This window comes from Streptomyces peucetius, assembly GCF_025854275.1.
Lineage (GTDB): Bacteria > Actinomycetota > Actinomycetes > Streptomycetales > Streptomycetaceae > Streptomyces > Streptomyces peucetius_A.
On record NZ_CP107567.1, the window covers coordinates 1,593,084 to 1,649,491 of the forward strand.

Here is a 56,408-nt window from a genome sequence, read left to right on the forward strand (position 1 = left end):
GCACGGGCAAGACCTCCGCGCTGCGCACGCTGGCCCGCTCCTGGCGCGACTGGTGCCAGGTGGACTGCGTCCTGGACCCGGAACGGCTGTTCAACGACGTCGGCTATCTGATGGACATCGCGATCGGCGAGGACGAAGGCACCTCCAAAGGGCGCTGGCGGCTGCTCCTGCTGGAGGACTGCGACGAACTGATCCGCGGCGAGGCGAAGCACACGGCGGGCCAGGCGCTGTCCCGCCTGCTCAACCTCACGGACGGCCTGCTGGGCCAGGGCCGCAACGTCCTGGTGGGTGTCACCACCAACGAGGACCTGGAACGCCTCCACCCGGCGGTCGTCCGCCCGGGCCGCTGCCTCGCCCGCATCGAGGTGGGCCCGCTGACCCGGCCGGAGGCGGTGTCCTGGCTCGGCACGGACCAGGGCGTGGGTCGCGAGGGCGCGACGCTGGCGGAGCTCTACGCACTGCGACGGGGTACGCCGCCGGCGTCCGTCCCCGCGCAGCAGGGGGGCGGCGAGGACGCGGGCCTGTACCTCTGACGGGGCGGTTGGCGGACCGCTGCGCGGAGCCTGTCCCCTCCCCGCCCCTTCCCGAACCGTGGGCTCCGCCCCCGGACCCCCGCGCCTCAAACGCCGGCGGGGCTGTACATGCCGCTGCGCGGCATTTACGGGTCCGGGCGGAGCCCGGTTTCGGGAAGGGGCGGGGAGGGGAACAGCCCGTCGCAGGCGCCACCCCCGTCAGCCCTCGCCCCCGCCCCCGCCCTCGTAGGCCGCCCGCACCGCGTCCCCCACCACCCCCACCGCCGCCTCCCGCGAAAGCCCCAGCCGGCGCACCCGCGCCGCGTACACCGCCGCGGCCGCCGCCGCCTCCCGCTGGGCCGCGTCCCCCGAGGCCGCCACGAACGTGCCGTTGCGGCCCCGCGTCTCGATCACACCGTCGGCCTCCAGCGCCCGGTACGCCTTGGCCACGGTGTTGGCGGCGAGGCCCAGCCGCTCGGCGAGGCCGCGGACGGTCGGCAGCCGGTAACCGACCGGCAGCGCACCCGAGCGCGCCTGTTCGGAGATCTGCGTACGGACTTGTTCGTACGGTGCGTCGGACGCGTCGGCATCGATGGTGATGTTCAAGGTCGTCACGGCGCGATTCTCCCCCACCGCCCCGATATTCGGAGGCGCCGCCGCCCTCCGCGCGCGTAAGGTCCCCGCCCATGACTGTGATCATCCGTGACTTTTGCCCCGAGGACGCCGAAGCCGTGACCCGGGTCCGGCGTGCCTGCATGCCCTTCGAGGTGACGACACCCGCGTCCCTCCTCTTCGGGGTGGAGACCGCCAACCCTGCCAAGAAGTACCGGCTGTTGGTGGCAGAGAAGGACGGAGAGCTGATCGGCACGGCCCATGCCGGTATCGCGTACGACTCCTCGGAGCCCGGGCAGTCGTTCGTCACCCCGCATGTCCATCCGGAGCACCGGGGTCACGGCGCGGGCGGTCTGCTGCTGCGGGTCGCCGAGGAGCATCTCGCCGCGGAGGGCGCGACCAACGTGTACGCGTGGGTGCTGGAGGGCGCGCAGAACCTCGCGTTCGCCGAGAAGCGCGGCTACCGGCCCACTCGTTCCGCGCACTTCCAGCGCCTCGATCTGGCGAACGGCCCGCTTCAGGAGCTTCCCGCCCTGCCCGCGGGCGCCGAGCTGCGCACCGCCGCCGACTTCGAGGCCGACCCGCGGCCGATGTTCGAGGCGGACGCGGAGGCGACCTCGGACGAGCCGAGTGACATCAACACCGACTTCGACGACTACGAGGACTGGATCGCCCACACCTGGAACGACCCGCTGCTCGACCGGCAGCTGTCCACGGTCGTCGTGGTGGACGGCAGGGTCGCGGCCTACACCGCCGCGATCACGGACGGCGCCACCCGCTATCTGTCCGGGATGACGGGCACCCTGCGCGCCCACCGCGGCAAAGGACTGGCGAAACTGGCCAAGACCGACTCGCTGCGCCGGGCCCGCGCGGCGGGCTACACGGACGCCTTCACGAACAACGACGCCGACAACGGCCCGATGCTCGCGATCAACAGGTGGTTCGGGTACGAGATCTGCGCGAGGGAGGTACGCCATGTCCGCGCCCTCGATTGACGTACGGCTCGTCAAGGCCGGTGCGACGAAGATCCGCTACCCGGCCGAGCTGCTCGGCGACGACGGTACCCATCTCGCCGTCCGCGCCCCGTGGGCGGCGCCCGGCGGGCGCGACTTCGGGTTCGTACGTTTCGAGCCGGGCGATGTGTTCACCGAGCACTACTGGCGGAACCGCTGGTACTCGGTCAAGGAGGTCCGCACCGGCGCCGGCACGCTCAAGGGCTGGTACTGCGACATCACCCGGCCCGCCGTACTGGCGGAGGGCGGCGGCGAGGTGAGCGTCGAGGATTTGGACCTCGACCTGTGGGTGTCCGCGGACGGCCACGAGATTCTGCGGCTGGACGAGGACGAGTTCGAGGAGAGCGGCCTTGCCGTCCGCGACCCCGAGGCAGCGGCGGAAGCCGTCTCGGCCCTCGACGAGCTGGAACGACGTGCCCGCGAGGGCCGCTTCACGGAGCTGCTCACCCTGTGAACGGGTGAACGGCCGACGGCAGGAGGGGCGGCCACCGCGGTGGCCGCCCCTCCTCGTCCTTCCGCCTCCGACTCAGCCGGTCGACCGACGGCCCCGCACGACGAGCTTCTTCAGCCACGGCCAGGCCAGCAGCACCACGATCACCGTGTACACGGTCACCGAGAAGGGTGTGTTGACGAGTCCGGCCGCGTTGCCGTCGCTGATCTGGAGCGCGCGCCGAAGCTGCTGTTCGGCCGCCGGGCCGAGGATGACACCGATGACGGCGGGCAGCACGGGCAGCCCGTAGCGCCGCATGCCGAAGCCGATCAGACCGATGATCAGCAGGATCACCAGGTCGATGGCCTCGCCGCCGACCGCGTACGCGCCGACCGCCGCGAAGAACAGGATGCCCGCGTAGAGGTACGGCCTGGGGATGCGCAGCAGCTTCGCCCACAACGGCGCGAGCGGCAGGTTGAGCGCGAGCAGCAGCGCCATGCCGACGAACAGCGAGGCGATCAGGCCCCACACCAGGTCGGGTTCGCGCTGGAAGAGGAGCGGGCCCGGCTGGATGCCGTACTGCTGGAACGCGGCCAGCATCACTGCGGCGACGGCCGTGGTCGGCAGGCCGAGAGTGAGCATCGAGACGAGGGTGCCCGCCGCCGAGGCGGAGGCCGCGGACTCGGGCCCGGCCACGCCCTCGATGGCGCCCTTGCCGAACTCGTCCTTGTGCCGGGAGAGCCGCTTCTCCGTCACGTACGACAGGAAGGTGGGGATCTCCGCGCCGCCGGCGGGGATCGCGCCGAAGGGGAAGCCGATGACGGGACCGCGCAGCCACGGCTTCCAGGTGCGCTTCACATCGGACTTCGCCAGCCACGGCCGGCCGACCGGGATGGCGTCGCCGCTGGTGCGCCGCAGATGGGCGGCGACCCACAGGGCCTCGCCGATCGCGAAGAGCCCGACCGCGACGATGACGACGTCGATACCGTCGGCGAGCTGGAGCGACCCGAAGGTCAGCCGCTGCTGGCCGGTCATCTGGTCGAGGCCGACGAGACCGATGGTGAGGCCGATCAGCAGGGACGCGAGCCCGCGGATGCGTGAGGAGCCGAGGACCGAGGTGACGGCGATGAACGCCAGCACCATGATCGCGAAGTAGTCGGGGGCGCCGATGTCGACGGCCAGTTCCGCCACCGTCGGGGCGAGCACCACCAGCAGGATCGTGCCGATCATGCCGCCCGCGAAGTGGCCGCCGGCCGCGGCCGCGAGCGCCTGCGCGCCGCGTCCGGCCTTCGCCATCGGGTTGCCCTCGATGGCGGCGACCACCGCCGCGCTCTCACCGGGGGTGTTGAGCAGGATCGAGGTGGTGGAGCCGCCGAACATGGCGCCGTAGTAGATCCCGGCGAACATGATGAACGCGCCGGTCGGCTCGAGGCCGTAGGTCACCGGCAGCAGCAGCGCGACCGCCATGGCCGGGCCGATGCCGGGCAGGACTCCGATGGCGGTGCCGAGCAGGACGCCTATGGCGGCCCAGAGCAGGTTGACCGGGGTGAGCGCCGTGCCGAAGCCGTCGAGGAGGGAGTTCAGGGAATCCATCAGAGCACTCCCATCAGCGGGCCGCCGGGCAGCGGGACGCCGAGCAGGTTGTTGAAGACGAAGTAGGTGACGACGGAGAGGACGGCCGCGATCAGCGGGTCGCGGTCGGTACGCCGGCTGCCCAGCGCGTACGCGGAGCCCCAGAAGAGCAGCGCGCCGGAGACGGGGAAGCCGAGCGGTCCGATGAGGACGGCGCCGGCGAGGAACACTCCGGCGAGCAGCAGCACCGTGCGCCAGTCGCCCGGCTCGGACAGGTCGATGTCCTCGCCGCCCTCGGCCTCGCCCCGGCCGCCTCTGAGCACGTCGAGCGCGAGGAGTACGGCGACGACCAGCAGGCCGATGCCGACGGCGATCGGGACGGTCCGCGGGCCGACCGGCCCGCGCTGGGTGATGTCGACGTCCATGGTGAGCGCGTCGGTGAGGACGAGGACACCGATGACGAGGAGCAGCAGGCCGACGCCGAGCTCCGAGTGTTCACGCAGCCAGGAGCGGCGCCCCTGGGTTCCGGTGGTGCTCACAGGCCCAGCTCCTTCAGCACCTGGTCGACGCTGTCGTCCTGCGCGTCGAGGAAGTCGCCGAACTCGTCGCCGGGGAGGAACGCGTCGTCCCAGCCGTTCTTCTTCAAGGAGTCCCGCCATTCCTGCGAGTCGTGCAGCTTCGTGACGAGGCCGACGAGCTTGTCGCGCTCACCGTCGGACAGGCCGGGCGGTGCGACGATGCCGCGCCAGTTGGTGAACTCGGTGTCCAGGCCGGCCTCGCGCAGGGTGGGCGCGTCGAGGCCGGGGACCCGCTTCGGTCCGGTCACGGCCAGCAGCCGCAGCTCACCGGACTTGATCTGGTCGAGGTACTCGCCGACACCGGAGACGCCGAAGGCGACCTTGTTGCCGAGGATCGAGGCGAGCAGTTCGCCGCCGCCGTCGAAGGGGATGTAGTTGACGGACTTGGGAGCGATCCCCGCGGCCTGCGCCATCAGCATCGGCGCGAGATGGTCGGGCCCGCCGGGCGAGGACCCGCCGCCGACCGGCAGTTTGCCGGGGTTCTGCTTCCAGGCCGCGAGCAGCTGTCCGATGTTCCGGTACGGGGAGTCCTTGGACACGACCACGATGTCCTGCTCCTCCGTGAGCCGGGCGATCGGAGTGGTGTCGGCGAGGGTCCGGGGCGACTTGTTGGTGTGTACGGCTCCGACGACGCCGAGACCCATGGACATGGCCAGCTTGCCGTTGCCGTGTTCGCCGACGAGCCGGGCCAGTCCCACGGTGCCGCCGGCGCCGGGCAGGTTGAAGACCTCGATGTTGTGGGTGAGCCCTGCGTCCTCGGCGTTCTTCGCGGCCGTGCGGGCGGTGATGTCGTAGCCGCCGCCGGGCGTGTTGGGGACCATGAACCGCAGACCGGGGATCTGCGTCCCGGTTTCGGCACCGCTGCCCGTGGTGAGCAGCGGTGGCCCCACGAGCACCAGCAGCGCCGCCCCGAGCAGGGCAATGGGGGTGCGCATTCGCACGGGATCGCCTCTCGTAGATGTGTGAAGTGGCCCACATGTTGCCTGCGCGTTAAGAAGCTGTCTCTCTTCCGGAATCAATGGACGTTGTGGTCCTTGTGGTCGGGGCCTAGCGTGTCGGCGTGACAAAGGTGCTGGTGGTGGACGACGACTTCATGGTCGCCAAGCTGCACAGCCGCTATGTGTCCCAGGCGGAGGGGTTCACGGTCGTCGGGGTGGCCCACAGCGGCGCGGAGGCGCTGCGCGCCGCCGAGCGGCTGCGGCCCGACCTCGTGCTGCTCGACGTCTATCTGCCCGACATGGACGGCATCGCCGTGCTGCGGGAGCTGCGGGCGGCCGAGGAGCGCGACGCGGACCGGCCGAGCGTGGACGCCCTGTTCATCACGGCCGCCCGCGATGCCTCCGTCGTCCGTTCCGCCCTGCGCGCGGGCGCCCTGCACTATCTGATCAAGCCCTTCAACCAGGCCGCGCTCCATGAGCAGCTCCGGCATGTGGCATCGCTGCGCTCGCGCCTCGACCGGCTGGACGAGGCCCGCCAGGAGGACGTCGACCAGATCTTCGGCACCCGCCCGCCGGGCTCGCGCGAACTGCCCAAGGGTCTCGCGCCGCACACGGCGGAGCTGGTCGAGCGCATCCTGCGCGAGCACCCGGGCGACCTGTCGGCCTCCGAGTGCGCGGAGGCGGGCTCCCTGTCACGGGTGAGCGCGCGTCGCTATCTGGAGTACTTCGCGGAGACGGGCCGCGCGGAGGTGACGCTGCGCTACGGCGGCACGGGCCGTCCGGAACGGCGCTACCGCCGCATCGGCTGAGGCCGAGGAACCCGCGCTCAGGCTTCGGCAGGGGGCTGGTGAAGCCCGAAGGGCGAACCCTGGTCGTCGTGGCAGAGCTGGAAGCGCCCGAAGCGGGCGACCGTCTCCTCGTCGCCGCCCACGTCGATGTCGTCGACGCTGCCGCCGAGCTCGCGCACCCGGGCGACGGCGGCCCGCATGTCGTCGACCCTGAAGAACAGATAGGGGCTCGCCCCGGCGTCCCCGCCGTGCACTCCGCCGGGAACGTCCGGCGTGCGGATCGAGTATCCGCCGCCCTCGGTCGTCCCGGCGTCGAAGGTCCAGCCGAAGAGTCCGCTGTAGAAGACGCGGGCCTGCTCAAAGTCGCCGACGCCCAGCTCGAAGAACGAGATCTCCCCGGCCATGCCCCTCTCCCGACGTCCGTGGAACCCGGTGCGGTCCACCGTACGGCGGGCACGTGGCGGCCGCATCCGGCCGGAGGCCCGCTCCCGGGGCCCCTGTTGCGCCACGCGTCGGCCGGCCTCCGGAATACCCCTGGGGGTAAGAGGGTTGGAAGCGGCGTACCCAGTGATCATCCCTGGGCGGCGGCCTGTGTCACACCCCGCGTCGGCGCCCCGGGACCGAGAGCGGAGCAGACATGACCACCGAGACGGCGCACGGCACGGACCGTTCCTTCCTCTTCGTCCTCGGCAGTTCCCGCCCTGCCGGCAACACCAAGATCCTGGCCAGGGCGGCCGCCGAGCAGCTGCCCGCCGGTGTCCCGCAGCGCTGGGTGGATCTGGCCCGGCTGCCGTTGCCCGACTTCCAGGACGGGCGCCACGAGAGCGACAACTGGCCGGCCGGGGAGAACGAGGAGGCGCTTCGGCAGGCCACTCTGCAGGCCACGGACATCGTCATCGCCTCGCCCCTGTACTGGTACACCCTCTCGGCGCAGACCAAGCGTTACCTCGACTACTGGTCGGGCTGGCTGACCGTGCCCGAGTCGGACTTCAAGAAGCGGATGGCGGGCCGGACCCTGTGGGGTGTGACCGTCATGGCGGACGACGACGAGGCCGTCGCCGACGGGCTGGCGACCACGCTCAACCACACGGCGGCGTACCTGCGGATGCGCTTCGGCGGTCTGCTGCTCGGCAACGGCTCCCGGCCCGGTCAGGTACGGCAGGACGAGCGGGCGCTCATCCGCGCCAAGACCTTCTTCCAGCGTGAGGCCCCGCTCGCCCGGTTCCCCTACGAGGAGGCGGCCGGGGCGCGTTGAGGCCCCGCGACCGCTGCGCCGGCGGACGGGGCCGGGAGGAGCGGCGGCGTATCCTCGCGTGCGCGACCGTCCGCGTGCGCGATCGTCCCCGTTGGCCTGCGCACCGTGCCCGTCGTGTGCCGGACGGGGAGATCGGGGCTGCGTGGCGGGGCAGACCGCCTGGCGGGGGAAGGGGACGAGGGGATGCGCTGGGGCGGAGGGCAGGTCCTGCGTGATCGCAACGTGGCCTTCTACCTGAGTGGTGTCGTGGTCTCGGGTTTCGGCAGCTCGGCCATGGCGCTGGCAGCCGGCGTGTGGGCCAAGTCGCTCACCGGGTCGGACAGTCTGGCCGCCCTGACGACGTTCTGTGTGTGGGCGCCCCTGCTCCTCGGCCCGCTGATCGGCACGGTGGCCGACCGCGTGCGCCGGCGGCCGTTGCTGATCCTGGTCAATCTCGCCATGGCGGCATCGCTGCTGCCGCTTCTCGCCGTCGACTCCGGCGACCGGATCTGGATCCTGTTCGCCGTGCTGACCGTGTACGGCGTCAGCTCCGTGCTGCTGGATTCGGCGGAGGCGGCGCTGGTGGCCGCCGCCGTACCCGAGTCGCTGCGCGGTGACTTCAACGGCCTGCGTATGACGGCGAACGAGGGTATGAAACTGGTCGCCCCGCTCGTCGGGGCCGGTCTGTTCGTGCAATTCGGCGGCGCGGCCGTGGCCCTGCTGGACGCGGGTACCTTTGTGCTCGCCGCCGCGGCCTTCACGCTCATACGCGTGTCGGAGCCCGCGCCCCGCCCGGCCGAGGCTCAGCGGTGGACCGCCGAGGCGGCGGAGGGAATCCGCTGTCTGCGTCGTCACCCGGTTCTGCGGCCTCTGGTTCTGGCCGGGGCCGCGACCATGGGCGTGGCCGGGCTGAACGGGGCGGCGGTGTACGCGGTGGTGGACGCCGGCCTGCACCGTCCGCCGGCCTTCGCCGGGGTGCTCTACGCCGTGCAGGGCATCGGCTCCGTGCTCAGCGGGCTGTTCGCCGGTGCTCTGCTGCGGCGGATGCCCGAACGGGTCTTCGCCGCGGCGGGAATCGCGCTGTTCGCGTCGGGCGTCGCCCTGCGCGCCGTCCCCTCGGTGCCCGTTTCGCTGCTCGCCGCCGCGATGATCGGCGCGGGGCTGCCCTGCGTGCTGATCGCGGCCATGACCGCCGTCCAGCGCGAGACCCCGGGGGGCCTCCTGGGCCGGGTGGCGGCCACCGCCAACACTCTGCTCTTCGCCCCCAACGCCCTGGCCCTGGCCGCCGGGGCAGGCCTGGTCGCCCTCGTGGACCACCGCGTCCTGCTCCTCGCAGCCGGAGCCGCGGGGGCCGGAGCCGCGGTCGGCTGCCTCCTGTGCAGGGGTGCCCGAACGCCTCCGGCGGCCCCCGCGGCCACGGGATCCATGGGATCCACGGGTGACGGCGACAGGGCCACCGAGACCGAAGCGGCTCCCCGGAACCCTCGCTGAGGCGTCGCCCGACCGCCTCCGGACCGCCGGTTCCGACGTGCCCGCCCTGCGACGTACGTGGAGGTGACCGGCAGGAGGAGCGTCGCCGTTGTCCATGCCCCCACCCAGGTGTCTCCCTGGTGCCTTCCCCCGGAGGGCCGGAGACGAACGAGCAGGCGTTGCGGCGTTCGGAGGAATACCACGGCCACCTGCCGCCCCTCGCGCGCCCCGGGGCACCCATGCTGAAACGAAAGGGAGACGCGATGCCGCTCTATCTGTCGAGGTTCAGCTACACGCCGGAGACCTGGGCGAGGCTGATCGGCCACCCCGAGGACCGCACAAAGGCCGCTCAGACGTACATCGAGTCCGTCGGCGGGAAACTCCACGGCTTCTGGTACGGCTTCGGCACACACGACGGATACAGCCTCTGGGAGGCTCCCGACAACACGTCCATGGCTGCCGTTGCGCTGGCGATCAGCGGTGGCGGCGCGCTGAGCTCGTTCGAGACGACGGTGCTTCTGACCATCGACGAAACGATGGACGCCCTGCGCCGGGCCGGGAGTATCCACTACAGGGCTCCGGGCGCGTAGCGGTCGGACGGCGGAGCCCCAGGGGGCTCGGGCCGTCGGTCAGCTCACCACCTCCGTGTCGTAGAAGCAGTAGTGCCCTGCGATGGCGGCCACGCCGGGTTTCGGGTCGGGATAGGCCCAGACCAGATCGTCCGCGCCGGGCACCGACCAGTAGGAGGCGTCGCCCTTGAACGGGCAGTGGGTGCGGGTGCCGGAGGGCGTCAGGAGGTCGGTCCGTACGTCGGCGGGCGGCAGGTAGTACCGGTCCGGGCAGCCGGTCTCGCGCAGGACCAGGGGCCGCCGGCTCTCGGCGAGCGTCCGTCCGTCCCGGACGACACGGACGTGCTCGGTCCCGGCCTCGACGGTGATCCGGTGTCCCCGGCCCGTCTCCGTGCGCGCTGAGTGTGAGGTCATACCCGGATCAGCACCCGAGCGGGCCCCGCTGTTCCCGCCCACGCCACCAGACGGCCGGTCCTGGGGCACGGACGCCGTTCTCGGCGTCCCGGTACTGCTTGTCATGGCACACCCCCGGCCAGGCGGGTGAACAGAACGTCCGCGCCGGTCCGGACGCTGGCCCCGTACGGGCTGCCCTGTGAGGATGAGCTCGCCGGGAGGAGGCTGGTCATGGCGAGTGCCGGCGAGCAGGGACGGGCACTGGCTCCGGAGGATCCGAGCACGGCCGCGAAGGGCTGGCACGGTGTCCAGTTGGCCGTCCTCGGCTTCGTGGGTCTGTGCGGCGTACTCAAGGACAGCGGCCCGGCGGGGGTTCCGCGCGACGTCCAGGTCGCGGCCGGGCTACTGGCGTTGAGTGCCCTGGCCGTCGCATGCTGCGCAGTCTTCCTTGTCAGCTTGGCCGCCTGGCCCCTGTACCGGACCGCTGCCCGCCCGGCCGACCCTCGTCGCGCGAGCCGCGCCCTGCGCACGGGCATCGCCTTGACCTTCACCGCCGTCGCACTGCTTGCCCTGTCGGCGGCGGCTTCCTGGTGGCCCGTGAGTGCGGAGGGCGACGCCCTGCGGGTGCCGGTTCGGGTGAACACCGGGGTCGGCACTGTCTGCGGGCCGCTGCGCGAGAGCGGGGACGGCTTTCTGAACGTGCTGGTGGACGACCGCGTAGCGGCTGTGCCGCTCGGTGAGATCACCACCCTGCGCCCCGTGCCGTCCTGCGACTGACGCCCCGGGCGCCTGGACACCTCGCTTCCTGAGGTGCTCCTTACCCCTGCCTTAAAAGGGCCATAAGGATCGCCATCACCCACTTCCAGCAGGGGATTTCGGCGTGCCGAGCGGCTAGCTTGCGTAAGCCCGGGGCCGGTTCGGGCAGTCGGTGCCGAAGTCCGCGGGGGGCTGCGCCGCCGCTCGAACCGGGTCCTGTGTCCCCCACAGCCGCTTGAAGGAGAACGTTCCCATGACCGCTCGCCGCAAGGTCACCACGGTCGCCGCACTCGGTCTCGCACCGCTCGCGTTCGCCGGTCTCAGCGCCGTGCCGGCGTCCGCGCACGGTTCGATGACGGACCCGGTCAGCCGGATCTCCGCGTGCTTCGCGGAGGGGCCGGAGAGCCCGGACTCGGCGGCGTGCAAGGCGCTGGTCGCGGCGGGCGGGACGCAGCCGCTGTACGACTGGAACGAGGTGAACATCGCCAATGCCGCGGGGAACCACCGGCAGTTGATCCCCGACGGCAAGCTGTGCAGCGCCGGCCGTGACAAGTACAAGGGGCTGGACCTGCCGCGCGCGGACTGGCCGTCGTCCCCGATGGCGTCCGGGAACCACACCTTCCGCTACAAGGCGACCGCGCCGCACAAGGGCTCCTTCGAGCTGTACCTGACCAAGGACGGTTACGACCCCACGAAGCCGCTGAAGTGGTCGGACCTGGAGGAGAAGCCGTTCGCCGAGGTCACCGACCCGAAGCTGGAGAACGGGGCGTACGTCTTCGACGGCATCGTGCCGAACAGGTCCGGCCGGCACCTGATCTACTCGATCTGGCAGCGTTCCGACTCCCCCGAGGCGTTCTACACCTGCTCCGACGTGGTCTTCGGCAAGGACAACGGTGGCGGCGGCGCGGCGGCCCCGGAGGCGAGTGCACCGTCGGAGCAGGACATCAAGGACGGCGCGGACAAGTCGACCGTCGACCATGGCGGGCACGGCGGTGACGACCACGCCGAGCAGACGGGCGCGGGCGCGGACACGGACACGGGCGCGGAGGCCGAGCAGTCCGCCGCGAACGCACCGGAGGCGAAGGGCGCGAAGGAGCCCACGGCCGTCCCGTCGGCACCGGAGACGTCCGGCGAGAACCTCGCGGAGACGGGCGGCGACAGCAGCACCACGTACATGGCGATCGGCGGCGCCGCCGCCCTGGCGGTCGGCGCTGCGGCGGTGTTCGGTCTCGGCCGCCGCAGGACCGCGCCGGCGGGCGGCCGGCACGGCCGCTGACCGAGGCCGCGCGAAGGCCGGTCTCCGCCCGCAGGGAGCGGAGACCGGCCTCGTACGTGCGCCGGGTTCAGCCGAAGACCGACGCGCAGGTGGTGGGTTTCGCGTGCGCCGGGTCGAGCGCGTTGGCCACCTCGTGGTAGGCGATCAGGTCGAAGACGCCGATCGCGACGTGCTCGGAGAAGTCGATGGGGCAGAGGTCCTGGAGCACGACGTTGCGGACGTCCGGCCCGCTGAGGTACGCCGACTGCCAGGGCGTGACCACCTCGTCGTAGCGGGTGGCGATGACGGTGTACCGCACGCCGGGGACGGTGTCGCCGCCGGCGTTGAGCTTGGTGAGGAAGTCGGACCCGGCGACCTGGTCGGCGAGGGCGGGGGTGTGTGCGCCGATCAGGTCCGCCGCGCCGGGGAAGTACGGCAGCAGCTCGGTGAATCCGTTCAGGGTGGTGCCGTGGTTGCTCGGCGCGATGCCGACCAGGGCGTTCACCTTGGCCGCTCCGCCCAGGAACTTGAGGTAGTGGCGCGGCATCATGCCGCCCTGCGAGTGACCGACGAGGTCGGCCTCCAAGGCGCCGGTGGCGGCGAGGACCCGGTCGACGTAGCCGGAGAGCTGCTCTGCCGACTTGGCGATGGGGCCGAGGCCGTGGAAGAAGGGGACGTTCGGGAGCTGCCCGTAGTCGAGGGAGAAGACGCAGTAGCCGCGTTTCACCAGGTATGGGGCGAGGACGAGCCAGTTGTCGATGGAGTTCCCTAAGGTTCCGTGGACGAGGACGACGGGGCGGGGATGGGCGGCGGAGGGCTTGCAGTCGTAGTTGTTCCAGCCACTGCTGGGGGTGGCGGTGGTGGATTCGGCGGTGGCGGTGGCGGCGGGGGTCAGGGCGACGGCCACTGCGAGCACGAGGGCTGACAGCGGTCTGAGCGCACGTTTCCAAGGCAGCATCGGTCTGTCTCCTTGCGGCTCAAGGGAGTTCGATGGCTGGATTTGCTGTGCTCACGACAACTTACGCGCCAGTAACCACCACTGGGAAGTTACGCGTCGGTAAAGCCTGACTATTCTTCAGGACTTACGAAACGACCTGTAGCGCAGGTCAGAACCGTGCCGGGGCACCGAAGAGGGCCGCTGCGGCGCGCTCGGAGCCGGTCCGTCCGGACGCGCCCGGGGCCGCCGCGAACTCAGGCCGCCAGCGATCCCGGCACGACGGCCCGCGGGCCGAACTTCGCCCGTGCCCGGTCCGCCACTTCCTCGAGCCTGCGCGCCCGTTCGTCGGCCGGATCGAACGTCAGCTGCCGTGCGGCCCGTTCGGCCGCCGTCAGGTCCTCGGCCCGCAGTGACAGGCCCCGCACCCTGGCCCGCTGGAGCCCGAGCGCCGCGTGGAGCGCGTACGCGGCATCGGCGAGTGCCGCCGAGTGGGCGGTCGGCTCGCGCAGGGTGCGGGTGCGGGTGGTGGTGGAGCGGTCGGCGTAGCGCACAGTGAGCGTCAGCTGCCGACAGACCTGGTGCTCGCCACGCATCCGTGAACCCAGCTCCCCGGCGAGCGAGAGCAGCGCCCTTCGGTGCTCCGTCTGGTCCAACTCGTCGAGGTCGAAGGTGCGTTCGGCGGCGATGGAGCGGGAGAGGGCGTTCGGGACGACCGTCGCACGGTCGATGCCGCGTGCCCGTTCCCACACCTCGCGCCCGGCCCGCGCGCCCAGGATCCGCTGGACCACGGCGAGCGGCGCGGCGGCGAGCCGGCCGACGGAGTCGAGTCCGTAGGCGCACAGGGTGCGGGCGGTCACCGTCCCCACCCCGTCGAGCGCGCCGACCGGTTTGCCGGCCAGGAAGGCCGCGGACTCCTCCTCCGTCACCACCAGGGTCGTACCGGGTACGGCCTCCCGTGCCGCCATCCTGGCGAGCATGGGTACGGGGCCGGCGCCGATCACGCAGTCCACGCCGCAGTGGGCGAGCGCCCGCACCCGCAGCAGCGCGGCGAGCTGGGCCGCGTCCCGCCCGAAGTACCGCTGCGCGCCCCGGACGTCGACGAGTGCCGCGTCCGGCGGCAGCGCCTGGACGACGGGGCTGATGTCCTCGGCCAGGGTGAGCAGCGCGGGCAGCGCCGTCTCGGCCCCCGCCGTCGGGAGCGCGGGCGTCGGCAGGAAACGTACGTAGAGGATCATCCGGCGCTCCCCGGGCTCTGGTGCCACAACTTCCTTCCGCTCGCGACCCCTTCGCCGGCGGGCTTGAGGTCGGCCCACGGGTTGAGCTCGTAGCCGGTCGGCAGCTGGATACGGCGGCCGTCGCCGGGGGCCGCCTCCCCGTCCTCCGGCATGGGTGCCGCCAGCCGGGCGGCCACCGCGTCGAGGCCGCCGGTGCGCCGCAGTTCCACCAGCTCCGCCAGGTTCCAGGCGGCCGAGCCGACCACACTGATGCTGCGCGGTCCGCGCCGCTGCACCACTCCGCGCACCAGCAGCAGCCAGGAGTGGAAGACGGTGTGGGCGCAGGCGGCGTGGCTGTCGTCGAAGAAGGCCAGGTCGACCAGGCCGGTGCCGTCGTCGAGCGTGGTGAAGATGACCCGCCTGCCGGAGCGGATCGGCGGTGTCTGGGTGGCCGCCTTGGCTCCCGCGACGAGCACCGTCGCCCCGTGCGGCGCGCCGCGCAGCCGCTGCGCGGAGAGCACGCCCAGCTCGGCCAGGAAGGCATGGTGGTCCGACATCAGATGGCGGGAGGCGTCCATGCCGAGCACACCCAGCTCGGCGCTGAGACGTTCCGCATCACCCAGATCGGGCAGCCCGACGGGGGCGGTCCTCTGCCCCTGGGCGAGCGGGAGCTGGCTGCCGTAGGAGGCGGCGCCGCGCCGGCCGCGGTGCAGTTCGGCCAGGTGCAGCAGCAGGTCGCGGCGGTTGGCGCCGAAGGCGTCGAGCGCGCCGACCTGGGCGAGCCGCTCGGCCACCGGCCGCGAGGGGCAGGCCCGTTGCCAGAAGTCCAGCAGTGAGGAGTACGGCTGCCCGGCCTCGATACGGGCCGCCTCCGCCTCGCTGATGCCGTGGACGTCCGAGAGGGCCAGCCGCAGTCCCCACCGTCCGGAACCCACATCGTCAGACACCAGTTCGATTCGGTGAGCGACCGCGGACCGGTTCACGTCCAGCGGCAGCACCGGCACCCCGCGCCGCCGCGCGTCCGCCAGCAGCAGCCGTTTCGGGTACATCCCGGGGTCATGGGTGAGCAGCCCGGCGTAGAAGGCCGCCGGGTGGTGCGCCTTGAGCCAGGCCGACTGGTACGTCGGCACGGCGAACGCCACCGCGTGCGCCTTGCAGAAGCCGTAGGAACCGAAGGCCTCGACGATCTCCCAGGTGCGTCCGATCACCTCGGTCGCGTATCCCCTCGCCGCGGCGTTCTGCGCGAACCAGACCTTGATCCTCCCCTGCGACTCGGGGTCGGACAGACCGCGCCGCACCCGGTCGGCCTCGTCCCGGCCGCAGCCGGTCATGATGTCCAGGATCTCGATGATCTGCTCGTGGAAGACGACCACCCCGTACGTCTGGCTCAGTGCCTCCTCGAGGTCGGGGTGCGGATAACGCGCGGGCGCGCGGCCGTGCCGGGCCTCGATGAACGGCCGCACCATGTCGGCCGCGACCGGGCCGGGCCGGAACAGCGAGATGTCGACGACCAGGTCGCCGAAGGTCTCCGGCTGCAGCCGCCCCACCAGGTCGCGCTGGCCGGGCGACTCGATCTGGAAGCAGCCCAGCGTCTCGGCCGACTTGATGAGCCGGTAGGTGTCCGGGTCGCCCGGCGGTACGGCGTCGATGTCGACCTCCTCGCCGCTCGCCCGCCGCACCTCGGCGACCGCGTGCGCCATCGCCGACTGCATCCGCACGCCGAGGACGTCGAGCTTGAGCAGCCCGAGCTCCTCCACGTCGTCCTTGTCGAACTGCGACATGGGGAACCCCTCGCCGCTGGTCGGCACCACCGGCGTACGGGTGAGCAGCGAGGCGTCGGAGAGCAGCACGCCGCACGGGTGCATGGCGATCCCGCGGGGCAGCGCGTCCAGCGCCTCGACCAGCTCCCACAGCCTGCCGTGCTCCTCTTTTGCCACGCCGCGCAGTTCGGGCAGTTCCTCCAGGGCCGCGCGGGCGTCGCGGGCCCGGATGTGCGGGAAGGACTTGGCGATCCGGTCGATCTCTGCCGGGTCCATGGACAGGGCGGCGCCCACGTCCCGTACCGCGTGACGCACCCGGTAGGTCTCGGGCATGGCGACGGTCGCGACCCGTTCCTCGCCGAAGCGGCCGATGATCGCCCGGTAGACCTCCAGCCGGCGGGCGGACTCCACGTCGATGTCGATGTCGGGCAGGACCCGGCGGCGCTTGGAGAGGAAACGTTCCATCAGCAGTCCGTGCTCGACCGGGTCGGCGTGCGCGATGCCGAGGAGGTGGTTGACCAGACAGCCGGCCCCGGAGCCGCGCGCCGCGACACGGACGCCCATCCCTCTCACGTCGTCCACCACCTGAGCGACCGTCAGGAAGTAGGAGGCGAAGCCGTGGTGGGCGATGATGTCCAGCTCGTGGTGCATCCGCTCCCAGTACTCGCGCCGGCCGTCGTAGCCGCGCAGCACCATTCCGGCGGCCGCCCGGGAGGCCAGCACCCGCTGCGCCGTGCGGTACTCGGCGCCGACGAGGGCGGGCTCCGGGAAGTGGACGCTGCCGATCCCGAGGTCGTCCTCGGGATCGACCAGGCACTCGGCGGCCGCCTCCTCCGTCATGGCGAGCAGCCGGTGCGCGAGGTCGCGCCGGAAACCGGCGGCCTCGGCGACCTGCTCCGCGAGGCGGGCCATCGCGGCCGGTTCCTTGAGCCAGCGCTCGCCGCTGTCGAGACCTTTGCGCGGGTCGATCGGCACCAGGCGGCGGGCCGCGTCGAGAACGTCGGCGACCGGACCCTGGCCGGGGTCGGCGTACCGGACGGCGTTGGTCAGCACCGCCCGCACGCCCTGCTCGGCGGCGAGGCCGAGGGTACGGGCGGCGTGCCGCAGCGAGCCGGTGCCGGTGCCGGTGCGGCCGTGGTGCACGACCTCCAGACGCAGCCGGTCCCCGTACCGTTCCCGCCAGGGCGCGAGCAGCTTGGCGGCACGGTCGGGACGGCCGGCGGCCAGCGCCCTGCCCACCTCGGAGGACGGGCCGAGCAGCACGGTCAGCCCGTCGCCGTGGTTGCCGTCCCAGGGCAGCAGCGGGCTGCGCGGATCACTCGCATGGGCAGCGGTGATCATCCGGCACAGCTCGGCCCAGCCGCGCCGGTCGCGGGCGAGGAAGACGGTGCGGGGCGCGGACTCGTCGACGAACGCTCCGCCGCGCACCGGTGTCCGGCGCCGCTCGGCGGGACCGTCCTGGCGCTCCCGCTCCCCCACGGCGAGGTCGACCCCGAACACCGGCCGCACGCCCTCCTTGGCGCAGGCAGAGGCAAAGCGGACCGCACCGGCGAGGGTGTCGCGGTCGGTCAGCGCGAGGGCGTCCATGCCGCGCTCGGCGGCGGAGGCGGCCAGCCGCTCCGGGTGGGAGGCCCCGCATCTCAGGGAGAACCCGGAAACGGTGTGCAGATGCGTGAAGCCTGACATCTACACCTCCTGGATCAGTCGTTCTCACCTCCCCCGTCTCCACCATAGACCAGTTTCGAACATGCGTACGACACATTGTCGCCACCCGGCGCACCGGCCTCAGCAGTGCGCCCCGGCCCTGGCCGGACGGCTCCGGAACGGCCCGGCAGAAGGGCTCCGGAACGGCCCGGCAGGGCGGCCGCCAGGAGCACGCCGACCGCCGCCACGGCGGCGAGGACCGTCAGCGTGGATCCCGTCGCGGAGACGGACACCCCCGTGGACACCGGTCCCCCGCCCGGCGCACCGAGGGACATCAGCGTGGTGGCCGCGGCCACCCCCAGCACCGGTCCGACGTTCATCGCGGTCTGCTGGAGGCCGCCCGCCACACCCGCGTGCTCGGCGGGCGCACCGCGCACGACGACCGCCGTCGCGGCAACCATCACGGCGCCGAAACCGGCACCCACCAGGAGGAAGGCGACGCCGACCGCCGTCACGCCGGACGCCCGGTCGAGGCGGGACAGCACAAGGGCACCGAGGCCCAGGAGGGACATCGCCACGGCGGTCGTCCGGCGCGGACCGTGACGGCGCAGCAGTACGGCGGCGACCGGCGCGCCGAGAACCATCGCCGCCGGACCGGGCAGCGCCCGCAGAGCGCTGTGGAAGGGGTCGAGGCCGAGGACGCCCTGCAGGAAGTAGACGCCGGTGAACAAGGCCCCGAACAGCACCGCCGACGCGCACACCAGGACGCCCAGCGCCGAGGCGACGGCCACCGGCCCGAGCACCTCCGGCGGCACCAGCGGGAACCGGGTGCGCCGCTCGTGCCGCACGAACACGACACCGGTGACCACGGTCGCGCACGCCCCTGCCGCGGTCGCCGCCCCACCGGGCTCCGGCACACCGACGAGCGTGTGCACCAGACAGGCCAAGGTCACCGCCAGCAGACAGGCCCCGGGAAGATCGAGCCGCTTCCCGGCCCCCTCCACGGGCTCCGGGCCCCGTACGGCGAGGACGAGCAGCCCGATCACCACCGCCGGAACGACATTGAGGAAGAAGACCGCCCGCCAGCCGAACGGCGCGGCCAGTGCCCCGCCGACCAGCGGCCCCGCGGCGGCCGCCAGCCCAATGGCACTGATGCGCAGCGCGATGGGCATCCCCAGCCGGTCGGGCGGGAAGGCAGCCCGCAGCATGCCGAGAGTGGCCGGCTGGAGCAGCGCCCCGAAGACCCCCTGCACCACGCGCAGCGCGATCACCCAGCCGATGTCCGGGGCCAGGCCGATCGCGGCGGAGACCGCGCCGAAGCCGAGGATGCCGACGGCGAACACCCGCCGGTGGCCGTACCGGTCGCCGAGGCGGCCGGCGAGCACGAGCAGGCTCGCCACGGCGATCAGATAGCCGGTGCTGGTCCACTGGACCTGTTCGAAGGAGGCGTCCAGGTCCCGTTGCATCGTGGGCTGCACAACGGTCAGCACCGTCCCGTCGAGGGCGACCAGCGCGGCGCCCACGACGCTGCCGCTCAGCGTGATCCGCCGGCGGCCCGCGCCCACCGTCACCGGGATTCCCGGCCGAGGTGGGCGTCCAGCACGGTGCGCAGCAATGGCTCGACGTCGTCCGTGCCCGTCGCGAGCTGAAGACTGCCCCAGCCCCACAGCTGCGCGATGCCGTGAAGATTGGTCCACAGCGCGGTCGCGACGACCTGCGGCGGGGCGTCCCCGGGGCGCGGCCGTACCCGGGCCACCGCGTCCACGAACCTGCCGAAGAGCGGCAGGCTGGTCTCCCGCAGGCCGAGATGTCCGCTTTTCAGCAGGTCGTGGCGGAACATCAGCTCGAACATGCCGGCGTCGGTCCGCGCGAAGTCCAGATAAACGCGGCACAGCGCGGCCACCCGAGCGCGCGGGTCCTCACCGTCGTCGCCGCCGTCCTTGCCGTCGCCACCGGTCACTTCGCCAGTCACTTCGCCGGTCACTGCGGCGGCCCTGCGCGCCAGGTCGGCGAAGCCTTCACGGGCGATCGCGGACAGCAGCGACAGATGGGTCGGGAAGTAGCGGCGGGGCGCACCGTGCGAGACCCCCGCACTGCGGGCGATCTCCCGCAGGGACAGCGCCTCCACTCCCCTGCCGGCCACCAGCTCGACCCCCGCCGCCACCAGCCGGGCCTGCAGGCCCTCGTCGTGTTCGCTCATAGACACTGTCTACCGCACGGGGTAGACAGTGTCTACGCCGACCGTTCAGCCATTCGGCCCGTACCGCCTGCGGGGCCAGCAGGTGCGGTCGAGCGTTGGGCCATGGCACAGACATACGACGGGCCGCACAGGGGCTTCCTCGGCGAGATCAAGGACGCGGTGAGCCTGCGGGCCGCCGCCTTGGTCATCGGGGTGCTGGCCCTCCAGCTCGGCTTCATCACGTCGTACATCGGCGCTTTCCACCAGCCGGAGCCGGACAGGATCCCGCTGGCGGTCACCTCGCCCGACACCCAGTTCGCCGACGAGGCCCTCTACCGGCTCGAACGGCTGCCGGGCGACCCCATCGAACCGCGCACCGTCGCCGACGAGACGGCGGCCCGGCGGCAGATCATGGACCGGAAGGTCGCCGGGGCGCTCGTCATCGACCCGCGCGGCACCACCGACCGGCTGCTGGTCGCGGGCGGCGCGGGCGGCGCGCTCTCGCAGGCGCTCACCGAGGTCGTCACCAGGGTCGAACGGTCACAGGGCCGCACCGTGCAGGTCGTCGACGTGGTCCCCGGCGCGGCGGGCGACGCGCGCGGGCTCTCCTCGTTCTACCTGGTGGTCGGCTGGTGCGTCGGCGGCTATCTGTGCGCGGCGATCCTGGCGATCAGCGCGGGCGCCCGGCCCGCCAACACGAGCCGCGCCGTCATCCGGCTCGGCGCACTGCTGCTGTACTCGATCGCCGCGGGGCTGCTCGGCACCGTGATCGCGGGCCCCGTACTGGACGCACTGCCCGGCAGTGTCTGGGCCCTGTGGGGGCTCGGCACCCTGCTCGTCTTCGCCGTCGGCGCGGTGACCCTGGCGCTGCAGGGACTGGCGGGGATCATCGGCATCGGCCTGGCGATCCTGCTGGTCGTGGTCCTCGGCAACCCGAGCGCGGGCGGCGCGTATCCGTACCCGCTGCTGCCACCGTTCTGGCAGGCGATCGGCCCGGCGCTGCCACCGGGGGCGGGCACGTACGCGGCGCGTTCGATCGCGTACTTCCGGGGGAACGGGGCGGGCGGGCCGATGCTGGTGCTGGCGGCGTGGGCGGTGGGGGGTGCGGTGGTGACGATGGCGTGCGCGGTGGGGCGCCGGGCGCCGGCGCGGCGGGCGTGACGTTTCCCCTCCCCGCCCCTTCCCGAACCGGGCTCCGCCCGGACCCGTCTTACGGGGGCTCCGCCCCCGTACCCCCGCGCCTCAAACGCCGGCGAGGCTGGTGCTTGCCGGTCTCGTCGGGGCTCCGCCCCGAACCCCGCGCCTCAAACGCCGGCGGGGCTGGGTGTGCCCGACGAGGCTCGATGCGCCGCCGGCTGGTTTGCCGCGCAGCGGCATTTCCGGCCCGGCCGTTGTTTGAGGCCACCACGCGAAGCGCGGCGGGGGGCGGAGCCCCGAACACCACCCGAAGGCAGGCCGGGGGCCCGGGGTGGAGCCCCGAGCGGGGCCCGGGGGGCGGAGCTCCCGGTTTCGTGGAAGGGCGGGGTGGGGGAACGGCCCCGCGCAGCGGACCCGCACGCATCCGCGACGCCACCGCGCCGGCCCCGTCACGTCGCACGTGACGGGGCCGGCGCCCTCAAAAGACCCGGCGTCAGCCGATCTCCGCGCCGAAGACCGACAGCGCCTCCGTCACCGGCTGGAAGAACGTCTCGCCGCCCGACGTGCAGTCGCCGCTGCCGCCCGACGTGAGGCCGATCGCCGTGTCGCCGGAGAAGAGCGAACCGCCGCTGTCGCCCGGTTCGGCGCAGACGTTCGTCTGGATGAGGCCCTCGACGATGTCGCCGTTGCCGTAGTTGACCGTGGCGTCGAGCCCGGTCACCTCACCGTCGTGGACCTGGGTGGTGGAGCCGCTGCGCGTCACCTGCATGCCGACGGTCGCGTCACCCGCCTGGGTGATGGCCTGCGAGCCGCCGTCGTAGAGGTTGACCTCGCTCGGGTGCTCCGTGGCGCCGTCGTACTTCACCAGTGCGAAGTCGTTGCCCGGGAACTGCGAGTCCACCATCGTGCCGATCGGCGCGCCACCCGCCGAGTCGGACCACTGGCTGCCGGACTGTCCGCAGTGTCCGGCGGTGACGAAGTGCGGCTGGCCGTCCTTGACCACGTTGAAGCCGAGCGAGCAGCGCCCACCGCCGGTGTGGATGGCGTCGCCGCCGGCGATGAAAGGCTTGAACTCGCCCGCGGTCTTCTTGAGCTCCGCCTTGGCGCCGAGGCCTTCGACGACCTTCTGCAGCTTGGCCCAGTCGGCGCCGTCGACCGTACGGTCCGCGGTGACGAGCACCTTGTTGGTGACCGGGTCGGTCGCCCAGGACGTACCCGGGATGGTCGCCTTGTCCGAGAGTGTCTGCCGTGCGCTCTTCAGTTCGACGAGGGTGTTCTCGACGATTCTGGCCCTGCCGCCCGCTTCGCGCACCGTCTGCGCCGCGTCCTCGCTCAGCACGTTCACGACGAGCGCCTTGGTCCCGGCGTCGTAGTAGGCGCCGGCCTCTTCGGCGCCCAGGTCCGCCCGCAGCGTGGCGGCGAGGTCACCGGCTGCCGGGGCGGTGAGGGTCTTCACGTCGAACTGCGCGGTGTTGTCACTGGCGTTCGCGCTCTGGAGTGTGACGCCCGCGGCGATGACGGCGACGATCGCGCCGCCGGCCACTGCCGCTTTCCTCTTGGGTATGCGTCGGTGCTTCAACTTCGACCTCCTGTGGGGGCCGCGCCCGGACAAGTGGGGTGCCCCGGCGCGGAGGATGAGCCGCCCACTATTCCGAGGCGTCGCACTCGCACACAAGGTCGACTGTTGGACGGGCACACGACAACACGGGTGCGTTCACAGCCTCTTCACAGGCTCCGGGGGTACCGGGTCCGGAATGACGGGGCCGGTCCGTCCTCTGATGGGTAATCATCGGACGGGCGGGGAAGCTCATGATGTCTGCACAGGACATGTAACCAGACACCGGGACATGCCCGACGGGCAGGTCGCAGGACACGTACGGCGAAGGGGGCGTTCGGGTGCGACGTCGGGTGCGCGTGTCGGACGGACGGCATCTGATGGTGGAGCGACTGGGCGACCCACGCGGCAGACCGGTCTTCCTGCTGCACGGCACGCCGGGCAGCAGGCTCGGCCCCGCGCCGCGCGGCATGGTGCTGTACCAGCGCGGCACCCAGCTCATCGCCTACGACCGGCCGGGGTACGGCGGTTCCGACCGGCTCGCGGGCCGCAGCGTCGCCGATGTCACCCAGGACGTACGGGCGATCGCCGACGAACTGGGGCTGGAGCGCTTCGCCGTCGTGGGCCGCTCCGGCGGCGCGCCGCACGCGCTCGCGTGCGCGGCGCTGATGCCCGACCGGGTCACCCGTGCCGCCGCGCTGGTGACCCTCGCGCCGAGGGACGCGGACGGCCTGGACTGGTTCGAGGGCATGGCCGCGTCGAACGTCACCGAGTACACCAGCGCCTCCGCCGACCCGGCCGGTCTCGTGGAGCGGTTCACGCTGCGCTCCGCCGAGATCCGGCAGGACCCGGTGCGGCTGCTGAACGATCTGCGCAGGGAGCTCACCGACTCCGACCGCATGGTGGTCTCCGACGCCGGCCTCAGGTCCATGCTGCTGCGCAACTACCAGGAGGCGCTGCGCACTTCGGCGTACGGATGGATCGACGACGCGCTCGCGTTCTGCAGCCCGTGGGGCTTCGACCCGGCCGACATCCAGGGCCCGGTGATGCTGTGGCACGGGGAGAAGGACGTCTTCTCCCCGGTGGGCCACTCCCGCTGGCTCGCCCAGCGCATCCCGGGCGCGACGGCCGTCCTCGAACCGGCCGCCGCGCACTTCGACGCCTTCCACGCGCTGCCCCGCGTCCTCACCTGGCTGCTCGAGGACGCCTGACGGCCCGCTCACGGGTCATACCGCGAGCGGCTCCAGGTCGCGGTAGACCCGGCGTTCGTCCTTCGCGATCCGGGTCAGCGCGTGCTCGTCGCCGAGCAGCCGCTGCAGCTCCTCGACGGCCTCCGCCCGTGTCCGCGCCGCCTCGTCCTTGCGTCCGATCAGCCCGAGCGTGACGGACATGTTGGAGGCGATGCCGAGCACCTCGGGGTGGTGCGCGCCGAGCACATTGCGCAGCCGGGTCACGGTCCGCCGCTCGATCTCCAGCGCCTCCTCGCAGTTGCCCAGGTCCGCGAGGGCGTTGGCGAGGTTGATCGTGCTGTACAGAGCGTGCGGATGGTTCTCGCCCAGCACCTCCCGCATCGTCGCGACGACGCTCTGCAGCAGCTGCTCCGCGGTCTCGGGCATCCCGCAGCCCCACTCGTAGATCCCGAGGTTGTTGATCGCGGCCAGGGTGTACGGGTGCTCCTCGCCCGGCACCTGCCGGTACTGGTCGACGACCTCCTGGGCCAGGTCCCGGGCCGCCACCGGCTCACCCGCGGCGAACAGGTCGGCCGCCAGGTTCAGGTCGCAGGCCAGGGAATCCGGGTTGGCGGAGGTGTACTTGGCGCGGTAGCGGTTGCGGGCCGAGGTCGTCAGCCGCCGGGCGTCCTCCAGCCGGCCGGCCCTGCGCAGCGACACCGCGAGGCTCTTGGCCGCGGCCAGGGTGCCGGGGAACGTCCGGCCCAGCTGCTCCTTGTAGACGTCGTAGGTGCGGCTGAGCACGGCCACGGAGTCGTCGTACCGTCCGACCTCCCTGAGGTCGCGGGCAAGGTTCATCGCGGAGTTCAGGGTGTACGGGTGCTCCGGGCCGAGCACCTCGCTGCGCCGGTCGAAGACCTCCTGGTCGATCTCGCGGGCCCGGGCGTACTGCCCGACCATGCGCAGGTTGAGCGCCAGGTTGTTGGCTGCGGCCAGGGTGCGCGGGTGGGATTCGTGGAAGATCTGGCTGAACCCCTCGTGCGCCTCGGTCGCCAGCTCCATGGCCCTCTCGTAGTCGCCGAGCGTGCCGAGGTCCATCGCGAGTCCGCTGGTGGTCATGTACGTGTGCGGATGCGTGGGGCCGAGGACCGCGCGCTGCCGCTCCAGGGTGACCTCGTCGAGGTCCTTGGCCTCCACGTAACGGCCCTGGGAGCGGAGGATGTTGGAGAGGTGGAAGCGCAGGTACAGATACTGCAGGTCGTCGTTGCCCAGGATGTCCTTCCATGCCTCGCGCAGGTCGCTGGCGAGGGCGTGGGCGGTCTTCCAGTCGCCGCGCTTCCACAGATAGCGCACCCGGTCGATCAGCAGCCGGCGGGTCTCCGGCTCCTTGCAGTATCTGGCCTCCGAGGGGCCGAGGTGCGGCCAGATGGTGTTGAACCGCGGCCACGTGTCGGGATTGTCGATCGGCTCGTCGTCGTCGGGCCTGGCGCCGGCGAGGATGCGGTGGACGGCGTGGCGCGCGTCCATCTGCTCCTCCTCGCTGAGCTGGGCCCGGATGACGGCCTGCACGAGCCGGTGCACCTGGATGGAGTTGGAGACCTGGTCGACCTTGGCGAGGGCGAACCGGCCGATCTCCCGGATGACTCTGCCGAGGACCAGCTTCTCCTGCAGGGAGGCGTCGTACGGCTTGAGGGCCTCGATCATCTCCTTGCTGTAGAGGAGGTTCGCGGAGATCGGCTCGGGAGCGAAGAAGGCGCACAGCTGGAGCAGCCGGACGGCCGCGGGCGAGCGCTCCTTGAGCCGCTCGATGGACACGTTCCAGGTGGCGGCGACCGGCTCCGGGTATCCGACGGGCTGGTTGAGCGCGAGAACGCTCGCGGCCTGCTCACGCAGCTGTTCCAGGTACGCGGCGACCGGGGTGGCGGTCTCCGCGATCCAGGCCGCGGCCTGTTCGACGGCGAGGGGCAGGTCTCCCACGGCGGTGGCGACCTGGTCGGCGTCCTCGGCGCTCAGACCGCGGGCACGCCGCTGGATGTGCTCGATGGACTCCTCGCGCATGAAGACGTCGACGGGCAGCGCGTCGCCGTACTGCGACCAGCTCTGGTTCCTCGACGTGACCAGCACGTGCCCGGGCCCGCCGGCGGGGAAGTACCGCTTCAGCTGCTCGGGGTCGTCCGCGTTGTCGAAGACGAGCAGCCAGCGTTTCGACGGCACTCCGCGCCGCAGCAGGTCTATGGCCTCCTGGGAGGCGGCGGCCATGTCCTCGCCGCCCTGCGCGCCGAGGCGGACGGCGAGTTCGGCGAGTCCGGCGATCACGTCGTCGGGCTGCTCCGCGGAGATCCACCAGACCAGGTCGTAGTCGGCCATGAAGCGGTGGACGTATTCGAGGGCCACCTGGGTCTTGCCGACGCCGCCGAGACCGTAGAGGGTCTGCGGCTGCGGCAGCACCGCGGCCACGGACATGCCGCCGCCGAGCTGGTCCCGCATCCGTTCCAGGACCACGGAACGGCCGGTGAATCCGGGGTTGCGGGGCGGCGCGTTCCAGATCTTCGGCACCGTTCCGGGGAACCGCGGGCCCGGTGACGACGGCTCGGGGAGCTGCACCGGGCGGTCGAGGGCACGCAGCAGCGCACCGGTGGCATGCATCTCGTCGAGCCGGAACAGGTCGACGGGGTTGCGGTCGATGTAGGGGGTGGTCAGGCGGACGTCGCCGACCCGGATCGGCAACAGATGCCGCCGGCCGCCGCTCGGGTCCTCGGCGGCGGCGCGCTGGAAGACCTCGACGGCTCGTGCGGACTTGAGGTACGCGCTGGACAGCAGCACCACCGTGCGCGCCGCGTTCTCCGCGGAGGCCGCGTCGAACTCCACCGGGTCGAGTTCCGCCGACACGTCGCGCGGCACGACCCGGAAGCCGGCGCGGCTGAGCACGTACTCGACCCAGTCGGCCCACATGCGGTTCTCGGCGACGTAGCTGAGGAACAGGTCGGCGGGCAGGGCGGGGCGGCGGCGGGTGAAGGCGTCCCTGATACGCAGCCGGACGTCCTCGTTGACGGGTGGCATCGAGGTGATCTGTCCGTCGGTGACGACGGTGGCGAGCCGTTCGAAGGCGGAGAGCAGTGAGCTGGTGAGCCCGGCCTCGTCCCCGAAGGTCGCGAGTGTCTCCTCGTAGGCGTAGTACGGCCGGTAGGGGATCTCCACCGCGCCCCAGTAGGCGGTGGCCTCCTCCGCGGTGAGGCCGGTGGGGAACCGGTCGAACTTCAGGCGCGCGAGGGCCCGTCCGGCGTCGGCCTTCTCCTTCTCGCCCTCGTCGATGCGCATCGGCACGGGGAGGATCTTGATGCCCCGGCCGCCGTACCGCTCGTCGATCTGCCGGGCGACCGAGGCGGCACCGTCGATCGACTGGTCGCTGAGCGTGAAGCAGTCGACGAGGACGTCGGGCAGATGGACGGTGCAGATGTCGGCGATGTCGCTGAGACCGGTGCGGCTGTCGATGAGGACGTAGTCGTAGTTGGCCTTCATGTCGTCGCGCAGCGCGTCGAAGAAGTGGCCGCCGCCCAGCCGGTCGTAGAAGTTGTCCCAGTCGAAGGTGGAGACGGTGGCCGAGTACTCGCGGTTCTGCTTGCCCGCGGAGACGAAGTCGAGGGTGCCGCCCTCGGGGAACTCCCAGCCGAGGCTCTCCGGGGTGAGGGAGACGGCGTGCGGCTGTATGCGCGCGTACTCCACGTGCCAGTCGGCGCGGCGCGGCTCGGGATTGGTCGCGGCCCAGGCGAACTCGGTGATCAGGTCGATGACACCGGTGGTGGCGCCGAGCGTGGACGGGTCGAGGAAGGGGTGGAAGAAGCGGTGCAGGCCGGGTGCTTCAAGGTCCCAGTCGACGGCCAGGACCCTCTTGCCGTTCGCGGCGAGGATCCAGGCCACGTTGGCCATGGCCATCGTGCGTCCGGTACCTCCCTTGTACGAGTAGAAGGTGACGATGCGCCCGTCACGACTGGCTGTCATCCGTGTCCTCCGCATCAGGGGCGATGTCACGCACGTTCGGGACGAAGTGGGTGGTGCTGTACTCGGCCATCGGGCCGCGCAGCCGCGGCCGTTCGCTGTGGCTGCCGCCGCCCGGCGGGGCCGGTGGGAAGACCTCCGCGTGGCGCAGGTACTCCTGGGCGGCCGCCTCCACCACCTGGGGCAGCAGCTGCCCGAAGGCCTCCATGGTGTACACGCCCCTGGCCGCCGCCTGGCAGGCCGCACGGCCGTGGCCCATGTGGTGCGGCATGGTGCGTTCCAGTTGCTCGATCAGCACGGCCTCCGATTCCCTGCTGCTGTCCGGGTCGTCGCGGTTCCAGGGGACGACCACGCTCACCCATGGGCGCGGCACCGCGTCGAAGGCGGCGAGCTTGCGACGCCGTTCCTCGTTCTCCAGGGCCCAGCGGTCGACGAGCAGGATCTCGGGGCGGGTCGGCGGCTGGCCGGCGGCGGCCAGGGGCTCGTGGTCGAACGAGGAGACGGTCGGCTGGTAGTTGAGGGAGCGCACCAGGTCCTGCGCGATGGACGCCAACGGACGTGCGGAGTCCGGGTGGTAGGGGTTCCAGTCCTGTGGCTGCTTGCCGTAGAAGTCGGCGGACCGGCCGGGTGGCAGATCGTGGCTGGTGGGCGCGGCGACGGTGATGTGCATGGGGCGCGGGCCGACACTGGCTCTGCCGAAGGCGCTCGGCGCCTGGCGGAACTCGACGGGGCTGCCGGGCGCCAGCCGTGTGGTGTCGGCGACACTCACGATCCGTTTCGCCAGCTCGTAGACGGCGGCCTCGTACTCCTCGGCGAATATCCGGAGCTTGATGAGCCCGTAGAGACCGTCGGTCACGTAGCGGTCGCCGAAGGCGCGGTGGTTGAACTGCAACCGTTCGGCGGGGCCGGGGAGTTGCTCGGGCGGCATCGGCACCCATAACGCCGGGACGATCGCCTCCGCGGGACGGTTGCTCTTCGCATGGTGGTAGATGGCCCGCTGGGCGAAGGCGTACCACTCCTTGCCGCACATCTCGCTGGCGAAGTAGCGGGGGGAGAAGAGCGGGACGAAGACCCGGCAGCTGGCCAGCACTTCACCGAGCCGTTCGGACCAGCCCTCCCCCGAGCGTATCTCCCGGTCCATGAAACCGGCCGGGGCGCCGGCCGGGAGATCGGTCATGGCCATCACGTGGCCGACCAGGTCGCGGAACAGCCGCTCGACCCACATGTCCGGGTCGGGACCACCCGCTCCGTACCGCGGTGTGTGCGCGTAGCTCAAGAAGAAGTACGGCCGATGGTCCGCCGCCCGCTGCGCTGAATCCGACACACGACCCCCGTCCTGCGTGAACGCCCGGCCCGACACCCAGCATCAGTGGAAGACGCGAGCGAATTAATCATTCCGGAGCGGGTCACACTCCATCCCCCCGCCGTTCGGTCAATCATCACCGCTTTTCGGTCATCCAATCCTTCGCATGGTCGACCGCTTTCCTGATCGAGAACAGTCTTGCGGTTCTTCCACCGAGTTGTCCGCTTCGTTCCACCCCCCAGGAAAAGGCGGCCCCGACCGCCTCGAAATCACTGTCGTCCAGCACGACGTCCGTGTACTCGGCCCATTCGGAGCCGCCCTCCGGCCCCGTCACCACACAACGGTAGGTCCGTACGGCGGATTTGACGCGGTACTCGGCAAGATGGAACGCGGTGCATTTGGCGAAACCCACATTGATCATCAGCACCTGTGCCCCGGCCCGGTAGAGCGCGCCCAGCGGTGAGCGTTCGCCGAGATGGCAGTCCAGAGGGTGCTCCGCCAGCAGTTCCGCGGCGCGCCGGCCCAGCGCCGCGAACGATGTCTGCGGATGCGCGCTGCGCCGGGCCCCCGCCGCGGTGCGTACGGACTCGGCCAACCGGCCCATCCCCTGGCTCGGTGTGGTGGCCGGGTCGAAGGCCGGCATGTCCGCCCGGAAGGCCGCCGCCTGCTCGGGTGTCATGCCGCGCACCCGGGCCAGATACGCGGAGGAGGTGTCGGAGTTCTCCGCGGTGAAGGCGGGCACCACCAGCGTGCCGTCGGGGCCGAGGACCTCGAGCAGGGCGTCACGCAGGGTCCGTGCGCCGAGGCCGGTGCCATGCAGGGAGGCGTGGACGAGGAGGGTCATGCCGCGGCGCACGCCGAGGTCGCGCAGTGCCCGGACCGGGCCGTCGCCGCGTAACGGGTCAGCCACCGACCGCCTCCGTGTGCAGGGCGGCGATCAGGCGCTTGCCGCTGACGGTCGGTTCCGGTGCGTCGCGCAGGGTCTTGAGGGCGAGGACGGCTTGGGCCGTGGCCGCCGGATCGAGGGCCGCCAGGGCGACGCGTTCGTACGCCCCCGCCAGCAGCCTGGAGGCCGGCAGCGGCTCGTCCTGCCAGGGCGCGGGGTGCAGCCAGGCGCCGTCCTCGGCGAGCAGGTCCGTGACTTCGCCGGCGGCGCGGAGCTTGGACCGGGCGAAGCCCCGCAGCAGTGCGGCCGCCAACTCGGCGGGCGGGCCCTGCAGGCCGAGGCCCAGCGCGCCGTAGGCGTGCCGCCCGACGGCCGATCCGGTGCCCCGCAGGGGCGTCAGAGTGGTGAGGGAGCCCGCGAGTTCGGTGGCCCGCTGCGGCGCGGCGTCCCTCAGCAGCTCCCAGGCCGCCGCGAGCGCCTCGGTGTCCCCCGCGGGGCCCACCGGCTCGCCGAAGCAGTCCCGGTAGGGGTCGAGGTCGTCCAGCACGAGCTGCGGCCAGCCGTCGAGTCCGGGCCGGCGCAGGGGCCGCCAGCCCGCCTCGGGCCGGTGCGGGTGTACGCGTAACGTTCCGTGTCCCGGTACTCGCACGACCAGTTCGTCCGGGGTGCCGCCGACCTCCGCCTCGCACGGCCCGCCGTGGGCAGTAAGCCGCAGTTCGCCCAGCGTCGGCAGGACGAGCGTGCCGGTGGGGCAGCCGACCCGTACGGGGGTGCCCAGCCCGCTCCGTACGGCCGCGGCGGCCACGTAGCACTCCAGGCGCAGGGCGAGCCCGACGGCGTCCGGTCGCCCGGCCCGCAGCGCTTCCAGACAGGCATGGAGCCAGGTGCGGGTGTACGGGTGCGCGTAGATCTCGTCCAGGCCGAGCGAGGTCTCGTCGATCGTGGACGCGAGCTCCCAGGCGGCCGACCACCGTTCGCCCCCGCGTCCGCCGAGTTCCTCGTTGAGCCCGGCGAGGGTGTAGCGGGTGAGGTCCTGCTGGAGGATGAGCAGCGCCTCGGGGTCGGTCACGGCAGGAGATGCGGTGGCGGGTGCCGTGCGCTCCTCGATGCCGAGGATCAGCGCCTCGAGGTCGTTGCAGTATACAGAGGTGTTGTCGAAGCCGGAGCCGCTCGCGTACCGGTGGGTGTAGAGACCGCCGCCGCAGGAGCGGACGACCGGGCACTGACGGCATGTCGGGCTCACGCCCTCCAGTCCGAGCTGGCGGGCCCTGACGCCCGGGTGGCGGGCCACCTCGTCGAAGGAGTGCCGGAAGAGGTCGAACCCGGTGGCGGCCGCGCCCTCGTAGGCGCTCTTCAGCGAGTCGACCTGTTCCAGGGTGCCGTCGGTCTCGACGACGACGAGGTCGGAGGGGGCGAGGCCCAGGGACTCGGTGAGGCTGGGGCCGCCGGCCAGGGTCGAGAGCACGGAGTCGAAGAGCCGCACCGGCACGGGCCTGCCGCGGTCGTCCCAGCGGTCGAAGACCTCGAGGATCCAGTCGGCGTAGGCGGTGGGTGACCCGTCCGGGCGGGCCGGCGGGTCGTCCCAGGTGGCGTGGGGCAGCAGGAAGTCGATCCGCGGAGGTTCGAGTTCGGCGAGGGCGTCGTACACGGCGACGGGGTCGTTGGCGACGTCGACGGTGCACAGCAGGCCGAGATAGAGGTGGCGGTAGCGCTCCTGGCGCAGCAGGTCCACGGCCCGCAGGACGAGCGGGTGGCTGGTGCGGCCGTCCGCGTAGCGGCGGTGGCGGTCGTTGGCGCTGCGGTCCCCGTCGAGGGAGATGCCGACCCGGACGTCGAATTCGTCGAACAGGTCGAGATAGCGGGGGCTGAGCTGGATCCCGTTGGTGTGGATCCTCAGGTCGAGTGCGGCGACGTTGTCGAGGGCTGCGGTGAGCTCCTCGCAGACGCGGCGCAGACGCGCGGGGCCCGCCAGCAGAGGCTCCCCTCCGTGCAGGATCACTGACACGGAGGGCAGGGCATGGCTCTTGGCATGCTCGGCCAGTCGCAGAGCTGTCCAGGAAATCGCTTCGTCAGAGATTGCCTTCGGGCGGGTACGCCAGCTCTGATCAGCGTGTTCGTAGATGTAGCAATGATCGCAGGCAAGATCGCACCTGCTGTGGACCTTCACAACGATCTGCTGGAAGGGGACCAGTGGGGGCCCTGTCATTCCACCAGTCTAGGGCCAGTGCGAAGCCCTCCGAAGTCGCTCAGAGCGCCGAGTTGAAAGTGGTGGCGCGCACGATGCGCTCTTCGGAAGCGGGCAGGACACGGGCGAGCTTGCGTGCGGCTTCGTCGCCGCGCACGTCGATCTGCGCCAGGGGAACTCGATTCTTCTTCGCAGCGGCGAAGGAGGGAGAGGAGTGCAGGGTCATTGGGGGCCGTCCTTGATGTTGTGTCCAGCTCAATGCTGTGCCCAGCGGGGATACCACGCACCGTTGCGATGCCGGCGGCACGACTTTACTCTCATGGCCACTCCCAGCAACTCAGCACGGGGATAAGCAACAAAAGAGTTGCACCACATTCTCGCAGGACCGCAAGGAACAAGCGATTCCGCCTAAAGAGTGATGCCAAAACCGCAGACGGGGGTGTGTATGAGCGACCTTTCGAGCCCTTTGCAGAGCATGGTCCTCCACAATGCCGACCTACCGGTTCTGTACCACCGCACGGACGCCATCGCCGTCGCCCGCCAGCGCGAGGCCGTGGCCGGCACCCGGCACCGCCTCCTCCTGCTGGTCGCCGGCGCCGCCCTGGCGGCCCTGCCCACCTCGCTGAGGCTCGGCGACTCCTTCCAGTTCGCGTCGTTTCTCAGTGCTTTGGCGTACGGGGGTGTACTGGTGCTGGGGTACCGCGCCACCCGCCGCAGAGCAAAGTCGCAATGGCAACTGAACCGCTCCGCCGCCGAGTTCATCAAGTCCATGTGCTGGCGCTACGCGGTCCACGGCTCGCCCTTCGACTCACGCCTTCCGGAGGCCCGGGCCGATGATTTGTTCACCGCCCGTCTGGAGGACGGATTACGGGAGTTGGCCAAAGTCGGCTGGGAGGACCCCCGCTCGTCGGGCGAGGACGCCGCGGCCGGTGATCTGATCACCACCCCGATGCGCCGCCTGCGGGCCAAACCCTTCAGCGTCCGCAAGGAGACCTACGTCAGGGACCGGCTGATCGAGCAGCGCAACTGGTACCACCGGCGTACGGAGATGTCCCGTCGTGCGACCGCCCTCTGGTCCGCCTCGATCGCTCTGCTCACTCTCTTCGCCCTGTTCTTCGCCACACTGCGAACCTTCTCCGTGGCGGACTCCTTCCACGTCCAGGGGGTGCTGTCGGCCGCGGCCGCGGCCTGCCTGGCCTGGAGCGAGATCCGCCGCCACCAGCCGCTGATCGCCGCCCACTCGCTCGTGGAGGAGGACCTGGCGGCCATGCACACCGCCATGGAGACGACGGTCACCGACGCCCAGTGGCCGTCCGCGGTCTACGAGACCGAGCGCATCGTCTCTCCCCAGCACACGGACTGGCTGGTGAGACACCGCAGTTGACCGGTACCGGCGGGCTCAGTCGCGTTCGACGCCCTCGCGCCAGATGATCGTCACGGGCTTCCCGAGGTCGCGGGCGTAGCGCACGATGTCGCCGGTGCCGCCGTGCCCCCGGGCCGGGAGGCCGTCCCAGACGGCGAGCAGCCGGTCGCAGTGGTCGGCGATGTAGGCACCGGCGGCGAAGTACGCCTCGTCGGTCGAGACCGGGAAGGCCAGCCTCACTTCACGGGTGGCCAGGCTTCTCAGCCTCCGGTACCGGGCGAGCTCGCCGGGGCCCGTGAACCCCTGTTCGTAGTCGCCGCTGGGGATGACGGCCGTCAGTTCGGCGCCGCAGTCCAGGGCGATGTCGGCGAAGATCTGGTCCGCCCCCACGGCGAGGCTCGACAGCGCCTCCAGCGAGCCCCGGTGCCCGTGGAGCACGGCCCGCAGGCCGGCGCTGACATGGGTTAGCGCCTCCGGCGGGATGCCTCGGTGGCCGGTCACTCCGATGCGTTTCACTTCGCGCTGCAACCCCCGTCACTACGGCCGCCCCCGGCCGTCCTGACATCCTCCGAAAAAAGGGGCGGGACGTCGAGCCCCCGTCCTGGTGAAGGACGGAGGCCGTCGTCGTCGGTTGCTGCGCGTCCGGACGCGTCAGTAGACGCTCACTCCGTACCGGTTCAGCGCCTCGACCACCGGCTGGAAGAACGTGGTGCCGCCGGTGGTGCAGTTTCCGCTGCCGCCGGAGGTCAGGCCGATGGCCCGGCTCCCGGAGTAGAGCGGGCCACCGCTGTCGCCGGGCTCGGCGCACACATTGGTGCGGATCATGCCGTAGACGATGTCCCCGCCGCCGTAGTTCACGGTGGCGTTGAGCCCGGTGACCGAGCCGCTGTGGGTGCCCGTGGTGGAGCCGCGGCGGGTGACGGGCATGCCGACGGTGGCGTTGGCCGCGCCGGTGATGTCCCGGCCGCCGACGGTGCCGGGGTGGGACAGCGAGGTGTTGGAGTAGCGGACGATGCCGTAGTCGTTGCCGGGGAAGCTGGAACCGGCCGTCGGGCCGATGACCGTGGAGCGGGAGGAGTTGGCGTACCAGGTGCCCGCGCCGTCGGTGCAGTGACCGGCTGTCAGGAAGTAGTAGGTGCTGCCGCTGCGGACGTTGAAGCCGAGAGAGCAGCGCCAGCTGGACGCGTAGATCGCGTCGCCGCCGGAGATCAGCTTGGAGAAGGTGCCCGGCGTGCGTTCGATGCGCAGGGCGCCGGCGTTGTGTCCGGCCTCGCGCTTGATCCTGGCCAGCTCTGCCTGCGAGACGGTGCTGTCCGCGGTGACGACAAGGGTGTTCGTCGCTTTGTCGACGTGCCAGGCGGTGCCGGGCACGTCCGCCTCGAGCAGCGCGTCGCTCGCGGCGGCGAGTTGCTGGGCGTCGTAGGTCCGTGCTTCGTCGGCCGTCGCGGTGGGGACCGCCAGTGCGGCGGCCGCGATCAGACCGGTGGCCACGGCCAGCAGGCGGCTGCGTCTGCCGGCGGGGATGGTGTGCTGGGTCCTCACGTTTCGTCCCTCCAGAGGGAGTCAGGGGCCCGCAGTGGGGTGCCGGGCCCGTGAGGCGCCGGTCCGGGGACCGGCGCTGTGGGGGAAGTTTCCGGCCATGCGGTCACACGCCAAAAGGGAGTGCTTCCGGCCATCGGCCTCCTCGGCGGGGGCCGGAGACCCGGGGAACGGGTACTCAGCTGCCTCAGGGCCCTCAGTAGATGCTGACCCGGTACTTGGCGAGCGCCTCCGGCACCGGCTGGTAGAACGTGGTGCCGCCGGTACGGCAGTTGCCGCTGCCGCCGGAGGTGAGTCCGAGGGCCTTGGAGCCGTCGTAGAGCGCTCCGCCGGAGTCGCCGGGCTCTGCGCAGACGTTCGTCTGGATCATGCCGCGGACCGTGCCGCCGCCGGAGTAGTGGACCGTGGCGTTGAGACCCGTGACGGTGCCGCTGTGCGTACCGGTCGTGGAGCCGCTGCGCTTGACCGACTCGCCGACGTAGGCCTCGGCCGCGGTGAAGCCGCCGGTGTGGCTGAGGGAGGCGTTGTCGTACCGGACGAGGGCGTAGTCGTTGTTCGGGAAGCTGGACCCGACGGTCGGTCCGATGAGCGTGGACTGATTGGAGTCGGCGTACCAGGTGTCGGCCACATCGCCGCAGTGCCCGGCCGTGAGGAAGTAGTACGTGCTTCCGCTGCGCACGTTGAAACCGAGTGAACAGCGGTAGCCACCGCCGTAGATCGCGTCGCCCGGGCCGAGGAGCGGCTTGAAGACGCCAGGGGTGCGCTTGACCGTGATCGCGCCGGCGTCCGCGCCGGCGGTCCTGCGGATTCCGGCGACCTCCGCGTCGGACACGGTGGAGTCCGCGGTGACGACGACCCGGCCGAGAGCCCGGTCCACGTACCAGGCGGTGCCTTCGACGTCGGCCGCGAGTACGGCGGCGTCGGCACGGGCGAGTTGGGCGGCGCCGGCGGGGCCGGGAGTGGGGGTGGCCGTGGCGGCGGGGGCGGCGAAGCCGGCCGCCAGGGTCGCTGCGGCGGCGAGCAGGGTTACGGTGCGCTTGATCCTCACTGTGCTCCTCCTGGGAAGAGGGGAAGAACCCGCGGTGGCGGGTCCGTGAGGCGCTGTCAGGATGGCGTGTTCCTGACATGTCACCGCCAGCGATAGTGACTTCCGGACAGCGGACGCACAAGACCGCAGGCCGAACGGATCCGAAGACAGCGCGCACCGCATCATGCGCCGGGACCGCCGCTTGGCCGGATGCCACCCTCGCCCGACCGGGCGCACCGGACCACTTCCCGGCCAATGGCCCCCTTGCCCTCCCAGGCCCGGCAGGCCACTTCCGCCACGGGGCACCCGCCGACGACCCGAGTACGCGGGACCGCCACTTGGCCGGAACCTGCCGGGCCCAGCCGGGCCACTTCCCGGCCCGAAGCCACCTCCCCCTCCTGGGCACGGCAGGCAACTCCGCGACGGAGCCGCCGCCCAACACCCGAGCACGCCGCGCCGCGGCGGCCCGGCGCCCGGACATGACCGGCGCGCGTGGGCTCGGCGCGCTCTGCCACCGCCCGGGAGCGGCCCCGGCCTTGCCCGACCGGTGCCGCGCCGTACCGGCCGCGCGGCGGCAGGCGGCGGCCTGCGGCCGGAGGGTGGCACCGACACACCGGACACGCGGCCGCGGTGGGCCCTGACGCAAGGTCAGCAGTTGCAGTCGCAGCAGCAGCCGTCGCCGCAGCAGCTGTCCGAGCAGTTGCTGCAGCAGTCACAGCAGTCACAGCAGTCCGAGCAGTCGGACCTGCTGCACAGGCTCTCGCGGCGTTCACCGCTCCACGGGTCCTCGTGCGTGCCGCAGCACATCTGGCAGGTGCAAACCAGCCCCGCCCAGACCAGGCACCCGGCGATCAGACCTCGCCGGTCGCGGCGGGGCGGCTCAGGCGGGAGCGGTCCGCCGGGCCCCGGGGCGTACGGATTCCCGGGGACCGGCGGACCGTAGGGGCCGGGCTGGTGCGAACAGGTAGTCGTGCCGAAGGCCCGGTCCACCGAGGTGCGCAGCTCGTGCTTGAGGAGCACATGCACCAGCCTGTCGTCGACGAAGCGGGCGTCCCGCAGCGCCAGGCGGATGCCGTGCAGCGCGTCGTCGGCGAGGCGACGGGCCTCGGCGAGCGGCGTGCCCGTGGCCGTGAGCGGGTTCCACGCGCCCGACGCCGCGTCGGCTTCCTGGTCCTCCACGGCATCCAGCAGATGAGCGAGCCGCCCGAAGAGCCGCCCGGCCTCGGCGAGCGGCGCCACGTTCTCCGGCCGGCCGGCGAGCACGGCGGTGTGCGCGAAGGCGGCGGCCGTGGCGGTCTCCGTCGGTTCCGTGACGGTCAGGACGGACGTGCCCGGTCCGGCCAGCGCCTCGAGGCCGGCCTGACGGCCGACCGCGTCGAGCAGCACCGCCGTGTCGAAGCCGAGGGCCGCCCCGGCGCGTGCGCCCGCCCGGTCCCAGCCCGCGGAGACCCGGCGGGCCGCGGCGGCCAACGGCCTGCGGGCCAACACGCCGTCGCCGTCGGCGACGTGGTCGCGCACCTTGGCCGAGGCGAGCACCAGGGAGACGGCGGCGGCCAGGCGCGCGCCCTCGCCGCGGGCGACGGGCGCGGTGCGCATGGCGCGCAGCGGGCAGGGTCCGGCGGTGCGCCGCTGAGCGGGGGTGCGTTCGGCCTGAGCCTCCGTCAGGACCGAGACGATCAGGCCGTCGTAGTTGGTGACGACGCGGGCGAACTGTCCGTGGTCGGCGCGAAGTGCCAGACAGAGCCCGCAGAGATGGGCCATCCACTCGGTCTTCAGGCCGTCGGTGAGACGGTGTGAGCATGGTCTGACGATTCCGAACACGACGGCCCCCCGCGAGTCGCTGAAATGTGCGGTGCGCATCGTATCGATCCGGTCGTTCACCCGTACGTGCCCAAGGTCACCCGTCCGACCCGACTTTTATATTTTCATCCCTTCACGCCCCCTGTGGCGGCCGGACCTTGACGAATCGCCACATCTTCTGCACCAGTACCGTCACGAATCCCCTGCGCGGCGACTATCCACTTGGCGCCCGATCCGCATCATGGACGACGATAGGGGATATGCGGAACGACAAGTGACCGCGATGAAAGGAGGCGTCCATGGGATCGGTGCGTAAGGCGAGCGCCTGGCTGGGACTCGTCGAGGACGACGGGCGTTACTACGACGACGACTACGCCGAGGGTGCTGAGACGAGTGACGCGTGGGTCACCGACCCCCGGGTGCGGGTCGCCTCCGAGTCCGCGCAGCAGGAGGGCCGCCGGATCGCGACGGTGTCCCCGGACGGTTTCCGGGACGCCCGCGGGATCGGCGAGCTGTTCCGTTCGGGCGTCCCGGTCATCGTGAACCTCACGTCGATGGAGCCCGGCGACGCCAAGCGGGTCGTGGACTTCGCCGCGGGCCTCGCCTTCGGGCTGCGCGGTTCGATCGAGCGGGTCGCGACGCGGGTGTTCCTGCTGACCCCCGCCGACACCGAGATCGTCAGCGGGGACCCGGCAGGCCGTTCCCAGGACGGATTCTTCAACCAGAGCTGAGCAAGGTGTTCGCCGGTCGCCGCCCGGGACCGGTCCCTCGTCCCTCCTAGCGGAACGCGTCGAGACCGGTGAGCGCCTTGCCCAGCACGAGCTGGTGCATCTCGACGGTGCCCTCGTAGGTGAGCACCGACTCGAGGTTGGTCGCGTGCCGCATCACGGGGTACTCCAGCGAGATCCCGTTCGCGCCGAGGACGGTGCGTGAGGTGCGGCAGATCTCGATCGCCTCCCGCACGTTGTTGAGCTTTCCGAAGCTGACCTGCTCCGGCCGCAGCTTCCCCGCGTCCATCCGCCTGCCGAGGTGGTGGGCGAGCAGGATGCCCTTGTGCAGTTCGACGGCCATGTCCGCGAGCTTGGCCTGGGTGAGCTGGAAGCCGCCGATCGGCCGGCCGAACTGCTCGCGGGTGCGCGCGTACGACACCGCCGCCTCGAAGCTGGCGCGCGCGGCGCCCATCGAGCCCCAGACGATTCCGTAGCGGGCGTGGCTCAGGCAGCTGAGCGGGCCGCGCAGACCGGTGACGTCCGGGAGCACCGCGTCGGCGGGCAGCCGCACCTCGTCCATGACGAGTTCGCTGGTCACCGACGCGCGCAACGACCACTTGTGCTTGATCTCGGGCGCCGAGAAGCCCGGGGCCTCGGTGGGCACGACGAAACCGCGGATGCCGTCGTCGGTCTGCGCCCAGACCACGGCGACGCCGGCCACGGAGCCGTTGGTGATCCACATCTTGCGGCCGGTGAGCACCCAGTCGCTGCCGTCGCGCTTGGCGTGGGTGCGCATGCCGGCCGGGTCGGAACCGTGGTCGGGCTCGGTCAGTCCGAAGCAGCCGATGATCTCGCCGGCGGCCATGCCGGGCAGCCACCGCTGCTTCTGCTCCTCGGAGCCGTAGCGGTGGATCGCGTACATGGCGAGCGAGCCCTGTACGGAGACGAGGGAGCGGATGCCGGAGTCGGCTGCCTCCAGCTCGAGGCAGGCGAGTCCGTACTGGACGGCGGTGGCGCCGGCGCAGCCGTACCCGTCGAGCGACATGCCGAGCGCGCCGATGGAGCCGAGCTCGCGGGCCAGGTCGCGGATGCCGGGGAGCTCGCCGCGCTCGTACCAGTCGGCGATGTGGGGCAGGACGCGGTCGGCGGCCCAGGTGCGGACGGTGTCGCGGATCGCGAGGTCCTCGGCGTCGAGGAGGTCGTCGATGCCGAGCGGGTCACCGGGATCGAAGGGCGGAAGCTTCGAGGCTCTGGACATGGTGTGACCTCCGGCGGCTCTCACGCTGGGCACTCCCGCGGCCCGGGACCGCAGGGAGGGGAACGAACGGCTCGGCCTCCGAAACTAGCACCGCTAGTCGGAGACTTCGCCAGACGTTACGGCTCAGTGTGCCGCGCGTCCAGACCCCGCCTCGGCGGCCGCCGGCCTGCGCCCGGCCGGCACGCCGGCCCGGTGGCGCGGGTCCGCGGCGCCGGACCGCCGGACGCCGGAGGCGTCGCTCTCACGGCTCGCCGGGATCGTCGCCGGATCGGCCTCCCCCGGCTGGTGGCACTTCTCCGCCGTGCCGCACTCCATGGCGCGGGGCAGCCGGAGCGCCGCGGCCGCGCCGAGCAGCAGCAGGCCCGCGCTGACCAGCAGCGTGATGTGGAGACCTTGTACGAAGGAGTGACGGGCCGTGGACCGCAGCAGCTCACCCGCCGGGCCGCCGAGCCGGTCGGCCACCTGGTAGGCCTCGCCCAGTGAGTGTGCGGCGGCCGCACTCGCGGACCGGGGTACCTCACCCAGGGACGTCAGAGCGGGGGCGTACGCGGCGTTCATCACGCTGCCGAGCAGGGCGATGCCCATGCCGGCGCCGAGCTGGTACGAGGTCTCGCCGATCGCGGCGGCCCCGCCCGCCTGGTCGGCGGGGGCTTCGCTGAGCATCGACTCGTACGCGCCGAACAGCGTCGTCTGCAGCCCGAAGCCGAGCAGGACGAACGCGGCGGTCAGCAGCCAGGGGCGGTCGTGCTGGCCCATCACCGTCAGCAGCAGTACGGCGCCGGCGGTCAGCGTGAATCCCCACCCGACCATCCGGCGGGGGCCGATGCGGTTGAGGGTGAAGGAGCCGGTGGCGCCGGCGGCCATGGCGGCGAAGGTCAGGGGCAGCAGCCGCAGGCCGGTCTCCAGCGGGGTGAGCCCGAGGACCAGCTGGAGGTACTGGACGGCGATCAGTTCGAGGCCGACGAGCGCCAGCATGGCGAGGACGATGCAGCCGACGGAGGTGGAGAAGGCGGCCCTGCCGAACATCCGCATGTCGATGAGCGGATGCGGGCGGCGTTTCTGCCGCCCCACGAACAGCACCAGCAGCGCCGTGCCGAGCAGCAGCGGGCCGGCCACACCCGGGGTGAGCAGGCCGGAGCCCGCGCCCAGCCGCTTGACGCCGAGGACCACACCCAGCACTCCGCCCGCGGCCATCAGCGCGCCGAGGACGTCCCAGGGGCCGTTCTGGCCGCCCTTGGACTCCGGCAGCAGCCAGCGGCCCGCGGGGACGATCAGCGCCATCAGCGGAATGTTGATCAGGAAGACGGAGCCCCACCAGAAGTTCTCGACGAGGAAGCCGCCGACGACGGGTCCGGTGGCGGCGCCCACAGCGGCGACCGCCGTCCATATACCGATCGCCGTCGCCCGCTCACGGCGGTCGGGGAAGACGGCGCGCAGGATCGACAGTGTCGCGGGCATGATCATCGCGCCGCCGACCCCGAGCAGGGCGCGGGCGCAGATCAGCACGTCCGGAGTGGGCGCGAAGGCGGCGACCGCGGAGGCGGCACCGAAGATGCCGTAGCCGAGCAGCAGCACACGGCGTCTGCCGACCCGGTCGCCGAGGGTGCCGAAGAGGATCAGCAGCGCGGCGCAGACCAGGGGGTAGGCGTCCACGATCCACAGCAGTTCGACACCGCTGGGGCGCAGGTCCTCCGTCACGGCGGGGACCGCGACGTGCAGCACGGTCGCGTCGAGGGCGACGAGCAGCAGGCTGACGCACAGGACGAAGAGGACGACCCAGCGGTTGGCCCCGCCGCCGACGGAGCGCAGGCGTGCGCCGGCCGTGGGCGTCACGGACATGTACGTACCTCCCGGTGAGTCCCTCGCGCTCGGCGGACCGGCCTGGACGGTGGTGCGGGGGTGTCCCGACTGGGCGGCCCGGCATCGACGGGCGAGTGAGTCGACAGCGTACGCGAGTTCGCGCGCGGTGCACGTGGTCGATCTCTCATGGGATCGGACCGCCGGGTGTGGCGTACGCCACTCGACGGGGCGGGCCGAGTCGATCTTGGCGCGCCTGAACATCCCGGAAATTCCGCAAGGGGTCGCGGTGAACCATTCACCATCCACGGAAGGATGCCTTCCGTGAGGACCGTCCGACAAATACGGGAAGACGGTCACCGGCTTTTCCTGACGGCCCGTGAATGAAACTGGACCTGAGACAAACTCCACATCACATAGGCATCACGAAGAGAGTGGATCGACCGGACCACACACTCACTCGCTGTAACGTCGATTAGGTGCGTACCGACTTCTTTGCCCGGCTGGACCGGGAGCCGGAACCGCCGAAGATGGAGATCCCGCGGATGAGCCGCACGCGTCTCGCCCTCTTCGGCGGGACGTCGGCGTTCTATCTGGCCATCGTCGTCGCCGTGCTGGCGTCGACGTGGCTCGTGGCCCTCGACTGGAAGCTGATGCTCTTCCGGCCCTACGAGCAGTGGCCGGAGCAGCACGCCTTTCTCGACTACTTCGTGGTGCTCGGCCAGCGCGGGCCGACGGCCGTCATGGTCGCGGCGTGGCTGGGCTGGCGTTCCTGGCGCCAGCACACCCTGCGTCCCCTTCTCGCGCTCGGCGCGGCCCTGCTGCTGCTGAACGTCACGGTGGGCGCGGTCAAGATCGGACTCGGCCGGCTCGGCCCCCACTACGCGACGCAGATCGGCTCCGCCGAACTCTTCGCGGGCGGCGATATATTTCCTTCCGGACACACCGCCAACGCGGTCGTGACCTGGGGAATCCTGGCCTACCTGGCCACCACGCCGAGAGCCCGCCGCTATCTGTCGGCGCTCTCCGCCGTGGTCTCGCTCGGGGTCGGACTGACGACCGTGTATCTCGGGACGCACTGGCTGAGCGATGTGCTGCTCGGCTGGGCGGCGGGACTGCTGATCCTCCTCGGTCTGCCCTGGTGCGAGCCGCTGATCGGCCGCGCCGAGGCCTGGATCCTCGGGGTCCGAGAGCAGTGGCGGACGCGCCGTGCCCCGGGTCGCTCGCTGCCCGTCGCGGCGGGCGGGCCGCGTCCCGCGATGGTCCCGCAGCGGGCGACGGACACCGGGCGGCCGGAGGATGCGGCATGCGAGCCGGTGGCCACCGTCGCCACCACGTCCACCCGGCCGTCGCAGGGCTCGGCGACCGGCCCGGCGGCGAGCACCAGGACGACCACGCACGACCGGTCACGGGCCCACACGCGCTCGGAGCGGACTCCGGTCACGCCGTCGGGCAGCAGACGTCCTCCCCATTCGCGGCCGCTGACGGGCGGCTGAGCGGCGCGGGCGACCTGCCCGGCCCACGGAATCACACGAAGGCCCCGGTACTCGGCGAGTACCGGGGCCTTCGTGTGATTCCGGGCCGGCTCAGCCCTTCCAGCAGCGGATGACCGAGCCGTCCTTCACCTCGAAGTTCAGCCGGCCCGCGACGTACTCCATCGTGATGATCGAGCCGGGCGGCAGCGCTCTGACGGTCGACCAGCCCCGCTCACGGGCCTGCTGCTCGGCCTCGAGGGCGTCGAGGCCGACATACGACTCCGGGTTGTCGTCGGGCTGTGCGGGAGGGCTCGGTATGGGTGCCATGCACCCCACGGTAGGCGGCAGCGGACGGTGACGGAAGCGGAGCCGGGGCGGCTCCCAGCAGCCCCGTATACCTCACCGGTCACGCTTGTGTCACAGGATCTCGACACATGTTCCGTTCGAACTCCTTCACCCGAACGGGCTCCGCGGAGGCCTTCCTGCACCATTCGGAGCAGTGCCGCCGGTCAGGAATAATTGCAATTCGCCCGGCCCTTCGAATTCATGACCGGCACCGGCTCGCGGAGTAATTCACACAAGCCGAGGAATTCACCGTTCTTTCACAGAACCCACGCGGTTCACGGGCTTTCCGGTGCCATCGCGCGGGACAGCCGGTCGCGGAGCGCCCGGATGCGCCCGGTCAGCTCCGGCGGCTCGACGACCTCGAAGTCGACGCCCATCAGCAGCACGTGGATCACCAGCACGTCCAGGTTCGCCGCCCCGGTCCGCAGCAGGCACCGGCCGTCGTCGACCGGCTCCAGCACCCCGTCGGACGGACCGACGAACTCGGCCGCACGCTCGGCGGAGGTGTGCAGCCGGACGACCGCCCGGGTCGCGTACGCACGGTTGGAGACGCCCTGGGAGACATAAGCCGCGAGATCCTCCGCGGGAGGAGTGCGGGGCGCGAAACGGGGGCCGTGCGGGGGCTTGGGAACGATCCGGTCGGCGCGGAAGGTGCGCCAGTCGTCGCGCTCGACGTCCCAGGCGACGAGGTACCAGCGGCGCTCCGTGCACACCAGCCGGTGGGGCTCGACGGTGCGGCGGGTGGCGGACCCGCCGTGGTCGCGGTACTCGAAACGGAGCCGCTCGCTGTCCCGGCAGGCGTTCGCCAGCTCCGTCAGCACACCGGCGTCCACGGTCGAACGCTGCTGTCCGCGCAGCATCGGAACGGTGAACGAATTGAGCGCGCCCACCCGCCGCCGCAGCCGGTCCGGCAACACCTGCTCCAGCTTGGCCAGGGCGCGTACGGACGTCTCGCCGATGCCCTCGATGCCCTGGCCGGCGGCGGTGCGCAGGCCGACGGCCACCGCCACGGCCTCCTCGTCGTCCAGGAGCAGCGGCGGCAGTTCGGCGCCCGCGCCCAGCTGGTAACCGCCGCCGGTGCCCGGACTGGCGTTGACCGGGTAGCCGAGCTCACGCAGCCGGTCCACGTCCCTGCGGACGGTGCGCGGTGTGACACCGAGCCGGTCCGCCAGGTCGGCGCCGGACCATTCACGGTGCGCCTGGAGGAGGGACAGCAGGCGCAGCAGTCGTGCCGAGGTTTCCAACATGGAACGGAGTCTGCCAGCGGTCGAGGACAGCTGCTGTCCTCGACGACGGTCGGACCAGTGGCCCCTCGCGGCCGTCACACCGGCCCGCCCCGGCGGCACGGGGCGGCGGGCGGCGGGCGGCGGTGCGACCACCGGTGCACGTCACGTCATGAGCCTGCTCATGCGCTCTTCCTGCTTCTGCGGATCAGGTCCGCCGCACGGTGACGCAGCCCGTACCCCGCGTCGAACAGCGTGCTGCGGCCACGGTGCAGCGCCTCGCTCAGCGCACCGCGTGAGTGCCCGCTTGCACTGCGGGTGACGAGCTCGGTGAACAGCGCCTCGTGGCGCGCGGCGACGGTGACCGGGTCGAACCGGGCCGACGCGGCCAGCGCCGCGCGGCCGGCGCGCTGCCGCAGCTCGTCGTCGCCGATCAGCTCGAGCAGTGCGTCGGCGATCGCGTCCACGTCGCCGACCGGGACGAGCCGGCCGTCGACACCGTCCTCGATGATCTCGCGGGGTCCGTGCGGGCAGTCGGTGGAGACGACCGGCAGACCGCAGCGCATCGCCTCGACGATGGTCATGCCGAAGGACTCGAGGCTGGAGGTGACCGCCGCGATCGAGCCCTTGACCCACTCCGCCTCCAGCGGGTTCGCGGGTCCCATGAGAAAGACGTGGTCGCTCAGTCCGCGCTCGTCGATGAGAGCGGTCAGCGCCTGCTTCTCGTTGCCGGTCGCGTCCCCACTGCCGTAGATCCGCAGCCGCCAGTCGGGGCGGGTCGCGACCACCTTGGAGAAGGCCTTGACGAGCAGGTCGTACCGTTTGACGCGGGTCAGGCGGCCGGCGGCGACGACCCACTTCGCCGTGCAGTCCGCGGGAGCGACGGCCGGCTCCGGCACGCTGTTGGGGACCGCCTCCATCCGTACGCCGGGCAGCTTCATCCGCTCCCGGTACGAGCGGGCGTCCGCCTCCGTGACGGTGGTGATCGCGTCGAGCACCGTGTAGCGGTGGGCTATCTCACGGCGCAGCCGGTACCCGTGGCTGTCGAGCGTCAGATGCTCCTGGCCGACCCGCACCACGCCCCGCCTGGTCTGGCGGGCGATGTGCACGTTGAGTCCCGGTCGGGTGCCGACGACCAAGTCGGCGTGGAGCGAGGCCAGATGGGCGCCGATCCTGGTGTCGGTGAGCCGGCTGTACTGCTTGTGGCGGCCGTCACCGCGCGGGAAGACCTTCGCCGGCCGCTTGGCCAGCGGGTCGTCCCCGTCGTAGCCGGGGCTCTTCTTCCGCAGGTCCACCAGGTGCTTCATGGTGACGCCGGCGGGTGCGCCCATGACCGGCTCGTCGCGGTGGCGGAAGACGGAGACGATCTCGACGTCGTGCCGTTCGGCGAGCGCGCCGGCGAGGTTGAACGTCGTCCTGATCGTCCCGCCGATGCCATAGGCGTTGTGGAGCAGAAATGAAATGCGCATGCCGTCCCGCGTCCCCCGTGGTGCTGCCGAACCTCCTGGTCGGGAGGTCTGTGCCACGACTCTACTCGGCTACTGAGGGCGGTAGGGAATCTGCGGAACCCGGAAGCAGTTGTGGTTCATGTCGCCCCCCTGGGTGACCCAGCCGCGGCCGTCCTGCCAGCGCGCAACGGACAGACACGCGCGGCGCGTTGCGGGCGGCTCCTCGAGGTGCCGGAACGAGACGGGCAGCAGCAGTCCGCGTGCGGTGTACGGCTCCGGGCGGTTCAGGTAGCGCTCGACGCAGGCCCTGGTGAGGCCGGCGGAGCAGGACCTGGCCGCGTCCGTGAACCACATGGCCGCCGCCCAGCCCTCGAGCTGCCACTGCGACAGCTCTCCATCGCCCATGGCCCGCCTGAACTCGCGTACGGCCGGGTGGCCGGTGTCCTGGTAGTTGCGGCTCGCGCCGGTCGCCCACAGCGCGTTGCGGCAGCCGGGAGCGTCCTGGTAGTCGCGCGGGACGGCGGAGTTCCAGTTCTGGACGTTGGTGACCTTGGCGGTCACCCGCGTCCCGACGTCGTCCATCGCCTTGCACAGCCGGGCGTTGCCGTGTGCGTCCAGGGCGTCGAAGACGAGGTCGGCGCCGCTTCGCCCGATGTCGGCGGCCACCGCACGGAAGTTCGGCAGCGCGAAGTCCAGCTGCTCGGACACCACGCGGTAGCCCTCCGCCTCCAGCCCCCGGGCGACCAGCCGTGCGTACACGGCGGACGACGCCTGGTTGTAGGAGACGACGGCAGCGGTACGGGCGCCCTGGTGCCGCTTGAACCATCGGTAGACCTCGGTGCCGCCGTAGAGGGTGCCGTCCCAGCCGGGTGCCTCGCCGGTGCGCGGGGCGTCGCTGCCGTAGATGCCGTACAGATGCGGATAGGTGTCGTACGCCGTGCCGATGGGCTGGCCGCCGATGTCGGGGACGCCCGCGCGGGACACCCGGGGCGCGCCCGCGTAGTCGAGCACGGTGGTGGCGACCAGGGCGAAGACCTTGTGCTCGTCGATCAGGCGGTGCACGCACGCGTTGTTGCCGACGCCACTGCCCCCGTCGTCGCACGTGACGACCTCCACGCGGCGGCCGTCGATGCCGCCGCGGGCGTTGACGGCGTCGAAGTAGGCGCGGGCCCCCTCGCCCGGGCCGTCGAAGGCCGCGCCGCCGACGGGGCTCGTGGCGCTGGCGATGATGCCGACGCGCAGCGGTTCACGCCCGGCGCCGGCCGGGTCCGGGGAGGCGTCGAAGGCGCGTTCGGGCAGCCGGCTGCCGCAGGCGGTCACCACGGCGAGCAGCGCCGCGGCGAACAGCGCCTCAGCAGCCCGGAACAGCCCTGGCATCCGGACTGAGCTCCACCAGGGCGCACAGGGCCTTCTGGGACACCTTCCAGGTGCCGTCGTCGAGCACGGCCGTGCCCTTGGCGCCCGGCAGCGCCGTGTTGCCGCCGACCATGAGGTCGTAGGTCACGGTCGCCTCGGTCTCTGAGGTGAACCGCACGTCGGTGACCTCGGCGGACGCCTGCGTGGCGTTCCTGTCGCCGCTGAAGGCGGTCAGGGCGGGGCGCAGCGCCTCACCGTTCTCGAGCACCTTCACCTTCTCGTCCGTGGACGTCCTGGGGTCGAAGAACGTCGTCCAGTTCTTCTTGACCTCCTCCTCCGCGGCCGCCCGGTCGGCGGGGCCGGAACGCTCCCCCGGGGTCTCGGGGGCGGAGGCGGCCGGCGTGGGCGAGGTCGCGGGGGCGGACCCGTCGCCTCCGTCGTCGGAGCACGCCGCGGCGAGCGGGCCCAGCACGAGGACCGCCGCCGCCGCCCAGACCACTGGCCGGGGGCTTTTCGAACCGGTCATGTCACTCACCACCAGATCTCGGCTTCCAGCGTCGGATGGTTCGGGACATACCGCAATATTCAGGGCATAGTGCAGGAGAGGAGGCGTTTCGATGCCGGCGTCCCGACTGCTGTGCTGGGGTGGGCTCGCGGCCGTTGCCTGCGGGGCGGTCCTGTGTGTCGTCGGCTGGTACGGCGTGTCCGGCGAGAGCGTCGCCGAACGGCAGCTGCCCTACCTCGCGTCGGCCACGGTGCCGGGCGCGGCGCTGCTGGTGGCGGGGGCCGTGCTGATCGCCGCGGGGACCCTCCCGCCACGGCCGGGCGAGCGTGACCCCCGGGCCGGCGGCGTCCTCGTACCCGGCGCCGGTACGGACTCGGCCACGGAGACGGACCCGGGCGTGCCCTCGTCGGACGGGCCGCCGCTGCGCGTGCCGGGCGGCAGGCTGGCGCACCGGCCGGACTGCCCGCTGGTGGCCGGGAAGCCGGAGGCGGTACCGGCGGCGGGTGACGCGGCCCTCGAGCCCTGTCCGGTGTGCGAGCCGTGGCCTCACTGACGTACGACCTGACCCTCGCCGGGCTCGCGGTCGGCAGTGCCGCCGCGCTGACCGGCATCGGACTGATCGTCACCTACCGGGCGACCGGGGTGCTGAACCTCGCGCACGGGGCGGTCGCGATGGTGTGCGCCTACGTCATGCGGCAGTTCGCGGTGGAGTGGGGCTGGCCGGTGCCGCTCGCCGCCCTGGTGACGCTGCTCGTCGTCGCACCCGGGATCGGGCTGCTGCTGGAGCGGCTCGTCTTCCGCCCCCTGTCGGTGCCGGCGCCCGACCCGGCGCGGACCCTGGTGGCGTCGATCGGCGTCTTCGTACTGCTGGTGGGTGCGGCGGCGCTGCTGTGGGGCGAGGGCGCCCGGGCCGACGCGCCGGTGCTGCTCCCGGACGCCCCCTGGACGCAGCTCGCGGCCGTCCTGCTGCTGGCCGTGCTGGTGGCCGCGGTCACCCGGTGGACCCGGTTCGGCCGGGAACTGCGCGCCGTCGTGGACAACCGCGTCCTGGCGTCCCTCGGCGGCGTCGACGCCGACCGGGTGGCGGCGGCGGGGTGGGCGTTCGGATCGTTCACCGCCGGTCTGACGGGCGTACTGCTGGCCCCGTACGTACGGCTCGATCCGTACGGGCTGCCCCTGCTGGTCGTCGAGGTCATCGCGGTGGCGGTCGTCGCGCGGATGCGGAGCCTGCCCGTCGCGATCGGGGCGGCGCTGGCGATCGGCGTGGCGCAGGCGCAGTTGACCCGGCTGCACCTGTCGGGGCCGGCGCAGCCCCTGGTCCAGGCGGTCGAGGCCAATCTGTTCGTCGTGGCGCTGCTGGTCGCGGCCCTGCTGCTGCCCGGCGCCGGCGGTTCGGTGACCCGGGCGGCGGCTCCCGCGGTACGGATCGCCCGGCCCGTGTGGCTGATCGCCGGGGTCCTTCTGCTGCTGCCGCTCGGATTCGCGGGCGCGGACCTGCAGACGGCGGTCCAGGTGCCGGCGCTCGCCGTCGTGCTGCTGTCCCTGGTCGTGGTCGCCGGGCGCGGCGGCCAGATCTCCCTGGGTCAGGCCGCGTACGCGGGGCTCGGCGCGCTCGTCACGGCGCTGCTGGCGGCGGGCCGGTTCCCCGGTTTCCCAAGGCTGCCCGAGCTGGTGGCCCTGGCGGTCGCCGTGGTGCTGGTCGCTCCGCTGGGGCTGGTGACCGGGTGGCCCGCGATCCGCCGGCACGGCCTGGCCCTTGCGCTGGTCACGCTGGCCGTCGGGGTGGCGGTGAGCCGCTTCGTCCTGACCCAGCCGTACGCGACGGCCGGCCTGACCGTGTCGCGCCCTGCGGCCCTCGGCTCGGACCGGGCGTACTACGTCGTGGAACTGGCCGTACTGGCCGGTGCGCTGGCGGCGGTCGCCGCGCTGCGCCGGGGTCGCACCGGGCGGGCGCTGGCCGCGCTGCGCGACCACGAGGAGGGCGCTCAGGCAGCGGGGGTGGCGGTCCCGGCGCTCAAGGTCACCGCGTTCGTGACGGGCGCGGCGCTGGCGGCGCTGGGCGGCGGCCTGCTGGCCATGGGGGTGCGGGCGTTCGACCCGGAGGCGTTCGATCCGGTGCGCGGTCTCCTCTGGTTCGCGGCGGTGTTCGTGCTGGGCGCGGACAACCTCCTCGCGCCGCTGCCGGCGGCGGCGCTGCTCGTCGCACTGGACGCGGGCACCCGGGGCGGTGTGGCGGCGGTCGTGATCGGGCTCCTCGCCGTCCTCCTGGGCCACGGCCGGCTCCTCGGCCGCCGCCCGGCCGGGCCCGAACGGGCGGCCACCGCCCCTGTCCCTTGGCCCGGCCCCGCCGCGCCGTACCGAAGTCCCAGGGCGCCCCGGCGGGCGGTCGGCACCGAAGAGGCACGCGGCCGTCCCGCCGACGGCGGCCCGGCGGTCCGGCCCAGGGGGCCCAGTGCCGAGGAGGCGCGGCCCCGGGGGCTCAGTGCCGAGGGGCTGCGGGTCGCCTTCCAGGGGCGGGAAGTGGTCGGCGGGGTGGATCTCGTCGTGGAACCCGGGCGGGTCACCGCGCTCGTCGGGGGAAACGGCGCGGGCAAGAGCACCCTGTTCCACTGCCTGTGCGGGTCGCTGCGGCCGGACGCCGGGCGGGTGCGGCTCGACGGGGCCGACATCAGCCGCCGGTCCGCACACGCCCGGACCCGGCTCGGGATCGCCAGGACGTTCCAGCAGCCCGCCGTCTTCCCGTCCCTGACCGTCGAGGAGAACGTACGGATCGGCGCCGAGCAGGGCCGGCACCGGGACACGTCGGCCGTGGGCCCCGTGCTGCGGCTGCTCGCTCTGGACGGCCCGGTGCGGCGGCTGCCCGCCGCCGGGCTGCCCACCGGGGTGCTGCGCCGGGCGGAGCTGGGGCGGGCGCTCGCCTCGCGGCCCCACACGCTGCTGCTGGACGAGCCCACGGCCGGCCTCGACACCGCCGAGACGGAGATGCTCGCCCGCATCCTGGAGGCGCTCGCGGCGGACGGCACGGCCGTCCTCGTCGTCGAGCACGATGTCGCTCTCGTCGCCCGCGTCGCCGACACCGTGCACGTCATGGAAGCGGGGCGGCTGGTGCGATGACCCTCGCGATGGAACTGCGCGACGTGCGTGTGCGGTACGGCCCGCTGGAGGCACTGCACGGCGTCCGGCTCCCCGTTCCGGCCGGAGCACTGACCGTCCTGCTCGGGCGTAACGGCTCCGGCCGTACGACCGCGCTGCGGGCGCTCGCCGGTACCGTCCTTCCCGCCGCCGGCTCGGTGCTGTGGCAGGGCCGGGACGTGACGGCCCTGCGCGCGTACGCGAGGGCACGGCTCGGCCTGTGCTTCGTGCCCGACCAGCGGGCCGTGTACGGCACCCTGACCGTCGCGGAGAACCTGGAGCTCGCCGCTCATCGCGGGGAGTTCGCCCGTGCGCTCGAGGGTTTCCCGGCGCTCCGGCCGCTGCTGGGCCGCACGGCGGCCACTCTGTCCGGCGGCGAGCAGCGGATGCTGGCGCTCTCCCGCGCCCTGCTGACGCCCGCAGCGGTCGTCCTGGCCGACGAGCCCGTCCAGGGCATGGCGCCGGCGGTCGCGGACCGCGCGTACGAACTGCTGCGCGAACTCGGCGCCGCGGTCGTCGTCGCCGAGCAGCGGCTGCCGGAGGCCCTGCGCCACGGCGGCCCGCCGGTCGTCGTGCACGAACTGCGCCGCGGCTCGGTCGTGTTCAGCGGCGAGCCTGCCGAGCTCGCACCCGTCTCCCCCGGGCCCGGGGGCGCTCCCCGGCCGCCCTGATCCGGCCGACGGGGGCGCGGCGCGGCGCCGTGCGCTTCGATTCGTTGCCGCTGCGGGCGTGACCCCCACGACGGATCGCCCGTTGAACCTTCGAGCCGGGACCCGCCCGGCACACCTGATCAAGTCCGAGGAGCCACCCGTGCCGCGCATGCTCGACGTCAGCGAGGACGTACGCGCCGAGATCGGCGACGAAGAAGCCGACCGGCTGCTCGCCGGCCTGAACGCCCCGGGCAGCTACGACTGCACCTCCTGCCGCACCCCGGGCGACTCCGAGCAGGAGCGGACCAGCACCGTGCTGTTCGTCGGCGACGAAACCGCCGTTCTCGCCTTCGCCCATGCCACCTGCATCCCTTCGCAGGTGGTGCAGGTCGCGGAGGACCAGCTCCAGGGCGCCGTCCGCTCCATCACCGGTGAGGAGCCGCGGATCCAGGGTGCCGCACCCCAGCAGGCGGTGCTCGGCGTCACCAGCGGTCTCATCCTCATCGACGGCGACGTGTTCCCCGCGCTGGTCGTGGAACCGACCGCACCGATCGCCCGCCCGGGCACGGGCGGCAGCGGCGGCGACGACTTCCTGCCCCTCCTGATCGAGCAGGGCTTCCTGCCCGTCACCGATGTGAACCAGCACCCCTCCCAGCTGCCCGGCTGGTCGGTGCTGCTCGCCATGGGCCAGCTGCACGCCGTGCTCCAGCCGGGTACGGGCGGCGGCAGCCCGGTCGCCTGGTGGCAGGCGCACCAGCCGCTCCAGGTCACCGAGGGCTGGCGAACCGCCGTCAACAAGACGCAGACCGTCCTGGTGTACGCGGCCCCGGTGGGCTCCATCGGCCAGCAGCCGCGGGAGGACCTGCTGCGCGACGCGCTGGAGAAGGCGGCGGCCGGCGGCCTGCTGGTCGCGGCGTCGATGCCTCTCGCAGGCACCTGAGCCACCCCGAGGCCGTACGGCTCCGATCCGCCGTGCGACGCCTCGGACCGAGCCCCTGGACCACGGGGGTGCCCGCCGACCGGCCCGGCAGGCACAGGACGTACGCCGGGGCCGCTCTCCTGCCCCGGCGTACGTCCGTGTGCGCGCCCGTGCCGCCGCGTGACCGCCACGGGGCCACGCCGTCCCCCGGAAGAATGCAGCTCGCCGCAGCCCGCATCCGTGAGCGGGCGGCGTCGTTGCAGGTACGTGCACTCATACGACCCCTCCCCCCAGCCCTTCCAGAGCCAGATCCCTTCCATGCGCCCCTCGCGCGACGGATCGCCCGGCCACTCGGCCACGCCGATCTACGACGCGCTGTACTCCGAGTACCTCAGGGCGTTCCGGACGCTGCCGGGTGACCGCAGCGGGGAGGAGGATCTGGACTTCAGGGGGTTCGGGACGGGGATGCACAGCGGCCGGGGCGGCCTCTTCGGCTATGGAAGCCATACGGGCCAAACCGGGCAGACGAGCGACCATCCGGGACACACCGGCCACTCGGCCGGCCAGTTGAACTCCAGCGGTCAGCAACGCGGTTGGCATCCGCACCAGACGGGTCGGCACGCCGCCCATCAGCCCGCGGCGCTGCCACCGGCCCCGCGCAAGGGGGTCTGACCCTCCTGGCGCACCGCTGCCCCCGGCCCGCGTTCGCGGGTCCGGGGGCAGCGGCGATGACGGCGGCCCTGTGGCCTACTTCTTACGGCCGCGCTTCTCGCGCACCCGGACCGAGATGTGGATCGGGGTCCCCTCGAAGCCGAACTCCTCGCGCAGCCGGCGCTCGACGAAGCGTCGGTAGCCGTGCTCGAGGAAGCCGGACGCGAACAGGACGAACCGCGGCGGCTTGGTGCCGGCCTGCGTGCCGAACAGGATCCTCGGCTGCTTGCCGCCCCGGATGGGGTGCGGATGGGCGGCGACGATCTCGCCGAGGAACGCGTTCAGCCGGCCGGTCGGGACGCGGGTCTCCCACCCGGCGAGGGCCGTCTCGATCGCCGGGACCAGCTTCTCCATGTGGCGGCCGGTGGTCGCGGAGACGTTGACCCGGGGCGCCCAGGCGACCTGCTGCATCTCGGTCTCGATCTCGCGCTCGAGGTAGTAGCGGCGCTCCTCGTCGAGGGTGTCCCACTTGTTGTAGGCGACGACGATCGCGCGGCCGGCCTCGACGGCCATGGTGATGATGCGCTGGTCCTGAACGCTGATGCTCTCGCTCGCGTCGATCAGGATGACCGCGACCTCCGCCTTCTCGACGGCGGCGGCCGTGCGCAGCGAGGCGTAGTAGTCGGCGCCCTGCTGGAGGTGGACACGCTTGCGGATACCGGCGGTGTCCACGAACTTCCAGGTCACGCCGCCCAGTTCGATCAGCTCGTCGACCGGGTCGCGGGTGGTGCCCGCGAGCTCGTTGACGACGACACGCTCCTCGCGCGCGACCTTGTTCAGCAGCGAGGACTTGCCGACGTTCGGGCGGCCGATCAGCGCGATCCTGCGGGGGCCGCCGAGCGCGGTGCCGAAGGTCTGCGCGGGCGCCTCGGGCAGGGCCTCCAGGACGGCGTCGAGCATGTCGCCCGTACCGCGGCCGTGCAGCGAGGAGACCGGGTGCGGCTGGCCGAGGCCGAGCGACCACAGGGCCGTCGCGTCGGCCTCGCCGCTCGGTCCGTCGACCTTGTTGGCGCACAGCACGACGGGCTTGCCCGCCCGGCGGAGCAGCTTGACGACGGCCTCGTCGGTGTCCGTCGCGCCGACCGTGGAGTCGACGACGAAGACGACCGCGTCGGCGGCCTCGATGGCGTACTCGGCCTGGGCGGCGACGGAGGCGTCGATACCGAGGACGTCCTGCTCCCAGCCGCCGGTGTCGACGACCTTGAAGCGGCGGCCGGCCCACTCCGCCTCATAGGTGACGCGGTCCCGGGTGACGCCCGGCTTGTCCTCGACGACCGCCTCGCGGCGGCCGATGATGCGGTTCACCAGGGTCGACTTGCCGACGTTCGGGCGGCCGACGACGGCGAGGACGGGCAGCGGTCCGTGCCCGGCCTCCTCGATCGCGCCTTCGACGTCCTCGACGTCGAAACCCTCTTCCGCGGCGAGCTCCATGAACTCCGCGTACTCGGCGTCGCCGAGCGCTCCGTGGTCGTGCTGGTCGTTCATGAAGTCCGTTCCTCGTTCGTCACTGAGCCGCGTCGGCGGCCCATTACTCAAGTCTGGCTCAGCGCCCGGTCAGGCGCTTCGCGTTCACCAGGTGGGCGGTCAGCCGCTCCTGGGTGCGCACGGTCGCTTCGTCGAGCGCCTTGCGCGTACGGCGTCCGCTGCCGTCACCGGCTTCGAAGGCGTCCCCGAAGACCACGTCGACACGGCTGCGCAGCGGGGGCAGCCCCTTTATCAACCGTCCGCGCCGCTCGGTGCTTCCCAGCACCGCGACCGGGACGATCGGAGCGCCGCTGCGCACCGCGAAGTACGCCAGGCCGGCACGCAGCGACGCGAAGTCGCCCTCGCCCCGGGTGCCCTCGGGGAAGATCCCGAGGACTCCGTCGTTCTCGAGCACGCCGAGCGCCGCCGTGATGGCGGTGCGGTCGACGGTCGTACGGTCCACCTTGACCTGTCCGATCCCGGTCAGGAACGGGTCGAGGGGGCCGACGAACGCCTCCTTCTTGATCAGGAAGTGCACGGGCCGGGGCGCGGTGCCCATCAGCATCGGCCCGTCGATGTTGTGCGCGTGGTTCACCGCGAGGATGACCGGACCCGCTGCCGGGACCCGCCACGCGCCGAGGACGCGCGGCCTCCACAGCCCGTACATCAGCCCGATCCCGATGCCCCGCCCGACGGCCGCGCCCTTCCGCGAGGCTACGGTCACTTGGCGACCCGCTTCTCCGCACTCCCGGTCGCGCCGCGCTTCTCCTCGTCGCCGGTCGCGCCGCGCCGCTCCTCCACCAGGGTCACGACGCACTCGATGACCTGCTGGAGCGTGAGGTCCGTGGTGTCGACCTCGACCGCGTCGTCCGCCTTGGCGAGCGGGGACGTCTTACGGCTGGAGTCGGCCGCGTCCCGCTTGATCAGGGCCTCGCGGGTGGCGGTGACGTCGGCGCCCTTGATCTCGCCGCTGCGCCGGGCGGCCCTGGCCTCCGGCGACGCGGTGAGGAAGATCTTCAGGTCGGCGTCGGGCAGCACGGTCGTGCCGATGTCGCGGCCCTCGACGACGATGCCCTTCTCGGCCGCCCTGGCGATGGAACGCTGCAGCTCGGTGATGCGGGTGCGGACCTCCGGGACGGCGCTGACCGCGCTGACCTTGGAGGTGACGTCCTGCTCACGGATCGGGCCGGAGGCGTCGAGACCGTCGACCGTGATGGCCGGCGCCGACGGGTCGGTGCCTGACTCGATCACCGGCTTGCCGGCGGCGCTCGCGATCGCGAGCGGGTCCGACACGTCGATGCCGTTGGTGATCATCCACCAGGTGATCGCGCGGTACTGAGCGCCGGTGTCGAGGTAGCTCAGCCCCAGCGCGGAGGCGACGGCCTTGGAGGTGCTCGACTTGCCCGTGCCGGAGGGGCCATCGATGGCGACGATCACGGATTCCACGGTGTCGGACACCTTCCTGGTTCGTGGGAAAGGGCATGGCAGGGTGCCTGGTCGCCCACCACAAGGTTACCGAGTGCCGACGACCACTTCTGCACCCGTACGCCGGAGCCCCCGCCCGGCCCCCGCCGGGCGGGTCCGGTGGCCGCCTACTGCCG

51 protein-coding genes (2 of these 51 cut by a window edge) are annotated in these 56,408 nt (G+C 72.2%); 19 read left to right on the forward strand and 32 right to left on the reverse strand.

The window, feature by feature from the left end; translation table 11 throughout:
- Positions 1-533, forward strand: partial view of a DUF5925 domain-containing protein gene (locus tag OGH68_RS07335; protein ID WP_319020187.1) — the 3' end only. The gene continues 565 nt to the left of window position 1, outside the view; the window shows 533 of its 1,098 coding nt (coding positions 566-1,098); the start codon falls outside the window, past its left edge; the stop codon is at positions 531-533.
- A gap of 198 nt (positions 534-731) precedes the next feature.
- Here the strand turns inward: OGH68_RS07335 and OGH68_RS07340 are convergent, their stop codons facing one another.
- Positions 732-1,127, reverse strand: a complete 396-nt coding sequence (locus tag OGH68_RS07340; protein WP_264242511.1) for a GntR family transcriptional regulator — start codon at positions 1,125-1,127, stop codon at positions 732-734.
- Between the two features lie 71 nt (positions 1,128-1,198).
- Between OGH68_RS07340 and OGH68_RS07345 the strand changes: the two genes are divergently transcribed.
- Both OGH68_RS07345 and OGH68_RS07350 read left to right on the forward strand, forming a co-directional pair.
- A complete protein-coding gene (locus OGH68_RS07345; protein WP_264242512.1) occupies positions 1,199-2,119 on the forward strand; it encodes a GNAT family N-acetyltransferase in 921 nt (306 codons plus the stop codon).
- Entirely contained in the window at positions 2,100-2,591 is a 492-nt protein-coding gene (locus OGH68_RS07350; protein WP_264242513.1) for a DUF402 domain-containing protein, read from the forward strand. Before OGH68_RS07345 ends, OGH68_RS07350 begins: the two co-directional genes overlap by 20 nt.
- 72 nt (positions 2,592-2,663) lie before the next feature.
- On the opposite strand, the gene OGH68_RS07355 is transcribed toward OGH68_RS07350, so the two are convergent.
- Genes OGH68_RS07355 through OGH68_RS07365 form a run of 3 tightly spaced genes read right to left on the reverse strand, consistent with a single transcriptional unit; the run spans position 2,664 to position 5,658 of the window.
- On the reverse strand, positions 2,664-4,160 hold the full coding sequence (locus tag OGH68_RS07355; protein ID WP_264242514.1) for a tripartite tricarboxylate transporter permease: 1,497 nt from the start codon (positions 4,158-4,160) through the stop codon (positions 2,664-2,666).
- Positions 4,160-4,678 (reverse strand): tripartite tricarboxylate transporter TctB family protein, encoded by a 519-nt coding sequence (locus OGH68_RS07360; RefSeq protein ID WP_264242515.1) that lies wholly within the window; start codon positions 4,676-4,678, stop codon positions 4,160-4,162. Before OGH68_RS07360 ends, OGH68_RS07355 begins: the two co-directional genes overlap by 1 nt.
- Positions 4,675-5,658 carry a Bug family tripartite tricarboxylate transporter substrate binding protein gene (locus OGH68_RS07365; RefSeq protein ID WP_264242516.1) on the reverse strand — a complete coding sequence of 328 codons (984 nt, stop codon included), beginning with the start codon at positions 5,656-5,658 and terminating at the stop codon, positions 4,675-4,677. Before OGH68_RS07365 ends, OGH68_RS07360 begins: the two co-directional genes overlap by 4 nt.
- A gap of 119 nt (positions 5,659-5,777) precedes the next feature.
- Between OGH68_RS07365 and OGH68_RS07370 the strand changes: the two genes are divergently transcribed.
- Positions 5,778-6,464, forward strand: a complete 687-nt coding sequence (locus tag OGH68_RS07370) for a response regulator (protein ID WP_264242517.1) — start codon at positions 5,778-5,780, stop codon at positions 6,462-6,464.
- A gap of 17 nt (positions 6,465-6,481) precedes the next feature.
- Here OGH68_RS07370 and OGH68_RS07375 read toward each other — a convergent pair whose 3' ends face one another.
- Positions 6,482-6,847, reverse strand: a complete 366-nt coding sequence (locus OGH68_RS07375; RefSeq protein ID WP_264242518.1) for a VOC family protein — start codon at positions 6,845-6,847, stop codon at positions 6,482-6,484.
- A gap of 233 nt (positions 6,848-7,080) precedes the next feature.
- Here OGH68_RS07375 and OGH68_RS07380 point away from each other — a divergent pair, with 233 nt between their 5' ends.
- The 3 genes from OGH68_RS07380 (at position 7,081) to OGH68_RS07390 (ending at position 9,737) form a co-directional block, all read left to right on the forward strand.
- The gene (locus OGH68_RS07380) at positions 7,081-7,698 is read left to right on the forward strand and encodes a flavodoxin family protein (RefSeq protein ID WP_264242519.1); all 618 of its coding nucleotides are present in this window, start codon (positions 7,081-7,083) and stop codon (positions 7,696-7,698) included.
- A 183-nt stretch (positions 7,699-7,881) separates the two neighbouring features.
- Positions 7,882-9,168, forward strand: coding sequence for an MFS transporter (locus OGH68_RS07385; RefSeq protein ID WP_264242520.1), 1,287 nt, complete (start codon positions 7,882-7,884; stop codon positions 9,166-9,168).
- 242 nt (positions 9,169-9,410) lie between these two features.
- Positions 9,411-9,737, forward strand: coding sequence for a GYD domain-containing protein (locus OGH68_RS07390; protein WP_264242521.1), 327 nt, complete (start codon positions 9,411-9,413; stop codon positions 9,735-9,737).
- Positions 9,738-9,776: 39 nt separating this feature from the next.
- Here OGH68_RS07390 and OGH68_RS07395 read toward each other — a convergent pair whose 3' ends face one another.
- The gene (locus tag OGH68_RS07395; protein ID WP_264242522.1) at positions 9,777-10,130 is read right to left on the reverse strand and encodes a DUF427 domain-containing protein; all 354 of its coding nucleotides are present in this window, start codon (positions 10,128-10,130) and stop codon (positions 9,777-9,779) included.
- 210 nt (positions 10,131-10,340) lie between these two features.
- On the opposite strand from OGH68_RS07395, the gene OGH68_RS07400 reads away from it, so the two are divergent.
- Together OGH68_RS07400 and OGH68_RS07405 are read left to right on the forward strand one after the other, a co-directional pair.
- The gene (locus OGH68_RS07400) at positions 10,341-10,886 is read left to right on the forward strand and encodes a hypothetical protein (RefSeq protein ID WP_264242523.1); all 546 of its coding nucleotides are present in this window, start codon (positions 10,341-10,343) and stop codon (positions 10,884-10,886) included.
- Positions 10,887-11,118: 232 nt separating this feature from the next.
- Positions 11,119-12,141: a lytic polysaccharide monooxygenase gene (locus OGH68_RS07405; RefSeq protein ID WP_264242525.1), complete on the forward strand. Its 1,023-nt coding sequence runs from the start codon at positions 11,119-11,121 to the stop codon at positions 12,139-12,141.
- 67 nt (positions 12,142-12,208) lie between these two features.
- Here OGH68_RS07405 and OGH68_RS07410 read toward each other — a convergent pair whose 3' ends face one another.
- The 5 genes from OGH68_RS07410 to OGH68_RS07430 all read right to left on the reverse strand — a co-directional run bounded on the left by OGH68_RS07410 (position 12,209) and on the right by OGH68_RS07430 (position 19,875).
- The gene (locus OGH68_RS07410) at positions 12,209-13,078 is read right to left on the reverse strand and encodes an esterase/lipase family protein (RefSeq protein ID WP_264242526.1); all 870 of its coding nucleotides are present in this window, start codon (positions 13,076-13,078) and stop codon (positions 12,209-12,211) included.
- 233 nt (positions 13,079-13,311) lie between these two features.
- Positions 13,312-14,292 (reverse strand): hypothetical protein, encoded by a 981-nt coding sequence (locus OGH68_RS07415; RefSeq protein ID WP_264242527.1) that lies wholly within the window; start codon positions 14,290-14,292, stop codon positions 13,312-13,314.
- Complete coding sequence (locus OGH68_RS07420; RefSeq protein WP_264242528.1) at positions 14,289-17,717, reverse strand: DNA polymerase III subunit alpha; 3,429 nt, start codon at positions 17,715-17,717, stop codon at positions 14,289-14,291. Before OGH68_RS07420 ends, OGH68_RS07415 begins: the two co-directional genes overlap by 4 nt.
- A gap of 14 nt (positions 17,718-17,731) precedes the next feature.
- Complete coding sequence (locus tag OGH68_RS07425; RefSeq protein WP_264242529.1) at positions 17,732-19,246, reverse strand: MFS transporter; 1,515 nt, start codon at positions 19,244-19,246, stop codon at positions 17,732-17,734.
- On the reverse strand, positions 19,243-19,875 hold the full coding sequence (locus tag OGH68_RS07430) for a TetR/AcrR family transcriptional regulator (RefSeq protein WP_264242530.1): 633 nt from the start codon (positions 19,873-19,875) through the stop codon (positions 19,243-19,245). Before OGH68_RS07430 ends, OGH68_RS07425 begins: the two co-directional genes overlap by 4 nt.
- 102 nt (positions 19,876-19,977) lie before the next feature.
- Between OGH68_RS07430 and OGH68_RS07435 the strand changes: the two genes are divergently transcribed.
- On the forward strand, positions 19,978-21,015 hold the full coding sequence (locus tag OGH68_RS07435) for a DUF3533 domain-containing protein (protein ID WP_264242531.1): 1,038 nt from the start codon (positions 19,978-19,980) through the stop codon (positions 21,013-21,015).
- 469 nt (positions 21,016-21,484) lie between these two features.
- On the opposite strand, the gene OGH68_RS07440 is transcribed toward OGH68_RS07435, so the two are convergent.
- The gene (locus OGH68_RS07440; protein WP_264242532.1) at positions 21,485-22,570 is read right to left on the reverse strand and encodes a S1 family peptidase; all 1,086 of its coding nucleotides are present in this window, start codon (positions 22,568-22,570) and stop codon (positions 21,485-21,487) included.
- Between the two features lie 356 nt (positions 22,571-22,926).
- Between OGH68_RS07440 and OGH68_RS07445 the strand changes: the two genes are divergently transcribed.
- Positions 22,927-23,757, forward strand: a complete 831-nt coding sequence (locus OGH68_RS07445; RefSeq protein ID WP_264242533.1) for an alpha/beta fold hydrolase — start codon at positions 22,927-22,929, stop codon at positions 23,755-23,757.
- A 15-nt stretch (positions 23,758-23,772) separates the two neighbouring features.
- Here OGH68_RS07445 and fxsT read toward each other — a convergent pair whose 3' ends face one another.
- The 5 genes from fxsT to fxsA all read right to left on the reverse strand — a co-directional run bounded on the left by fxsT (position 23,773) and on the right by fxsA (position 32,311).
- Complete coding sequence (gene fxsT, locus OGH68_RS07450; protein WP_264242534.1) at positions 23,773-27,714, reverse strand: FxSxx-COOH system tetratricopeptide repeat protein; 3,942 nt, start codon at positions 27,712-27,714, stop codon at positions 23,773-23,775.
- Positions 27,698-29,035 carry a TIR-like protein FxsC gene (locus OGH68_RS07455; RefSeq protein ID WP_264242535.1) on the reverse strand — a complete coding sequence of 446 codons (1,338 nt, stop codon included), beginning with the start codon at positions 29,033-29,035 and terminating at the stop codon, positions 27,698-27,700. Before OGH68_RS07455 ends, fxsT begins: the two co-directional genes overlap by 17 nt.
- A 115-nt stretch (positions 29,036-29,150) precedes the next feature.
- A complete protein-coding gene (locus OGH68_RS07460; protein ID WP_264249953.1) occupies positions 29,151-29,858 on the reverse strand; it encodes an AAC(3) family N-acetyltransferase in 708 nt (235 codons plus the stop codon).
- Between the two features lie 58 nt (positions 29,859-29,916).
- Entirely contained in the window at positions 29,917-32,106 is a 2,190-nt protein-coding gene (gene fxsBH, locus OGH68_RS07465; protein ID WP_264242536.1) for a radical SAM/SPASM protein FxsBH, inactivated beta-hydroxylase extension form, read from the reverse strand.
- Between the two features lie 40 nt (positions 32,107-32,146).
- Positions 32,147-32,311: an FxSxx-COOH cyclophane-containing RiPP peptide gene (gene fxsA, locus OGH68_RS07470; RefSeq protein WP_264242537.1), complete on the reverse strand. Its 165-nt coding sequence runs from the start codon at positions 32,309-32,311 to the stop codon at positions 32,147-32,149.
- Positions 32,312-32,560: 249 nt separating this feature from the next.
- Between fxsA and OGH68_RS07475 the strand changes: the two genes are divergently transcribed.
- Positions 32,561-33,469, forward strand: coding sequence for a DUF4231 domain-containing protein (locus OGH68_RS07475; RefSeq protein ID WP_264249955.1), 909 nt, complete (start codon positions 32,561-32,563; stop codon positions 33,467-33,469).
- A 15-nt stretch (positions 33,470-33,484) separates the two neighbouring features.
- Here OGH68_RS07475 and OGH68_RS07480 read toward each other — a convergent pair whose 3' ends face one another.
- The 4 genes from OGH68_RS07480 to OGH68_RS07495 form a co-directional block, all read right to left on the reverse strand.
- Positions 33,485-33,964: a hypothetical protein gene (locus OGH68_RS07480; protein ID WP_264242538.1), complete on the reverse strand. Its 480-nt coding sequence runs from the start codon at positions 33,962-33,964 to the stop codon at positions 33,485-33,487.
- 135 nt (positions 33,965-34,099) lie between these two features.
- Positions 34,100-34,990, reverse strand: coding sequence for a S1 family peptidase (locus OGH68_RS07485; RefSeq protein WP_264242539.1), 891 nt, complete (start codon positions 34,988-34,990; stop codon positions 34,100-34,102).
- Between the two features lie 193 nt (positions 34,991-35,183).
- The gene (locus OGH68_RS07490; protein ID WP_264242541.1) at positions 35,184-36,035 is read right to left on the reverse strand and encodes a S1 family peptidase; all 852 of its coding nucleotides are present in this window, start codon (positions 36,033-36,035) and stop codon (positions 35,184-35,186) included.
- Positions 36,036-36,662: 627 nt separating this feature from the next.
- The gene (locus OGH68_RS07495; protein WP_264242542.1) at positions 36,663-37,874 is read right to left on the reverse strand and encodes a DUF5685 family protein; all 1,212 of its coding nucleotides are present in this window, start codon (positions 37,872-37,874) and stop codon (positions 36,663-36,665) included.
- Positions 37,875-38,113: 239 nt separating this feature from the next.
- Here OGH68_RS07495 and OGH68_RS07500 point away from each other — a divergent pair, with 239 nt between their 5' ends.
- Positions 38,114-38,545, forward strand: a complete 432-nt coding sequence (locus OGH68_RS07500; protein ID WP_264242543.1) for a cell division protein SepF — start codon at positions 38,114-38,116, stop codon at positions 38,543-38,545.
- Between the two features lie 46 nt (positions 38,546-38,591).
- Here OGH68_RS07500 and OGH68_RS07505 read toward each other — a convergent pair whose 3' ends face one another.
- Entirely contained in the window at positions 38,592-39,782 is a 1,191-nt protein-coding gene (locus OGH68_RS07505) for an acyl-CoA dehydrogenase family protein (RefSeq protein WP_264242544.1), read from the reverse strand.
- Between the two features lie 123 nt (positions 39,783-39,905).
- Entirely contained in the window at positions 39,906-41,621 is a 1,716-nt protein-coding gene (locus tag OGH68_RS07510; RefSeq protein ID WP_264242545.1) for an MFS transporter, read from the reverse strand.
- 437 nt (positions 41,622-42,058) lie between these two features.
- Between OGH68_RS07510 and OGH68_RS07515 the strand changes: the two genes are divergently transcribed.
- On the forward strand, positions 42,059-43,075 hold the full coding sequence (locus tag OGH68_RS07515; protein WP_264242546.1) for a phosphatase PAP2 family protein: 1,017 nt from the start codon (positions 42,059-42,061) through the stop codon (positions 43,073-43,075).
- Between the two features lie 90 nt (positions 43,076-43,165).
- Here the strand turns inward: OGH68_RS07515 and OGH68_RS07520 are convergent, their stop codons facing one another.
- The 5 genes from OGH68_RS07520 to OGH68_RS07540 all read right to left on the reverse strand — a co-directional run bounded on the left by OGH68_RS07520 (position 43,166) and on the right by OGH68_RS07540 (position 47,952).
- Positions 43,166-43,381, reverse strand: a complete 216-nt coding sequence (locus OGH68_RS07520; RefSeq protein ID WP_264242547.1) for an I78 family peptidase inhibitor — start codon at positions 43,379-43,381, stop codon at positions 43,166-43,168.
- A gap of 293 nt (positions 43,382-43,674) precedes the next feature.
- A complete protein-coding gene (locus OGH68_RS07525; RefSeq protein ID WP_264242549.1) occupies positions 43,675-44,646 on the reverse strand; it encodes a helix-turn-helix transcriptional regulator in 972 nt (323 codons plus the stop codon).
- Positions 44,647-44,804: 158 nt separating this feature from the next.
- The gene (locus OGH68_RS07530; RefSeq protein WP_264242550.1) at positions 44,805-46,091 is read right to left on the reverse strand and encodes a glycosyltransferase family 4 protein; all 1,287 of its coding nucleotides are present in this window, start codon (positions 46,089-46,091) and stop codon (positions 44,805-44,807) included.
- Between the two features lie 69 nt (positions 46,092-46,160).
- Complete coding sequence (locus OGH68_RS07535; protein ID WP_264242551.1) at positions 46,161-47,447, reverse strand: ABC transporter substrate-binding protein; 1,287 nt, start codon at positions 47,445-47,447, stop codon at positions 46,161-46,163.
- A complete protein-coding gene (locus tag OGH68_RS07540; RefSeq protein ID WP_264242552.1) occupies positions 47,422-47,952 on the reverse strand; it encodes a hypothetical protein in 531 nt (176 codons plus the stop codon). Before OGH68_RS07540 ends, OGH68_RS07535 begins: the two co-directional genes overlap by 26 nt.
- A 91-nt stretch (positions 47,953-48,043) precedes the next feature.
- Between OGH68_RS07540 and OGH68_RS07545 the strand changes: the two genes are divergently transcribed.
- From OGH68_RS07545 to OGH68_RS07565, 5 genes are all read left to right on the forward strand, one after another.
- Positions 48,044-48,484 carry a hypothetical protein gene (locus OGH68_RS07545; RefSeq protein ID WP_264242553.1) on the forward strand — a complete coding sequence of 147 codons (441 nt, stop codon included), beginning with the start codon at positions 48,044-48,046 and terminating at the stop codon, positions 48,482-48,484.
- Positions 48,472-51,045, forward strand: coding sequence for an ABC transporter permease subunit (locus tag OGH68_RS07550; RefSeq protein ID WP_264242554.1), 2,574 nt, complete (start codon positions 48,472-48,474; stop codon positions 51,043-51,045). Before OGH68_RS07545 ends, OGH68_RS07550 begins: the two co-directional genes overlap by 13 nt.
- Entirely contained in the window at positions 51,042-51,734 is a 693-nt protein-coding gene (locus OGH68_RS07555; RefSeq protein WP_264242555.1) for an ATP-binding cassette domain-containing protein, read from the forward strand. Before OGH68_RS07550 ends, OGH68_RS07555 begins: the two co-directional genes overlap by 4 nt.
- Positions 51,735-51,873: 139 nt before the next feature.
- Positions 51,874-52,653: a hypothetical protein gene (locus OGH68_RS07560; RefSeq protein ID WP_264242556.1), complete on the forward strand. Its 780-nt coding sequence runs from the start codon at positions 51,874-51,876 to the stop codon at positions 52,651-52,653.
- Between the two features lie 297 nt (positions 52,654-52,950).
- Complete coding sequence (locus tag OGH68_RS07565) at positions 52,951-53,304, forward strand: hypothetical protein (protein WP_319020188.1); 354 nt, start codon at positions 52,951-52,953, stop codon at positions 53,302-53,304.
- 75 nt (positions 53,305-53,379) lie between these two features.
- Here OGH68_RS07565 and der read toward each other — a convergent pair whose 3' ends face one another.
- From der to OGH68_RS07585, 4 genes are all read right to left on the reverse strand, one after another.
- On the reverse strand, positions 53,380-54,828 hold the full coding sequence (gene der / locus OGH68_RS07570; RefSeq protein ID WP_264242558.1) for a ribosome biogenesis GTPase Der: 1,449 nt from the start codon (positions 54,826-54,828) through the stop codon (positions 53,380-53,382).
- Between the two features lie 58 nt (positions 54,829-54,886).
- Positions 54,887-55,474 carry a lysophospholipid acyltransferase family protein gene (locus OGH68_RS07575; RefSeq protein WP_264249956.1) on the reverse strand — a complete coding sequence of 196 codons (588 nt, stop codon included), beginning with the start codon at positions 55,472-55,474 and terminating at the stop codon, positions 54,887-54,889.
- Between the two features lie 53 nt (positions 55,475-55,527).
- On the reverse strand, positions 55,528-56,265 hold the full coding sequence (gene cmk / locus OGH68_RS07580; RefSeq protein WP_264242559.1) for a (d)CMP kinase: 738 nt from the start codon (positions 56,263-56,265) through the stop codon (positions 55,528-55,530).
- 134 nt (positions 56,266-56,399) lie between these two features.
- On the reverse strand, positions 56,400-56,408 hold the final stretch of the coding sequence (locus OGH68_RS07585; RefSeq protein WP_264242560.1) for a prephenate dehydrogenase. The gene runs 1,077 nt beyond the window's last position; 9 of the gene's 1,086 nt are visible here — the last part of the coding sequence; its start codon lies beyond the right edge, outside the window — the gene reads right to left on this strand; the stop codon is at positions 56,400-56,402.

Bases quoted from the DNA above. Each gene is read 5' to 3' on its own strand.
- OGH68_RS07345 (WP_264242512.1), top strand. From the start codon at position 1,199: ATGACTGTGATCATCCGTGACTTTTGCCCCGAGGACGCCGAAGCCGTG.
- OGH68_RS07350 (WP_264242513.1), top strand. From the start codon at position 2,100: ATGTCCGCGCCCTCGATTGACGTACGGCTCGTCAAGGCCGGTGCGACG.
- OGH68_RS07355 (WP_264242514.1), bottom strand. From the start codon at position 4,160: ATGGATTCCCTGAACTCCCTCCTCGACGGCTTCGGCACGGCGCTCACC.
- OGH68_RS07375 (WP_264242518.1), bottom strand. From the start codon at position 6,847: ATGGCCGGGGAGATCTCGTTCTTCGAGCTGGGCGTCGGCGACTTTGAG.
- OGH68_RS07380 (WP_264242519.1), top strand. From the start codon at position 7,081: ATGACCACCGAGACGGCGCACGGCACGGACCGTTCCTTCCTCTTCGTC.
- OGH68_RS07385 (WP_264242520.1), top strand. From the start codon at position 7,882: ATGCGCTGGGGCGGAGGGCAGGTCCTGCGTGATCGCAACGTGGCCTTC.
- OGH68_RS07390 (WP_264242521.1), top strand. From the start codon at position 9,411: ATGCCGCTCTATCTGTCGAGGTTCAGCTACACGCCGGAGACCTGGGCG.
- OGH68_RS07395 (WP_264242522.1), bottom strand. From the start codon at position 10,130: ATGACCTCACACTCAGCGCGCACGGAGACGGGCCGGGGACACCGGATC.
- OGH68_RS07400 (WP_264242523.1), top strand. From the start codon at position 10,341: ATGGCGAGTGCCGGCGAGCAGGGACGGGCACTGGCTCCGGAGGATCCG.
- OGH68_RS07405 (WP_264242525.1), top strand. From the start codon at position 11,119: ATGACCGCTCGCCGCAAGGTCACCACGGTCGCCGCACTCGGTCTCGCA.
- OGH68_RS07410 (WP_264242526.1), bottom strand. From the start codon at position 13,078: ATGCTGCCTTGGAAACGTGCGCTCAGACCGCTGTCAGCCCTCGTGCTC.
- OGH68_RS07415 (WP_264242527.1), bottom strand. From the start codon at position 14,292: ATGATCCTCTACGTACGTTTCCTGCCGACGCCCGCGCTCCCGACGGCG.
- OGH68_RS07420 (WP_264242528.1), bottom strand. From the start codon at position 17,717: ATGTCAGGCTTCACGCATCTGCACACCGTTTCCGGGTTCTCCCTGAGA.
- OGH68_RS07430 (WP_264242530.1), bottom strand. From the start codon at position 19,875: ATGAGCGAACACGACGAGGGCCTGCAGGCCCGGCTGGTGGCGGCGGGG.
- OGH68_RS07435 (WP_264242531.1), top strand. From the start codon at position 19,978: ATGGCACAGACATACGACGGGCCGCACAGGGGCTTCCTCGGCGAGATC.
- OGH68_RS07445 (WP_264242533.1), top strand. From the start codon at position 22,927: ATGGTGGAGCGACTGGGCGACCCACGCGGCAGACCGGTCTTCCTGCTG.
- fxsT (WP_264242534.1), bottom strand. From the start codon at position 27,714: ATGACAGCCAGTCGTGACGGGCGCATCGTCACCTTCTACTCGTACAAG.
- OGH68_RS07460 (WP_264249953.1), bottom strand. From the start codon at position 29,858: ATGACCCTCCTCGTCCACGCCTCCCTGCATGGCACCGGCCTCGGCGCA.
- fxsBH (WP_264242536.1), bottom strand. From the start codon at position 32,106: ATGACAGGGCCCCCACTGGTCCCCTTCCAGCAGATCGTTGTGAAGGTC.
- fxsA (WP_264242537.1), bottom strand. From the start codon at position 32,311: ATGACCCTGCACTCCTCTCCCTCCTTCGCCGCTGCGAAGAAGAATCGA.
- OGH68_RS07475 (WP_264249955.1), top strand. From the start codon at position 32,561: ATGGTCCTCCACAATGCCGACCTACCGGTTCTGTACCACCGCACGGAC.
- OGH68_RS07495 (WP_264242542.1), bottom strand. From the start codon at position 37,874: ATGCGCACCGCACATTTCAGCGACTCGCGGGGGGCCGTCGTGTTCGGA.
- OGH68_RS07500 (WP_264242543.1), top strand. From the start codon at position 38,114: ATGGGATCGGTGCGTAAGGCGAGCGCCTGGCTGGGACTCGTCGAGGAC.
- OGH68_RS07505 (WP_264242544.1), bottom strand. From the start codon at position 39,782: ATGTCCAGAGCCTCGAAGCTTCCGCCCTTCGATCCCGGTGACCCGCTC.
- OGH68_RS07510 (WP_264242545.1), bottom strand. From the start codon at position 41,621: ATGTCCGTGACGCCCACGGCCGGCGCACGCCTGCGCTCCGTCGGCGGC.
- OGH68_RS07520 (WP_264242547.1), bottom strand. From the start codon at position 43,381: ATGGCACCCATACCGAGCCCTCCCGCACAGCCCGACGACAACCCGGAG.
- OGH68_RS07525 (WP_264242549.1), bottom strand. From the start codon at position 44,646: ATGTTGGAAACCTCGGCACGACTGCTGCGCCTGCTGTCCCTCCTCCAG.
- OGH68_RS07530 (WP_264242550.1), bottom strand. From the start codon at position 46,091: ATGCGCATTTCATTTCTGCTCCACAACGCCTATGGCATCGGCGGGACG.
- OGH68_RS07535 (WP_264242551.1), bottom strand. From the start codon at position 47,447: ATGCCAGGGCTGTTCCGGGCTGCTGAGGCGCTGTTCGCCGCGGCGCTG.
- OGH68_RS07540 (WP_264242552.1), bottom strand. From the start codon at position 47,952: ATGACCGGTTCGAAAAGCCCCCGGCCAGTGGTCTGGGCGGCGGCGGCG.
- OGH68_RS07545 (WP_264242553.1), top strand. From the start codon at position 48,044: ATGCCGGCGTCCCGACTGCTGTGCTGGGGTGGGCTCGCGGCCGTTGCC.
- OGH68_RS07555 (WP_264242555.1), top strand. From the start codon at position 51,042: ATGACCCTCGCGATGGAACTGCGCGACGTGCGTGTGCGGTACGGCCCG.
- OGH68_RS07565 (WP_319020188.1), top strand. From the start codon at position 52,951: ATGCGCCCCTCGCGCGACGGATCGCCCGGCCACTCGGCCACGCCGATC.
- der (WP_264242558.1), bottom strand. From the start codon at position 54,828: ATGAACGACCAGCACGACCACGGAGCGCTCGGCGACGCCGAGTACGCG.
- OGH68_RS07575 (WP_264249956.1), bottom strand. From the start codon at position 55,474: ATGTACGGGCTGTGGAGGCCGCGCGTCCTCGGCGCGTGGCGGGTCCCG.